Origin of the sequence: Stenotrophomonas sp. TWI819, assembly GCF_039673075.1 — a bacterium.
Lineage (GTDB): Bacteria > Pseudomonadota > Gammaproteobacteria > Xanthomonadales > Xanthomonadaceae > Stenotrophomonas > Stenotrophomonas rhizophila_B.
In genome coordinates, this window is the sequence record NZ_JBDJKY010000011.1 from 1 (window position 1) to 57,671 (window position 57,671).

At 67.1% G+C, this 57,671-nt stretch carries 33 protein-coding genes; 20 read left to right on the forward strand and 13 right to left on the reverse strand.

The window, feature by feature from the left end; all coding sequences use genetic code 11:
- Nucleotides 1-237: 237 nt before the first annotated feature.
- The gene (locus tag ABE463_RS14615; RefSeq protein ID WP_346468663.1) at nt 238-1,194 is read left to right on the forward strand and encodes a D-2-hydroxyacid dehydrogenase family protein; all 957 of its coding nucleotides are present in this window, start codon (nt 238-240) and stop codon (nt 1,192-1,194) included.
- A 3-nt stretch (nt 1,195-1,197) separates the two neighbouring features.
- Here the strand turns inward: ABE463_RS14615 and ABE463_RS14620 are convergent, their stop codons facing one another.
- From ABE463_RS14620 to hemH, 3 genes are all read right to left on the reverse strand, one after another.
- The gene (locus tag ABE463_RS14620; protein ID WP_346468664.1) at nt 1,198-2,928 is read right to left on the reverse strand and encodes a methyl-accepting chemotaxis protein; all 1,731 of its coding nucleotides are present in this window, start codon (nt 2,926-2,928) and stop codon (nt 1,198-1,200) included.
- A gap of 434 nt (nt 2,929-3,362) precedes the next feature.
- Complete coding sequence (locus ABE463_RS14625) at nt 3,363-4,211, reverse strand: alpha/beta hydrolase (RefSeq protein ID WP_346468665.1); 849 nt, start codon at nt 4,209-4,211, stop codon at nt 3,363-3,365.
- Nucleotides 4,208-5,170, reverse strand: coding sequence for a ferrochelatase (gene hemH / locus ABE463_RS14630; protein ID WP_346464594.1), 963 nt, complete (start codon nt 5,168-5,170; stop codon nt 4,208-4,210). The genes ABE463_RS14625 and hemH overlap by 4 nt, the downstream gene beginning before the upstream one ends.
- Nucleotides 5,171-5,336: 166 nt before the next feature.
- Here hemH and ABE463_RS14635 point away from each other — a divergent pair, with 166 nt between their 5' ends.
- The 4 genes from ABE463_RS14635 (at nt 5,337) to tatC (ending at nt 7,837) form a co-directional block, all read left to right on the forward strand.
- Nucleotides 5,337-6,227, forward strand: a complete 891-nt coding sequence (locus tag ABE463_RS14635) for a YSC84-related protein (protein ID WP_259261902.1) — start codon at nt 5,337-5,339, stop codon at nt 6,225-6,227.
- Nucleotides 6,228-6,302: 75 nt separating this feature from the next.
- Nucleotides 6,303-6,530: a Sec-independent protein translocase subunit TatA gene (gene tatA, locus ABE463_RS14640; protein WP_019185586.1), complete on the forward strand. Its 228-nt coding sequence runs from the start codon at nt 6,303-6,305 to the stop codon at nt 6,528-6,530.
- 15 nt (nt 6,531-6,545) lie between these two features.
- Complete coding sequence (gene tatB / locus ABE463_RS14645; protein WP_346468666.1) at nt 6,546-7,091, forward strand: Sec-independent protein translocase protein TatB; 546 nt, start codon at nt 6,546-6,548, stop codon at nt 7,089-7,091.
- Nucleotides 7,088-7,837 (forward strand): twin-arginine translocase subunit TatC, encoded by a 750-nt coding sequence (gene tatC, locus ABE463_RS14650; RefSeq protein ID WP_102788725.1) that lies wholly within the window; start codon nt 7,088-7,090, stop codon nt 7,835-7,837. Before tatB ends, tatC begins: the two co-directional genes overlap by 4 nt.
- Before the next feature lie 44 nt (nt 7,838-7,881).
- Here tatC and ABE463_RS14655 read toward each other — a convergent pair whose 3' ends face one another.
- The 3 genes from ABE463_RS14655 to ABE463_RS14665 form a co-directional block, all read right to left on the reverse strand.
- Nucleotides 7,882-8,781: a BPSS1780 family membrane protein gene (locus ABE463_RS14655; RefSeq protein ID WP_070470085.1), complete on the reverse strand. Its 900-nt coding sequence runs from the start codon at nt 8,779-8,781 to the stop codon at nt 7,882-7,884.
- Nucleotides 8,782-8,917: 136 nt separating this feature from the next.
- The gene (locus ABE463_RS14660; protein WP_259261906.1) at nt 8,918-9,637 is read right to left on the reverse strand and encodes a glutamine amidotransferase; all 720 of its coding nucleotides are present in this window, start codon (nt 9,635-9,637) and stop codon (nt 8,918-8,920) included.
- Nucleotides 9,609-11,447: a type II/IV secretion system protein gene (locus tag ABE463_RS14665; RefSeq protein WP_259261907.1), complete on the reverse strand. Its 1,839-nt coding sequence runs from the start codon at nt 11,445-11,447 to the stop codon at nt 9,609-9,611. The genes ABE463_RS14660 and ABE463_RS14665 overlap by 29 nt, the downstream gene beginning before the upstream one ends.
- Before the next feature lie 81 nt (nt 11,448-11,528).
- Here ABE463_RS14665 and glyQ point away from each other — a divergent pair, with 81 nt between their 5' ends.
- The 4 genes from glyQ (at nt 11,529) to ABE463_RS14685 (ending at nt 20,438) form a co-directional block, all read left to right on the forward strand.
- Complete coding sequence (gene glyQ / locus ABE463_RS14670; RefSeq protein ID WP_346468667.1) at nt 11,529-12,440, forward strand: glycine--tRNA ligase subunit alpha; 912 nt, start codon at nt 11,529-11,531, stop codon at nt 12,438-12,440.
- Nucleotides 12,437-14,533 carry a glycine--tRNA ligase subunit beta gene (gene glyS / locus ABE463_RS14675; RefSeq protein ID WP_346468668.1) on the forward strand — a complete coding sequence of 699 codons (2,097 nt, stop codon included), beginning with the start codon at nt 12,437-12,439 and terminating at the stop codon, nt 14,531-14,533. The genes glyQ and glyS overlap by 4 nt, the downstream gene beginning before the upstream one ends.
- Nucleotides 14,534-14,793: 260 nt before the next feature.
- A complete protein-coding gene (locus tag ABE463_RS14680; protein ID WP_259261910.1) occupies nt 14,794-16,599 on the forward strand; it encodes an autotransporter assembly complex family protein in 1,806 nt (601 codons plus the stop codon).
- Nucleotides 16,596-20,438 (forward strand): translocation/assembly module TamB domain-containing protein, encoded by a 3,843-nt coding sequence (locus ABE463_RS14685; RefSeq protein ID WP_346468669.1) that lies wholly within the window; start codon nt 16,596-16,598, stop codon nt 20,436-20,438. Before ABE463_RS14680 ends, ABE463_RS14685 begins: the two co-directional genes overlap by 4 nt.
- A 69-nt stretch (nt 20,439-20,507) precedes the next feature.
- Here the strand turns inward: ABE463_RS14685 and ABE463_RS14690 are convergent, their stop codons facing one another.
- A complete protein-coding gene (locus ABE463_RS14690) occupies nt 20,508-21,854 on the reverse strand; it encodes a hypothetical protein (RefSeq protein WP_259261912.1) in 1,347 nt (448 codons plus the stop codon).
- The gene (locus tag ABE463_RS14695; RefSeq protein WP_346468670.1) at nt 21,851-23,536 is read right to left on the reverse strand and encodes a molecular chaperone HscC; all 1,686 of its coding nucleotides are present in this window, start codon (nt 23,534-23,536) and stop codon (nt 21,851-21,853) included. Before ABE463_RS14695 ends, ABE463_RS14690 begins: the two co-directional genes overlap by 4 nt.
- 125 nt (nt 23,537-23,661) lie before the next feature.
- Here ABE463_RS14695 and ABE463_RS14700 point away from each other — a divergent pair, with 125 nt between their 5' ends.
- From ABE463_RS14700 to ABE463_RS14720, 5 genes are all read left to right on the forward strand, one after another.
- Complete coding sequence (locus ABE463_RS14700; RefSeq protein WP_346468671.1) at nt 23,662-25,809, forward strand: S46 family peptidase; 2,148 nt, start codon at nt 23,662-23,664, stop codon at nt 25,807-25,809.
- A gap of 121 nt (nt 25,810-25,930) precedes the next feature.
- Entirely contained in the window at nt 25,931-26,680 is a 750-nt protein-coding gene (locus tag ABE463_RS14705) for a response regulator transcription factor (protein ID WP_259261915.1), read from the forward strand.
- Nucleotides 26,681-26,910: 230 nt separating this feature from the next.
- Nucleotides 26,911-36,465 carry an SdrD B-like domain-containing protein gene (locus tag ABE463_RS14710; protein WP_346468672.1) on the forward strand — a complete coding sequence of 3,185 codons (9,555 nt, stop codon included), beginning with the start codon at nt 26,911-26,913 and terminating at the stop codon, nt 36,463-36,465.
- Entirely contained in the window at nt 36,462-39,818 is a 3,357-nt protein-coding gene (locus ABE463_RS14715; protein ID WP_346468673.1) for a hypothetical protein, read from the forward strand. The genes ABE463_RS14710 and ABE463_RS14715 overlap by 4 nt, the downstream gene beginning before the upstream one ends.
- A gap of 10 nt (nt 39,819-39,828) precedes the next feature.
- Complete coding sequence (locus ABE463_RS14720) at nt 39,829-40,839, forward strand: OmpA family protein (protein WP_259261918.1); 1,011 nt, start codon at nt 39,829-39,831, stop codon at nt 40,837-40,839.
- A gap of 13 nt (nt 40,840-40,852) precedes the next feature.
- Here ABE463_RS14720 and ABE463_RS14725 read toward each other — a convergent pair whose 3' ends face one another.
- Nucleotides 40,853-42,700 carry a diguanylate cyclase gene (locus tag ABE463_RS14725; protein WP_346468674.1) on the reverse strand — a complete coding sequence of 616 codons (1,848 nt, stop codon included), beginning with the start codon at nt 42,698-42,700 and terminating at the stop codon, nt 40,853-40,855.
- A 239-nt stretch (nt 42,701-42,939) separates the two neighbouring features.
- On the opposite strand from ABE463_RS14725, the gene ABE463_RS14730 reads away from it, so the two are divergent.
- Nucleotides 42,940-44,301: an ATP-binding protein gene (locus tag ABE463_RS14730; RefSeq protein ID WP_346468675.1), complete on the forward strand. Its 1,362-nt coding sequence runs from the start codon at nt 42,940-42,942 to the stop codon at nt 44,299-44,301.
- A gap of 63 nt (nt 44,302-44,364) precedes the next feature.
- Nucleotides 44,365-47,814 carry a PAS domain-containing hybrid sensor histidine kinase/response regulator gene (locus ABE463_RS14735; protein WP_259261921.1) on the forward strand — a complete coding sequence of 1,150 codons (3,450 nt, stop codon included), beginning with the start codon at nt 44,365-44,367 and terminating at the stop codon, nt 47,812-47,814.
- A 30-nt stretch (nt 47,815-47,844) separates the two neighbouring features.
- On the opposite strand, the gene ABE463_RS14740 is transcribed toward ABE463_RS14735, so the two are convergent.
- The 3 genes from ABE463_RS14740 to acs all read right to left on the reverse strand — a co-directional run bounded on the left by ABE463_RS14740 (nt 47,845) and on the right by acs (nt 51,391).
- Nucleotides 47,845-48,423: a manganese efflux pump MntP family protein gene (locus ABE463_RS14740; protein WP_346468676.1), complete on the reverse strand. Its 579-nt coding sequence runs from the start codon at nt 48,421-48,423 to the stop codon at nt 47,845-47,847.
- A 268-nt stretch (nt 48,424-48,691) separates the two neighbouring features.
- Entirely contained in the window at nt 48,692-49,357 is a 666-nt protein-coding gene (locus ABE463_RS14745; protein ID WP_121040978.1) for a response regulator transcription factor, read from the reverse strand.
- A 90-nt stretch (nt 49,358-49,447) separates the two neighbouring features.
- Entirely contained in the window at nt 49,448-51,391 is a 1,944-nt protein-coding gene (gene acs / locus ABE463_RS14750) for an acetate--CoA ligase (protein ID WP_346468677.1), read from the reverse strand.
- 382 nt (nt 51,392-51,773) lie between these two features.
- On the opposite strand from acs, the gene ABE463_RS14755 reads away from it, so the two are divergent.
- The 4 genes from ABE463_RS14755 (at nt 51,774) to xth (ending at nt 57,271) form a co-directional block, all read left to right on the forward strand.
- Nucleotides 51,774-53,201, forward strand: a complete 1,428-nt coding sequence (locus tag ABE463_RS14755; protein ID WP_346468678.1) for a DcaP family trimeric outer membrane transporter — start codon at nt 51,774-51,776, stop codon at nt 53,199-53,201.
- A gap of 66 nt (nt 53,202-53,267) precedes the next feature.
- Nucleotides 53,268-54,923 carry an MFS transporter gene (locus ABE463_RS14760; RefSeq protein WP_123729789.1) on the forward strand — a complete coding sequence of 552 codons (1,656 nt, stop codon included), beginning with the start codon at nt 53,268-53,270 and terminating at the stop codon, nt 54,921-54,923.
- A 123-nt stretch (nt 54,924-55,046) separates the two neighbouring features.
- Nucleotides 55,047-56,462, forward strand: a complete 1,416-nt coding sequence (locus tag ABE463_RS14765) for a coniferyl aldehyde dehydrogenase (protein WP_346468679.1) — start codon at nt 55,047-55,049, stop codon at nt 56,460-56,462.
- 41 nt (nt 56,463-56,503) lie between these two features.
- Nucleotides 56,504-57,271 carry an exodeoxyribonuclease III gene (xth, locus tag ABE463_RS14770; protein WP_346468680.1) on the forward strand — a complete coding sequence of 256 codons (768 nt, stop codon included), beginning with the start codon at nt 56,504-56,506 and terminating at the stop codon, nt 57,269-57,271.
- Between the two features lie 63 nt (nt 57,272-57,334).
- Here the strand turns inward: xth and ABE463_RS14775 are convergent, their stop codons facing one another.
- Nucleotides 57,335-57,586 carry a GlsB/YeaQ/YmgE family stress response membrane protein gene (locus ABE463_RS14775; RefSeq protein ID WP_123729793.1) on the reverse strand — a complete coding sequence of 84 codons (252 nt, stop codon included), beginning with the start codon at nt 57,584-57,586 and terminating at the stop codon, nt 57,335-57,337.
- Between the last annotated feature and the right edge of the window lie 85 nt (nt 57,587-57,671).

Here is a 57,671-nt window from a genome sequence, read left to right on the forward strand (position 1 = left end):
TCGGAAGTGAAACGCAGCTGCGCCGATGGTAGTGTGGCCTAAGCCATGCGAGAGTAGGTCATCGCCAGGGTTTTTACCCGAAAACCCCGCTGCTCACGCAGCGGGGTTTTCTTTATGTCCGCGATCAAGTGCGTGTCCAACGCGTGCCCGACACGCCGCGGGGTGTCGTGTCTGTCCGTAGAGCGCGCCACTGCACGGGCGTATCGTCATGGCTGCTGATGACGACGGACGAACCCCATGGCGCTGAACTGCGTGATTCTCGACGACTACCAGAACGTCGCGGTGGCGTATGCCGACTGGAACGCGCTCGGCGAGGCGGTGCAGGTACGCACGCTGACGACGCCACACACCGGCGATGCATTGGTGGCCGCGCTCGGTGATGCCGACATCCTGGTGGTCATGCGCGAACGCACACCCATCACCGCGGCACTGTTGGCCCGCCTGCCCCGTCTGCGCCTGCTGATCACCAGCGGCATGCGCAATGCGGCGGTCGATGTCGCGGCAGCGAAAGCACAGGGGATCATCGTCTGCGGCACCGACAGCCATCCCGAGCCTGCCGTGGAGATGACTTGGGCGCTGATCCTCGGCCTGATGCGTCAATTGGTGCCGGAGGTCAACGCGCTACGCAGCGACGGACCATGGCAGCAGACGGTCGGCCGTGACCTGTATGGTGCGCGGTTGGGTCTGCTGGGGTTGGGCAAGATCGGCCAACGCGTGGCGCAGATCGGCCAGGCGTTCGGGATGCATGTCAGTGCATGGAGTCCGAATCTCGATGCCGCCCGTGCGGCGGCGGCCGGGGTGCAATTGGCCACGTCCAAGCAGGCCCTGTTCGCCGGCAGTGACGTGGTCTCGCTACATCTGGTCCTGGGCGAACGCAGCCGCGGGATCGTGGATGCCGACACGCTCGCCTGCCTGCCGATACACGCGTGCCTGATCAATACCGCGCGGGCCGGCCTCGTTGATCAGCAGGCATTGATCGATGCCGTGACTGAAAGGCGCATCGCCGGTGTCGGCCTGGATGTCTTCGACATCGAACCCCTCCCGGCAGGGCATCCGCTGCGCACATTGCCCAGCGTCTTGGCGACGCCCCATCTGGGCTACGTCACCGAGCGCAATTACCGGGACTATTTCGGCCAGGCGGTCGAGAACATCGCCGCCTGGCTGCAAGGCACGCCGCGGCGCACGCTGGGCTGAGGATCACGCCAGCGCGGACTGGCGCACGGGGTGGGCCTGGTGGCGGAACACGGCCACCGCTTGGGTGAGGTCGGCCGCCTGCGCTTCCAACAAGCGTGCGGCGGCACTGGCTTCCTCAACGAGCGCTGCATTCTGCTGGGTGGCATCGTCCATCTGCGCCACGGTCTGGTTGACCTGATCGATGCCCGCGGCCTGCTCCTGCGAGGCCGACGAAATCTCGGCCATGATGCCGCTGACGCTGGCGACGCTGCTGACGATTTCGCCCATGGTCTGCCCGGCGTCCTGCACCAGACGCGCGCCTTCGGCGACCTGCACCACGGAGGCGTCGATCAGGTTCTTGATCTCCTTGGCCGCATCGGCCGAGCGCTGGGCGAGGATGCGGACTTCGCTGGCGACCACCGCAAAGCCGCGACCCTGCTCGCCTGCGCGTGCGGCTTCCACGGCGGCGTTGAGGGCAAGAATATTGGTCTGGAAGGCGATGCCGTCGATCACGCGGGTGATGTCGCCGATCCGGCGTGATGCAGTCTGGATGCCATCCATGGTCGTTACCACCTGGCTCACCACGTGGCTGCCGCGCGTGGCGACGTCATGCGCACCGTGGGCCAGTGAGCTGGCCTGACGTGCATGTTCGGCGTTCTGGCGCACCGTGGAGGTCAGTTCCTCCATCGAGGCGGCGGTCTCTTCCAGATGCGCGGCCTGGCGCTCGGTGCGCTCGGATAAATCATCGTTGCCGCTGGCGATCTCACTGGCGGCCAGCGAGATCGAACCGGTGCACTGCTTGATGCGCTCCACCATCGCGGTCAGCTGCGCTGCCGTTGCGTTGGCGTCGCGCTGCATGGCCTCGAACGAGCCATGGAAATCGCCCTGCATGCGTTGATCCAGATCCCCGTCGGCCAGCGCGGACAGCACTCGGCGGATTTCACCGACCGTGCCGCCCACGCTGTCCAGCAGCTGGTTGATGCCGCCGGTCAGGCCATTGAGGAAGCTGGCGCCGCCATCGGTGGCCTGCAGGCGGCGATCAAGATCGCCCTTGCTGGCGGCGTCGACGATGCCAGCCACGGCGTTCTCCAACACCAGCTCATGCGTGCGGTCATGCCACTCCACCGCGAAGCCTTGGCGCTGCCCCTGCGCATCGAAGACCGGCGTCACCACCTGGGCGAAATGCACCGGGCCGATCCGGACGCGGCCATGGTGGGTGGCCATCAAGGTATTGAGGATGGCGCGGATGCGGTCCGGATTGGCATGGAAGCGATGGATGCTGCTGCCGACCAGACGCTCGGCATCGAAGTCCGGAAAGGCCTCGCGCAGGCTGGCCTGCTGGTTGCGCAGCAGGGTCACCACGGACTGGTTGACGTAGCGGATCACGTGATCGTTGTCGGCGATCATCATCGCGGTGCGCGAGACGTCCAAGGCCTGGCGGACCTGGCTGTCGTGCTGATGGACGACGTCCTCGGCCTGGCGGCGCTGCGTGAGCTCGGCAACGGCCAAGGTGGCGCGTTCTTCAGCGCGGAGCAGCGCCAGTGCCTGTCGCCGGGTTCGCGTCGCCAGCACCCACAGCAGCGCCGCCCCCATCGCGAGTGGCAGCACGGACCATGGCTGTCGTTGCCAAACCGCGGTGATCAGCGAGACCAGCAACAGCACACCTGCAGCGAGCAGGCACACCGTATCGATGCGGAAGGCAGCGCGCAGCGTGGGGTCCGGCGGACGGGGCGGGGCGTGGGAAATGGCGGACATAGCGACTCCAGGATCAGTAGAAAGCAGGGAATCCGTCGCGCGCAGACGCACAGGCGGATGCCACCCCAGACACCGGCAGTGCGGTGGGCGTGGCAGCGGGATGAAAGGGGTGTGGGCGCAGCGTCGGTGCGCGTGCACGTGGATGCATGCGTGCCATGGCGGCAGGTGCCACCGGCACGGCGCGGCCCGGTGGGCGATGGCGCGGCCAATCCGACATTGCTTACGACCTTCCCTGGAAGCCCTGATGGATACGCGGCTTCGCAGCGGCGGAGCAAGCGGCAGTGCAGACCACGCACGCCGGGCTGCATCCTTGGTATCGGCCCGGAAATGGAAAAGTTGAGCGGCGTGACATCGGCCGGTCACCACCCTCTGCTAGAGGAATACGCGCCGGACCGTCGCGATGTGGCGCCTGACGGGCGCCTACGCGAAGCCTGTCATTCGGCCAGGAAGCGGCGGATCACCTCACCCACCACCTGGGGGTGCTCCATGTGCAGATGATGCGTGCCCGGGAACACCGCCAGCCGCCCGTCACGCAGCAGACCGATGCGCTCGCTGCGCAGCGGCTCGGGGTAATACGACTGCGCCGGTGTGGCGTAGATCACCTGGGTCGGGCAGTCGATCGCGCCGAGGAGGTCGTCGATCTGCGCCTCGCTCAGGCGCATCGCGGTGGGCAGCATCAGGCGCTGATCGCTGCACCAGCTGTAACCACCTTCAACAGATGTGACGCCGCGTTCGACCAGCAGGCGCGCGCAGGGCTCGCTGAGCTGGTTGGCCATCATGCGGGCGCGGATCGGGGCGGCCAGATCGGGAAACACCCGCAGTTTGCGGGTAGGCAGCGCCCGCGCGGCGCGCACGTGTTCGCGCAGGCGCTGCGCCGTCTCATTCTCCGGACCGCGCAGGCCGCCGAGTGCCTCGATCGCGATCAGGCGCTCTACCCGTTCCGGGGCCGCCGCTGCGGTGAGGCTGGCGATGCCGGCGCCCATCGAATGCCCGAGCAGCACGAAGCGGTCCCAGCCCAGCGCGTCCGCGACATCGAGCACATGGCAGATCGCACCCGGCGTGTTGTATTGCGTGCCCGGCGGCAGGTGCGCGCTGTGGCCGTGGCCGGGCAGATCGATCGCGACCAGCTCCAGATCCGGCAGCTGCGCGGCCAGCGGCACGAAGCTGGCCGCGTTGTCGAGCCAGCCGTGCAGCGCCAACACGCGGGTGGCCCCTGCTGCACCCGAACGCAGGCCAGCCACAGGGCTGCCGGCGACCGATAGCGAGAACGACTCCAGCGTCATGCCAGCGCCGCGATGCTCAGCCGCGACAGCGCCAGCGCATGCGCCTGCGCGTCATTGAGGCAGGGGATGTAGCGCATCGTCGCGCCGCGCTCGGCTACGGTCTCGGTAAAGCCCATGGCCACTTCTTCCAGGGTTTCCAGGCAGTCGGTGGCAAAGCCGGGGCAGACCACGTCCATGCTGCGCACGCCCTTTTCGGCCATCGCCCACAGGGTCGGCTCGGCGTAGGGCTGCAGCCATTTCTCACGGCCGAAACGGGATTGGTAGGTCAGCTGCCAGGCATCGTCGGGCAGCTCCAGCGCTTGGGCGATCGCGTGGGCGCTGGCTTCGCAGCGTTGCGGATACGGATCGCCGGCATCGGCCAGGCGCTGCGGAATGCCGTGGAAGGAAAACACCAGCTTCTCGCCGCGGCCGTGCTGCTCCCACCACTGGCGGATGCTGCCGGCGACGGCGGCGACCCAGTCCGGATCGACCGCGTAATCGCGCACCAGGGTGACAGTGACCCCGGGGTGTTTGGGCTGCCATTCGCGCACCTGGTCCTCGATCGAGGCAGTGGTAGTGGTCGAATACTGCGGATACAGCGGCAACACCACGATCCGTTTCATGCCCTCCGCGGCCAGCCGGTCCAGTTCGGCCGGCAGCGCCGGGGCGCCATAGCGCATCGCATGGCGTACCCGCAGATCGGGCATCAGGCCCTGCATGGCCTCGGCCAGCCGGCGCGTGTAGACCATCAGCGGGGAGCCCTCCGGCAGCCAGACCTGGGCGTACTTGGCGGCCGAACGACCGCTGCGCAGCGGCAGGATCAGCCCGAACAGCAAGGGTTTCCAGAACAGCGGCGGAATCGCGACCACGCGCGGATCGCTGAGGAATTCAGCCAGGTAGCGACGCACCGCCGGGGCGGTTGGCGTCTCGGGCGTGCCTAGATTGACCGCCAGCACGGCGGTGTCGGGTGCGTCGAGCATGGCCTCATTCTCGCAGGTCTGCGCGATTGGCGGGATGGATTTGGATGATGAATACGATTTGTCAGCCGTATCGATAGTCCGGATCACTCATTGCGGATTCATCGCAAGCCTTCTAACGTCGGGTAGTTGCTTTATCTTTGTCTACGTAGACCTTCTGGAGCCCACCATGCGCCGTCTCAGCCTTGTACTGCTGATCTCCGCCAGCCTGCTGTCGACCCAGGCGATGGCCGGGCCACAGGAGGATCAGCGCGCCCGCAATGCGGTGCGCGTCCTGAATGAAATCCAGGACATCCCCGAGCAGGGCATTCCGGACAAGCTGCTGGACGAAGGCCGCGCGGTCATCGTCATTCCCGACACGATCAAGGCCGGTCTGGTGATCGGCGGACGTCGCGGCCACGGCCTGATGTCGGTCAAGACGCCCGATGGCAGCTGGTCCAACCCGGTGTTCGTGAAGCTCACCGGCGGCAGCATCGGCTTCCAGGCCGGTGTGCAGTCCTCCGATGTCGTGCTGGTGTTCCGCAACGACCGCAGCCTGGACAATCTCGTGAACGGCAAGTTCACCCTGGGCGCCGATGCCGGCGTTGCCGCCGGTCCGGTCGGCCGCAACGCTGCCGCCGCCACCGATGGCCAGCTGAAGGCCGAAATCTGGTCCTGGTCGCGCGCCCGCGGCCTGTTTGCCGGTGTGGCGCTGGATGGTGCCGTGCTGCAGATCGACGATGCCGCCAACCTGGATGCCTACGGCAGCAACACCACGCCGCGCATGGTCTTTGAAGGCCGTGTCGGCGAGCCGCCGTCGGTGGACGTGGTCGCCTTCCGGGATCGCCTGGAAGAAGCCACCTATACCGCCCGCGAGAAGCGTGGCACCGCAGGCAGCGCACCGGCGCCTGCCCCGCGTGCGGCCGCTGTACCGGTTCGACCTGAACAGGCACCGGCCCCGGCCGCCGCCGGCGCGACCACGGCACCGCTGCAGTCCGTGCCGGCGCAACCGGCCGCGCAGCAGGGCTTCCAGCCGGTCGGCGACGGTGAAGTCCGTACCGAATCGCTGGACGGCAACTGACTTTTGTCACGCGCGCCGGCTTACCGCCGGTGCGCTATGCTCAACCGTCTGATCACTACGTAACGCGAGCGGCTCATGGGCAGTTTCAGCATCTGGCATTGGTTGGTCGTGCTGGTCATCGTTCTGCTGGTGTTCGGCACCAAGAAACTGACCAGCGGCGCCAAGGACCTTGGCAGCGCCGTCAAGGAATTCAAGAAGGGCATGCGCGACGAGGACAAGCCGAACGCGCAGCTCAGCGACAGTTCGCGTCCGCAGGACTCGACGACGACGTCGCAGACCGAGCACGACCGCGACCCGCGCTGATCCGGGCGGCTTGGCGTGTTCGATATCGGTTTCAGTGAACTGCTGGTCATCGCGGTGGTGGCCTTGGTCGTCCTCGGCCCCGAGCGGCTGCCCAAGGCAGCCCGCTTCGCCGGGCTGTGGGTGCGCCGTGCCCGCAACCAGTGGGATTCGGTGAAGCAGGAGCTCGAACGCGAGCTGCACGCCGAAGAGATCAAGCGGCAGTTCGATGATGTGAAGACCTCGATGCGCGATACCGAGTCGCAGCTGCGTGCCAGTGGCGAAGCGGTGCGCCGCGAGGCCGAGCAGATGCGCCAGGACGTGGCGCAGCATGGCGATGGCATTGCGGCCGCGGCGGCGGACGACGAACCGGTGATGACCGGCCCCGCACCGGGTTCCCCGGCCAGCGTGGCCCAGCATGTCGTGGCCCCCGATGAGGTGGAGCCGCCGCGTGATGCGATGGCGCCGCCGGGCATCGATGGCAGCGCGCCGCGGGCGGACGTCCCGGCGGCTCTGCCGCCGTCGACTGACACCGCGCCGCCTGCACCTGCGCCCACGCTGCCGAACCAAGAGGCACCGCGATGAGCGAGCATGAAAGCAACGAGAGTTCGCTGGTCGAACACCTGATCGAACTGCGTGCGCGGCTGGTGCGCGCATTGATCGGACTGGGCGTGGTGCTGCTGGGCCTGATGCCGTTCTCGCGGCAGATCTACACGATGATCGCCGAACCGTTGATCTCGCAGCTCCCCAACGGGCAGACGATGATCGCGACCAATCCGGCCGGCGCGTTTTTCGCGCCGTTGAAACTGACCTTCTTCGTGGCGGTATTCATCGCCGTACCGTGGCTGCTGTTCCAGCTGTGGTCGTTCGTGGCGCCGGGCCTGTATGCCCGCGAAAAGCGCCTGGCGGTGCCGTTGCTGGCCTCGTCGGTGCTGCTGTTCTATCTAGGCTGCGCGTTCGCATACTTCCTGGTGCTGCCGGCGGTGTTCCACTTCCTCACCACGTTCCGCCCGGAGGTGATTGCGATCACGCCGGATGCGACGGCGTACCTGGATTTCGTGCTGGCGATCTTCTTCGCCTTCGGCACCAGCTTCGAGCTGCCGGTGGCGATGGTGATCCTGGTGCTGCTGGGCTGGATCACGCCGCAGCAGTTCAAGGAAGGTCGCGGCTACGCGATCGTCGGCATCTTCGTGCTGGCCGCGGTGCTGACGCCGCCGGACGTGGTTTCGCAGCTGATGCTGGCCATTCCGATGTGCCTGCTCTACGAACTGGGCATCCACGCCGCGCGCTGGCTGGTTCCACGCCCGGGCGGGAAAGAGCAGCCGGAGTAAGGCACAAACAAAAACCCCGGCCAAGGCCGGGGTTTTTGTTTGGATCAGGCCGCGAACACGTTGTTAGGGCCCGGCATCGGCGGCGGGGTCTGCGGACCCTGCTGGCCGAACATCTGCTTCCACGCCGTGTAGATGGCACCGGCGAAGACCGGCATCACCACGCCCATCAGCAGCAGCTGCGCCACGAACAGCGCGAGCATCGTGCCGCCGATCAACTGCGCGATCAGCGCGACCAGCATCACGCCGAAATAGATCGCAAACACCGCCACGAAGGCGAGCAGGAAGAACACCAGCATCGCCAGCACGTTGTGCAGGCAGGCGCGCAGGCTCAGGCGCATCGCCTGCAGGCCGTTGCGGTGCTCGAACATCACCTGCGGCGGCAGGGTGAACAGCGCCAGCGCCATGGCCAGGAAGGTCACCACCACCAGTGCCAGCCAGAGCAGGATGCGCATCGCCGGCAGGCTCGCCATCAGCTCTTCGATCTGCGCCGGGTCCGGCTGCGCGCCGGACTGGCTGATCGCGTTGAGCTGCACCATCACCTCGCTCAGGTGCTGCAGGCCACTGCTGCCGATCAGCACCAGCAACAACACGCCCAGGAACAGGCCGGCCACCAGCTGCGGCAGCAGCGAGGCGAGCAGGTTCAAGGCGCGGCCTTCATGCAGGCCCTGCAGCAGGTGCGACGGCTGCGCGACGCGACCCTGGTCGACTTCGCGCACAGCCCACACGAGGCCGCCGAAGAACAGCGGGCCGGCCAGTGCCATCAACAGCTGCGCCAGCGTGCTCAGCGCCGGGCTGACCATCGCCAGCGACATCACCAGCAACGCGGCCACGGCCCAGATCACGCCGAGCAGGCCCAGCGCCAGCGGCGCTTTGCGCAGCAGGGTGAAACCCGACACCAGCCATTCCGCGCCGGCGGAGGCCGGCAGCTTGCGAATCTCGCTCATAACATTCCGGGACAGGGGAGAAGGCGCGAACGCCCGATTGCGGTCGATTATCCCTGTTTTCCCGGCGCGTGACCTGAAGGCCGCCCGGCGCGGCGCGGACGCTGCGTTGCGCCCGGATGACGTCCCCGCGCGGGGCTCAGGCGTTGCGTGCCTGGCGGACGAAACGGCGCAGCAGCTGGCGGGCCAGCGGCGCGGCGCTGACGTCGCGGGCGACACTGCGCGCGCAACCGCCGTGCTGGCGGATGCACTCGGCGCGGGCGCGGACGTAGCCGCGCATGTGGTGGGTGGCGAACTCCGGATGGAACTGCACGCCCCAGGCGTGTGCGCCCCAGCGGAAGGCGTGGCAGTTGTCCTGCGCCGAGCGTGCCAGGATGGCCGCGCCCTCGGGCGCGCGAAGCACCGTCTGCAGGTGGGTGGCGTGGGCCGGGAAGCGGGCCGGCAGGCCGCCGAACAGCGGATCGTCGACCGCCGACGGATCCAGCGCCAGCTCGATCGTGCCGGACTCGCGCCCGGCCGGGTTGTAGGCGACTTCGCCGCCCAGCGCGTGGGCGAGCAGCTGGTGGCCGTAGCAGATACCGAACACCGGGCGGTCGTCGTGGGCGGCTGCGCGCAGCCACTGCGCGCTGCGTTCGCTCCACTCGGCGCGGTCGGTGACGTAGGCGGCCGAGCCGCTGACGATCACCCCGGCAAAATCGCGGTGGCTGGGCAGGGTGCCGCCATGCTCGACATCGACCACCACGGTCTCGTCGGCATCCAGCCCGGCCGCGACCCGGATCCAGTGCGAAAACCGCCCGTAGCGGCGCAGCGAGGCGACGGGTTGGCCGGTTTCAAGAATCAGGAACGGGGCGGAATTCATCCGGGGGAGGCAGGACCGAGAGGACTTCCTCGATTGTAGTCAGCCCTGCCGCTACCTTTTCAAGCCCTGCGCGACGCAGGGTTCGTACCCCTTCAGCACGTGCGGCACGGTTGAAGGCGGCCAGATCCATGTCCGCGCGGATGTGCCGGCGCAGGCTGGAACCCAATGGCAGCAACTCATACAGGCCCACGCGACCCAGGAAACCGGTGCGTCGGCAGTCGATGCAGCCGACCGGTGCATATGGCGTGGGCGCCTGAGGTAATGCTGCATCGGCATCAGTCAGCACCGCCCATTGCTCGGCCGAGAGCACCGTGGGCACCTTGCAGCTGGCGCACAGGGTGCGCACCAGGCGCTGGGCCAGCACCCCGTTGAGGGTGGAGGCGAGCAGGTAATGCGGCACGCCCAGATCGAGCAGGCGCGTGATCGCCGAGGGCGCATCGTTGGTGTGCAGGGTGGACAGCACCAGGTGGCCGGTGAGCGAGGCCTGGACCGCCATCTGCGCGGTCTCCAGGTCGCGGATCTCGCCGATCATGATGATGTCCGGGTCCTGCCGCAGCAGGGTGCGCACGCCGCTGGCGAAATCCAGGTCGATGTTGGTCTGCACCTGCATCTGGTTGAATTCCGGCGCGATCATTTCGATCGGGTCTTCCACCGTGCAGACATTCACGTCCGGGGTGGCCAGCCGTTTCAGCGTGGAATACAGGGTGGTGGTCTTGCCCGAGCCGGTCGGCCCGGTGACCAGCACGATGCCGTGCGGGCGCTCGACCAGGGCGGTCCAGCCGGCCGCTTCCTGCGGGCTGAAACCGAGCTGGTCGATGCTCTTGAAGGCGGCATCCGGGTCGAAGATGCGCATCACGCACTTCTCGCCGAACGCGGTGGGCATGGTCGACAGCCGCATTTCCACCTCGCGCCCACCGGGCGAGCGGGTCTTGATGCGGCCGTCCTGCGGGCGCCGGCGCTCGGCCAGGTCCATCCGGCCCAGCACCTTGATCCGGCTGACCACGGCGGTCATCACCGCCGGCGGCACCTCGAACACCTTGTGCAGCACGCCATCGATGCGGAAGCGCATGCGGCCCATGTCGCGGCGCGGCTCCAGATGGATGTCCGAGGCGCGCTGCTCGTAGGCGTACTGCAGCAGCCAGTCGACGATGTGCACGATGTGCTGGTCGTCGGCGTTGACGTCGCCGGCGCGGCCCAGCTCGACCAACTGCTCGAAGCTGGGCAGGGTGCTGCTGGTTTCGCCGCGGACATCGCCACGGGCGCCGCGCACCGAGCGCGTCACCCCGTAGAACTCCATGGTGTAGCGGTGCAGGTCGAGTGGGTTGACCATCGCCAGCTCGATCCGGCGGCGGCTCAGGTGCTGCAGGTCGCGCAGCCATTCCTGGGCCAGCGGCTCGCTGGTGGCGACCAGCACGCGCTCGCTGTCCACGGCCAGCGGCAGGAAGCGGTGGCGGCGGGCATAGGCATGGGAGACCAGGGCAGTGACTGCCGAAACGTCGACCCGGGTCGGGTCCACCCGCAGGTAGCGCACACCCGCGCGCTGGGCCAGCCACTCGCTCAGGCGCTCCAGGCCGAGCTCGCCGCCGGCGCTGGCCCCCAGCTTCAGGTTGGCCAGCAGGACCAGTGGATGGACCTCGCTGGCGTTGCGTGCGCCCTGGGCGGAGAAGCGGATGCGCTCCAGATCGGCGGCGGCGACCAGGCCATCGGCGACCAGCGCCGCGGCGACCTGGTCGAAATCGAGGCGGCCGTGTGGCAAGGGGAGAACCCCCTCAGGGACGCTGGCAGAAGCCGCTGGCAGGCGTGGATCCATCCTCCATTTCCCCAGGCACGGAAGGCCCGTGCGGTCGGTCGCTATACTAGCGCACCCCTTCTGCAGGCAAGAATCCGCCGCATGTCCGCGATCCCGAACGTTCCGATCACTTTCCAGGGCCTGATCCAGACCCTCAACCAGTATTGGGCGCAGCAGGGCTGCGTGCTGATCCAGCCGCTGGACCTGGAGGTGGGTGCGGGCACCTTCCACCCGGCCACGTTCCTGCGCTCGATCGGTCCGGAAAGCTGGAATGCCGCGTATGTGCAGCCTTCGCGCCGCCCGACCGATGGCCGCTACGGCGAGAACCCCAACCGCCTGCAGCGCTACTACCAGTACCAGGTGGCGATGAAGCCGAGCCCGGACAACATCCAGCAGCTGTATCTGGATTCGCTCAAGGCGCTGGGCATCGATCCGCTGGTGCATGACCTGCGCTTCGTCGAGGACAACTGGGAATCGCCGACCCTCGGCGCCTGGGGCCTGGGCTGGGAAGTGTGGTTGAACGGGATGGAAGTCACCCAGTTCACCTATTTCCAGCAGGCCGGCGGCCTGGAGTGCAAGCCGGTACTCGGCGAGATCACCTATGGTCTGGAGCGCCTGTGCATGTACCTGCAGAACTGCGACAACGTCTATGACCTGATCTGGACCTACGGTCCGGATGGCACCCCGGTCACCTATGGCGATGTGTACCTGCAGAACGAGATCGAGCAGAGCACCTACAACTTCGAATACGCCGACGTGGACGAAATGTTCCATCGCTTCGATGCCTGCGAAAAAGAAGCGCAGAAGCTGGTCGATGTCGGCCTGCCGCTGCCCGCGTATGAGCAGGTCTGCAAGGCCAGCCATGCGTTCAACCTGCTGGATGCGCGCCGCGCGATCAGCGTGACCGAGCGCCAGCGCTACATCCTGCGCGTGCGCGCGCTGGCCCAGGCCGTGGCCAAGCTGTACGAGGCCAAGCGCCTGGAAGCCGTGGCCGCCAAGGAGGTGCAGGCATGAGCACGATGCAGCCGCTGCTGATCGAACTGGGTACCGAAGAACTGCCGGTCAAGGCGCTGCCGGGCCTGGCCCAGGCCTTCTTCGATGGCGTCGTGGACGGCCTGACCAAGCGTGGCGTGACCATTGAACGCGGCGATGCCAAGCCGCTGTCGACCCCGCGCCGCCTGGCCGTGCTGCTGCCCGGCGTGGCGGTGGAACAGCCGGAACAGCACAGCGAAGTGTTGGGCCCGTACCTGAACATCGCGCTGGATGCCGAGGGTCAGCCGACCAAGGCGCTGCAGGGCTTCGCGGCCAAGGCCGGGATCGACTGGACCGCGCTGGAGCGCACCAGCGATGCCAAGGGCGAGCGCTTCGTGCACCGCTCCACCACGCCGGGCGCGCGCACTGCGACGCTGCTGCCGGAGATCCTGCGCGAGGCGATCGCCGCGATGCCGATCCCCAAGCCGATGCGCTGGGGCAGCCACACCTACGGCTTCGCCCGCCCGGTGCATTGGCTGGTGCTGTTGCACGGCCCGGACATCATCGAGGCCGAGGTGCTGGGCCTGAAGGCCGACCGCATGAGCCGCGGCCATCGCTTCATGCATGACAAGACCGTGTGGCTGAGCGCGCCGGAGGACTACGTCGCCTCGCTGCAGGCCGCCTATGTGCTGGTCGACGCCGGCGCGCGCCGTACCCGCATCGTCGAGCAGGTCAACGCGGCGGCCGCGCAGGCCGGTGGCCAGGCGCGGATCACCCCGGACAACCTGGAACAGGTGGTCAACCTGGTCGAATGGCCGGCGCCGGTGCTGTGCAGTTTCGAGCGCGAGTTCCTGGCGGTGCCGCAGGAAGCGCTGATCGAGACGATGGAGATCAACCAGAAGTTCTTCCCGGTGCTCGATGCCGGCGGCAAGCTGACCGAGAAGTTCATCGGCATCGCCAACATTGAATCCAAAGACGTGGCCGAAGTAGCCAAGGGCTACGAGCGCGTGATCCGGCCGCGCTTCTCCGATGCCAAGTTCTTCTTCGACGAAGATCTGAAGCAGGGTCTGGAAGCGATGGGCGACGGCCTGAAGACCGTCACCTACCAGGCCAAGCTGGGCTCGGTGGCCGACAAGGTCGCCCGTGTGGCCGTCCTCGCCGAGGCCATCGCGCCGCAGGTGGGCGTGGACCCGGTGCTGGCCAAGCGCGCCGCGGTGCTGGCCAAGAACGACCTGCAGTCGCGCATGGTCAACGAGTTCCCGGAGCTGCAGGGCATTGCCGGCCGGCATTACGCCGTGGTGGGCGGGGAGTCGCCGGAGGTCGCGCTGGCCATCGACGAGGCCTACCAGCCGCGCTTCGGTGGGGATGACATCGCGCTGTCGCCGCTGGGCAAGGTGCTGGCCATCGCCGAGCGTCTGGATACGCTGGCCGGTGGCTTCGCCGCAGGCCTGAAGCCGACCGGCAACAAGGATCCGTTCGCGCTGCGCCGCAATGCGCTGGGCCTGGCCAGAACGGTGATCGAGAGCGGGTTCGATCTGGATCTGCGCGCGTTGATCGGCACCGCCATCGCCGGCCTGCCGGCGGGCGTGCAGCCCAGTGCCGAGCGCAAGACCGACGCGCTGCCGCAGGAGCTGTACGACTTCATCATCGACCGCCTGCGCGGCTATTACGCCGACAAGGGCGTGCCGGCTACGCACTTCAACGCGGTCGCCGAGTTGAAGCCGGTCTCGCTGTACGACTTCGACCGCCGCATCGATGCCATCGGCACCTTTGCCGCGCTGCCGGAAGCCGAAGCACTGGCAGCGGCCAACAAGCGCATCCGCAACATCCTGCGCAAGGCCGAGGGCGCGATCCCGGGGATGATCGACCCGGCGCTGCTGGCCGAGCCGGCCGAAAGCGAACTGGCCGAAGCGGTGGAAGCAGCCATCGACGACAGCAACGCCAGCCTGCACCAGAAGGACTACGTGAGCGTCTTGAACCGGTTGGCGCGCCTGCGCCCGCAGGTGGATGCGTTCTTCGATGCGGTGATGGTCAATGCCGAGGACCCCGCGCTGCGGGCCAATCGCCTGGCCCTGCTCAAGCGCCTGGGCGACCGCCTGGGCAGCGTGGCGGCGATCGAACACCTGTCCAACTGACGCGGGGCCGGGCGCCCCACGGTGGACCAGAAGGCGCGACGGCGTGGGCTGTTCGCGCCTTCTGCGTTTCCGGGAGGGCGGCGTCCTGCGATATTCGTGCTGGAAGCGTCATTTGGTGTCGCTATTGTGTCGCGGACGCTTCTGTCCGATGACGTGTTGTCATCGATCAGACCGCGTGTAACGCAAGCGACTTTCTCGCGGAATTTAACGGCGTCTTCACTGCCGTTCTGAAACAGCCACGCCGATTTCGCATGCTTGCGATGGCCCGTTATGCTGTCGCCATGCAGCCAACGAAATTCGCCCTTCCGCTGATGTTCCTGTCCCTTGCCACCGTCTCGGTGGCACATGCACGGGGGACCATCGAGAAAGTGGACATCAAAGGATTGGACAAGGGCGACGACGCCGAGATGATCGAGAACATCGAGGTCTCGCTGTCCCTGTACGACACCATCGGCAAGGTCCAGGGCGAGTCGCGGCTGGAATATCTGTTGTCCCAGGCTGAGCGCCAGACCCGCGAGGCGCTGGAGCCGTTCGGCTACTACAACCCGACCATCACCGTGGAAAGCCCGCGCGAGGGCGAGAACCTGCGCGTGGTGATCCAGGTCGAGAAGGGACCGCCGACCGTGGTCCGCCGCGAGCATATCGACATCACCGGCCCGGCCCAGCTGGACCAGTACCTCCAGGAAGACCTGGAGAACTTCAAGCCGCGCAAGGGCCAGCGTTTCGAACACACCGAGTACGAAGCCAGCAAGATCCGGGTCACCCGGCGCCTGGCCGAGCGTGGGTATTTCGATGCCGACTTCACCCAGCGCCAGGTGCAGATTACCCGTGCCGAGAACGCCGCCGACGTCGATCTGACCTGGGACAGCGGCCGCCGCTACAACATGGGCGAGATCCGCTTCCATCAGGATTACTTCGTCGACAAGCTGTTCGATCCGCTGGTGTACTGGGACGAAGGCAGCTACTTCCACGAAGGCAAACTGGACCGCCTGCGCGAATCGCTGACCAAGCTCGATTACTTCAGCGTGATCGACATCCAGCCGCGCCCGGACCAGGCCGACGAGAACGGTGACGTGCCGGTGGACGTCAACCTGACCCGGGCCAAGCGCACGATCTACACCGCCGGCCTGAGCTACGGCAGCGAGAGTGGCGCCGGTGTGCGCGGCGGCCTGGAGCGGCGCTTCCTCAACAGCCGCGGCCACAAGATGAACACCCAGCTCGACTATGCGCAGAAGCGCAAGAGCCTGGTCACCAGCTACCGGATCCCGGGCTTCGCCTGGCTCGACGGCTGGTATGCGTTCACCGCCAGCGCCTATGACGAGCAGACCGATTACATCGACCTGCGCAACTTCAAACTGTCGGCCAGCCGCAGCGGTGAGATCAACGAGTACTGGACCGCGATCGCCTCGATCAACGCGCTGCGCGAGCGCTGGCGGTACGCTTCCGGCACCGAGTTCACCGACGCGGTCTACAACACCTCCACGCTGGTCTACCCGCAGCTGGTCGCCGACTACGTCAACGTGGACGATGAGATGTTCCCGCGTCGTGGCATCAGCGGCAGTGCAACGTTGCGTGGCGGCGTCGAAGGTGCCGGCTCGGACACCAGCTTCGTGCAGGCCAACATGGTGCTGCGCTGGTATGTGCCGATCGGCGAGAGCGACCGCCTGATCCTGCGTGGCGAAGGTGGCACCACCTGGACCAGCGATCTGGTCGCGATGCCGCCGAGCCTGCGCTTCTTCGCCGGTGGCGATCGCAGCATCCGCGGCTATGCCTTCCGCGAAGTCGGCCCGCGCACCGCACCGCCGGACAAGTACGCGCTCGGCGCGAAGAACCTGGTGGTCGGCTCGGCCGAGTATGAGCATTACTTCAAGGGCGGGCCCTGGGGCGCGGCGGTGTTCGTCGACACCGGCAGCGCGTTCGACAACACCATCGACCTGCATACCGGCGTGGGCTTCGGCGTGCGCTGGAAATCGCCGGTGGGCCCGGTGCGCGTGGATATCGCGCATGGCCTGAACAACCCGGATTCGCAGTTCCAGCTGTACCTGAACATCGGAGCGGACCTGTGAGTACGCCAACGCCGTCCGCACCTGCCACGCCGCCGCCGCGCGTGCGTTTCTACCGCAAGCGCCGCTTCTGGGCGTGGTCGGGCTTCACCGTGCTCGGCCTGGTGCTGCTGGCCCTGCTGCTGGTGTACTGGCTGCTGCAGACCGTGGCCGGCCGTGATGTGCTGCTGGCCCAGGTGGTCGCGCGGTTGCCGGTCGGCGCCTCGCTCACCTGGAGCAAGGTGGATGGCCCGGTCGCCGGGCCGCTGGTGCTGCACGATCTGGATTTCCGTTACGACGACATCCATTTCACCGCCGAACGCGCCTACCTGGATCCGGACATCCGGCCGCTGCTGGGCCGCAAGCTGCAGCTCGATGCGCTGCAGATCAAGAACGCCACGTTGAACCTGGCCAAGAGTGATGAGCCGTTCGAGCTGCCGTCGTGGCCGGACTCGCTGCCGCAGATCGAAATGCCGCTGGCGATCCAGGCCGACACCATCATCATCGATGGCTTCCGCATCACCCAGGCGCAGCAGCCGCTGATCGACATCGCCAAGGTGCGCGGTGGCCTGGAGATCGCCAATGGCGAATTCCGCGCGCGCCAGCTGATCGTGGACAGCAGCTACGGCGATTTCCGCGTGGACGGGCATTACCTGCCGCGCAGCGACTACGACACCGACATCACCATCGGCGCGCTGATGCCGGCGCCGCGCGGGCGTACCCCGGCGCGGCTCGGCCTGGTCGCCCGCGGTGACCTGGGTCATATGGAAGTGGCGATCGCCGGCAATGCACCGGCGCCGCTGCAGGCCAGCCTGGTGTTCGATGGCCGCACCGACCCGGTGTGGAAACTCGCTGCGCGCAGCAAGGAACTGGACCTGGCCCTGCTGGTGCCGGGCATGGACGCGAGCACCAGCACGCCGATGGCGCTGGATGTGCAGGCCGATGGCAAGGGTGGCCAGGCCAATCTGCAGGGCAGCTTCAAGCAGGGCGACATCGCGGTGGAACTGGCACCGTCCAAGGTGGGTCTGGCCGATCAGGTGCTGACCGTGTCGCCGCTGCAGGTGAAGGGCTTTGGTGGCCAGGCGCGGCTGGAAGGCATCGCCGATTTCACCGACAAGGAAAACGCCAGCCTGCGCTTCTCGATCGTCGCCAACGACCTCACCTTCGTGCCCGCCGCCGATACCACCACGCCGGGCGCGGCTGCGCCGGTGCCGGTGACGCTCAAGGAAGCACGCATGGGCCTGGCCGGCACGCTCAAGGCGTGGGCGGCGGTCGGCCGTGCCTCGGTGGAACGCGAGAAACAGGTGGCGGATCTGCAGTTCGACGTGCGCGGCAATGACCAGGCCGCCGTGATCAAACAGCTGCAGGCCAGCACGCCGGGCGGTTCGCTCGACGTGACCGGGCAGGTGGCCTGGGCGCCGCAGTTGGATTGGGACGTGGCCGCCAAACTGGCCGGCTTCGATCCGGGCTACTTCGCGCCGGGCTGGGACGGCAAGCTGTCCGGTTCGTTTGCCTCGAAGGGCCGCCAGTTGCCGCCGCCCGCCGGCAGTCCGGCCGGTACCGCTGGCAGCTACGAAGCCACCGTCGATGTGCCCGGCATCAAAGGCACGCTGCGCAAGCGCGCGCTGGATGCACAGGGCAAGTTCGCGCTGCGCGGCGAGCAGGGCGAGGGCAACCTCCGGCTGGCGCTGGGCAACAGCCGCCTGACCGCCAAGGGCTCGGTCGGCGACCGTCTGGATATCGATGCGCAGCTGGAGCCGGTGCAGCTGGACGACCTGCTGCCCAACAGCAGCGGCAGCCTGCGCGGCCACGTGCTGATCAAGGGCGCGCGTACCGCACCGGACATCACCGCCGATCTGGTTGGCAGTGGCCTGCGCTGGGACGACTGGAGCGCGGAGGCGATCAGCATCAAGGGGCGCCTGCCGTGGCAGGGCGACAGTGGCACGCTGGCGGTGCAGGGCAGCAAGGTCCAGGTCGGCATGCTGCTGGACACGCTCAACGTCAATGCACGCGGCAGCCTCTCCAATCTGCGCCTGGATGCACAGACGAAGAACGAGCTGGGTGCTGTCGCGCTGGAAGGTGGCGTGCGCCAGCAGGGCCAGGCCTGGCGCGGCGATCTGACCGCGCTGCGTATCGCACCGGTCAAGGGCGATGCCTGGAGCCTGCGTGCACCGGCCACCTTCAGCGTGCAGGGCAGCAACGTCACCTTGAGCGATGCGTGCCTGGGTGCCGCCACCGGCGGCGCGCTGTGCGCCAGCGCGAACTGGCCGCGCGAAGGGCTGCTGGTGCGGGGCGATGCCTTGCCGCTGTCGCTGGTGCAGCCGTGGCTGCCGCCGCAGTCCGGGCGCCGCATCTTCCTGCGCGGTGAAGTGAATCTGGATGGGCGCATTCGTCCCCGCGGCAACGCGTGGGAAGGCAGTGCCTCGGTCACCTCGCGCGAAGGCGGGGTACGCCTGGGCGACAACGCACGCGGCGAACTGGTGCGTTACGACCAGTTCTCGGTGAACCTGGAGATGACCCCGCAGCAGATCAACGCCAAGCTCGGTGTCGGCTTCCAGGGCGATGGCTTCGTCGATGCCAAGGTGCAGACCGGGTGGGATGCCAACGCACCGCTGACCGGCGAGCTGTACATGAACATCGCGCGGCTGTACTGGCTGGAGTTGTTCTCGCCCGACATCGTGCGCCCGACCGGCCTGATCGAAGGCCACGTCAGCCTGCGCGGCACCCGTGGCACGCCGTCGCTGGGTGGCGAGGCGACGCTGAGCAAGTTCAACGGCGAGTTCCCCGCGCTCGGCCTGACCTTCGCCGAAGGCAAGGGCAGCTTCACCGCCCAGCCGGACGGCTCGGCCAAGATCACCGCCCAGGCCAATTCCGGCAAGGGCACGCTGTACGTCGATGGCGGGTTGTCGTGGTTCGGCGATGCACAGCCGCTGCAGCTGCATATCCACGGCGAGAACGTGCTGCTGGCCAACACCAGCGAGCTGCGCGTGATCGCCAATCCGGACCTGGATTTCACCTTGGCCGGCAGCGCGATGCAGCTGCGTGGCACCGTGCACGTGCCCGAAGCGGATCTGGACCTGGAGCGCCTGGATCGTGGCACCTCGGTCTCTGAAGATGTGGTGGTGCTGGACCCGGTCGATCCGGAAGAGGGCCCCAGTTCGCCGCTGGACATGGACCTGACCGTGAGCCTGGGCGACAAGGTCAAGATGGCCGGGTTCGGCCTGAAGGGCGCGCTGACCGGCAAGATGCAGGTATGGGCACGCCCGGGGCGGGAGATGACCGCCAACGGCGGGCTGGAAGTCAGTGGGCGCTACAAGGCCTACGGACAGGACCTGACCATCACCCGCGGCAACTTGAACTGGAACTACAACGCGGTCTCCGATCCACGCATCAACATCCGGGCCCAGCGCACCGTGGGGGATGTCACCGCCGGCATCGACGTGACGGGGCGGGCGCAGTCGCCGCGCGTGGATGTGTGGTCGGAACCGGCGATGTCGCAGTCCGAGGCACTGGCCTACCTGGTACTGGGCCGCAGCCTCACCGGTGCCAGCAGCGACCAGGCCCAGCAGGTCAACGCGGCCTCGGCCGCGCTGTCGGCCGGCAGTGGCCTGCTCGCCTCGCAGCTGGGCGCCAAGCTTGGCCTGGACGACGCCGGCGTGAGCCAGTCGCGCGCGCTGGGCGGCTCGGTGATCGGCTTCGGCAAGTACATCTCGCCCAAGCTGTACATCGGCTACGGCGTGTCGCTGGTCGGCAGTGGCTCGGTGCTGACCCTGAAGTACCTGCTGCGCCGTGGCTTCGATGTGGAGCTCGAATCGAGCACGGTGGAAAACCGTGGGTCGTTGAACTGGCGACGGGAGAAATGACGTCGTGCGCTGCCGGGTTGCAGATGCGTGCAACCCGGTAGGCGATCGATGCTGGTCAGGTGATCGCGATCACCCCCGGGTATCGCTGAGATGTCTGCGCAGATCCATGGACCAGAACACCAGCGATAGCGCGATCCCCGCCACCGGCCAGATCATGCCGATGAACAGCGGCAGTGCATTGGCCTCGCTGTGTGGATCCGGGCCACGCGTCCTGGCGCGCTTTATCGCGACGAGGGCCAACCCGAATACCCATGCGCGGTCGAGCGACATCAACAACAGCCCATCCATTCCCAGCGCTCGCTGTACCCACATCGCGGTTCCCACCGCGGCGGCCGCTGTCGGCAGGAAAGCCCAGCGCAGCCAGGCCGGTCCACGTGCGTCGCTTTCATGGGCGCACTGCCAGCGCAGCAACGCCCTGTAGCCGAGCAACAGCAGCCAGCTGGAAGGTGCCAGCAGGGTCGCCACCGCAATGATCATCCCACCCCGGTACGCATCCACTGCGGGGCTGGCGTTGACTCCCCATGCCGTGACCAGTCCCATGAACAGGCCGATGATTGCGCTACGCAATGCGCCGTATCGAAGATGGACGCGATGAGACGGCTCGCCGAACCTCGCCCAGAACTCGACCTGGGTCGGATCCAGCCCCGCCGGTACCTCTTCTGCGGGCCAGTATTCCAGCGCGGCAAGCAGGTACGGAGTGTCACGGGCGCGCATGGGGACGATGGCTTCGAGGCGGTTACGCCAACGTGGACGCCGGTCTTGAAGGCGCGCCACGGCGTCATCCATCTCCTGCGTGGACAGATAGCGATCACTGCATTGTTCATAGCGTTGCCGGAGTGTTCCGCGCGACTCGGGCAGCAGCAGCCATGCCTGCCGACAACGCCGTTCCACCGCCGCCAGCCATAACGGATCGAGTTCAAGCGCGATGTCGTCCCAGTCGAAGCCCTGAATGAGCGTGCTGAAGTGCGCCTCCGACAGCGGCGGCTGTTCCCGGTGCAGGTGGTCCAGCAGTGCCCACCCAACGTCGTTGCGAAACCGCAGCGACCAGCTCAACGCCCGCTCCTGCAACAACACGGCCAGCGAGGATGCGCTTGCGACTGCCGCATGCTGGACGATATCGAGCGCTACGCCATGCGGATCCAGAACGGGCGCAGCCGTGTCGGCCAGGACAACCCGTGGGATATCAGAAGCCTCCCTACCTGCCTGTCCAGCATCGGGTACGACGCGTGCGTGGTGCCCCTCGTCCGCCGTACTGCGGCACAGCGCAAGTGCGTGCTGGTAGCAGGCATGCAGGTCCTGGAATGCGTCAGCATCGTCATCGGGTCGATTGGAGCGCAGCAGACGCGCGTAGGCACGCTTTATCGCGCGCTCGTCGCCCTGTCCGGCGAGCTCCAGCAGTTCCTCCCCTGTACTCATGCATCTGCCTCCATCGCATCCAACGCAGCACTGAACGCATCGCGCTGCTCGGAAATACGGGCAGGGTCCTGACCTTCCAAGGTGGATCGGAACTGCGCCAACCACCCCTGTACGTCGTCCCTATTGTCGATGTACTCCGCATACACCCGTTCGGCACGCGCCATCAGTGCCACGTTTGGCAAATGCTCGCGCGGATGCACCTTCAGCGCCTGCAGCGCGGCCAACCGCACCTCTATCTGGGCGGTATCCAGTGCGCCCTCATTTCGCTGCAGAACCAGGTCATGCCTGCGCCCGTCACTGGTGTCAGTGATTTCCACCTGCAGCAAGCCATCCACGTCGTAGGTGAAGCGCACCCGGAAGCTGCCATCACCACCGCGCGCTGGATCGATGGGTATTTCCAGTCGGCCGAGCAGGATATTGCGCTCTACCACCGGGTGTTCGCCCTGGTAGACGCCGACCGACAGCATCTTCTGCTTGTCTGACATCGGGCTGATCGACTGCTCGCGACTGACAGGCACCACGCTGTTGCGCGGAATCAGCGGCAGGAAATAGCCCGGGTGATAGCGACCACGTTCGTCCATACGCGATATGTCGATGCCAAGCGTGTAGGGGCACACGTCAGTCAACACGATTTCATTGAGATCGATGGCCCGTTCCTTGAGGCCCGCCGCAAGCGTGGCGCCCAGCGCGATGGCCTGGTCCGGGTGAATGTGCCGCAAGGGCAGGCGGCCCAGCAGTCGAGTCGCAAGTCGCCCGACCATCGGCATGCGCACCGCGCCGCCAACCAGCACCACATCATCAATGTCGTCGGCACCCAGCCGGGCATCGCGCAACGCGCGTTCGATGGGCAGGCGCATGCGCTGCAGCAACGGCGCGGCCAGTGTCTCGAAACGCTCCGCGGTGCAGTCCCATTGTACTGCCGCACCCAGCAGCTGGATCTGCAGCGTGCTGTCGCCTCGGATCGACAGCCCTTGCTTGAACGTTTCCATCTGCTGGCGCAGTCGCGCGAGCTCCGGCGCCGGCAACCGTTTCAGATCGGTGGCGGTATCGGTTGCAAACGCCTGCAGCAGCACGTCCAGGAAGTCCTCACCCCCCAGGAAGGTGTCGCCTGCGGACGCGTGGACTTCGACGACGCCGTCGAACAACTCGAGGATCGACACATCGAACGTGCCACCGCCCAGGTCCAGTACCAGGATCCTGCCTTCGTCCTCGCGGTCACGCAGCCCATAGGCCAGCGCCGCAGCGGTGGGCTCATTGATCAAGCGTTCAACGCGGATGCCGGCCAGCTCTCCCGCCGTCCGCGTCGCCTTGCGCTGCGCGTCGCTGAAATAGGCCGGCACGCTGATCACGGCCTCTTCGATACGAACGCCAAGTGCCGCTTCGGCGTCGGCAAGCAGCGATCGCAGTACCAGTGCGGAGAGTTCCTCAGGACGGAACCTGCGCTCGCCTAGCGTGACCTCATGGTCGGTGCCCATGAGTCGCTTGAACGTTGCCGCCGTCAGCTGAGGGTGGGTCACCAGCCGTTCCCGGGCCGCCCTTCCGACCAGGACCGTGTCGCCGTCCAGGCTGACCACCGAAGGTGTCAGCAGTTCACCATAAGCGTTGGAAAACAGGCGGCCCCCTTGGCCGTCATGCACCCCGATCAACGAATGCGTCGTGCCCAGATCGATCCCTACGATCATTCCTGCCATCTCCCCCTGAGAAGCGCTGATTCTAGCCAGCCCCGGCCACCCCTGACCATCGGCCGTTGCCCTGCGGGGCCTCAGTGGCTAAGGTCTCGGGCTGTTCTGACGTACCGGATGTGCCCATGTCTTCACGCAAACCCCTCACCGCCGCGCTGGCGCTTGGCCTGACCCTCGCTGCCGGCGCCCATGCCGACGAAGGCATGTGGATGCCGACCCAGCTGCCGGACCTGGCCAAACCGCTGAAGGCGGCGGGCTTCAAGGGCAACCCGGGCGACCTGGCCAACGTCACCGCGCCGCCGTTGAGTGCGGTGGTGCGTGCGGGTGGCGGCACCGGTTCGTTCGTCTCCGACGACGGCCTGCTGCTCACCAACCACCATGTGGCCATGGGCGTGATCCAGTACAACACCTCGCCCGAGCACAACCTGATCAACGACGGCTTCATCGCCACGGGCCGCAGCGATGAGCGCGCGGCCAACCCCGATTTCCGCGTGCTGGTCACGGTCGGGTTCGACAAGGTCACCGATGAGGTGCTGCGCGATGCGCGCGGCAAGACCGGACGTGCGTATTTCGATGCGGTCGACCACGCCAGCAAGCAGCTGGTGGCCGAGTGCGAGAAAGAAGGCAACGTCCGCTGCAGCGTGGCGGACATGTACTACGGCACCGATTTCTATCGCATCCGCCAACTTGAGCTGAGCGATGTGCGTCTGGTCTACGCACCGCCGCGCGCGATCGGCAATTACGGCGACGAGATCGACAACTTCATGTGGCCGCGCCACACCGGTGATTTCACCCTGCTGCGTGCCTACGTGGGCAAGGACGGCAAGCCCGCGCCGTACAGCGTGGACAACGTGCCGTACCACCCGCCGGCGCACCTGAAGATGGCGATCGACGGCCCGAAGACCGGCGACTACGCGATGCTGGCCGGTTACCCCGGCATCACCTACCGCCATCGCACCGCCGCGGAATTCGCCGGCCAGATCGATGCCGTGCTGCCGCGCCGCGTGGCGGTGTTCCAGCAGATGATCGACACCATCGAAGCGGCCAGTGCGAAGGATGCCCAGGCACGCACCCGCTACGCCTCGCAGCTGCAGTCGCTGAAGAACAACCGCAAGCGGGCCGCCGGGGAGCTGGAAGGCCTGCTGCGCAGCGATGCCAAGGCGCAGCGCGCCGCCGATGAGGCGGCGATGCTGCAGGCCACCGATGCGAAGTACCGGGGCGACATCCAGTCGTTGCTGACCTCGCTGTCCAGCGGCGCCTCGGTGGGCGAGCGCGATCTGCTGCTGGATCTGCTCGCGGCGCAGAGCCAGCTGCTGCGTTCGGCGCTTACCCTGGAGCGCCTGCGCATCGAATCGGCCAAGCCCGATGCCGAGCGCGACACGGGCTACCAGCAGCGCGATCTGGCGCTGATCGAAGGCGTGCTCAAGCAGGTCCAGCGCCGCTACGATCCGGCCATCGAAAAAGCTCTGTTGACCACGCTGCTGACCCGCTACCAGCAGCTGCCCGATGCGCAGCGCGTGCCCGAGTTCGACGCGGCCTTCGGCCGCACGCCGGCCGCGCTGGCCAAGACCCTGGACACGCTGTACGCCAACACGCACCTGGGCGATGAAGCCGAGCGCCTGTCGCGCTTTGCCGCGGCGAGAGAGGGCAAGGCGCTGGCGCGCGATCCGCTGATCGATCTGGCCGGCCCGCTGGTGGCCGCGCAGCTGCGCCTGGATGACGAGCGCAAGACCCGCGAAGGCGAGCAGCTGCGCCTGCGCCCGGCGTACATGCAGGCGCTGTTCGCCTGGCGCGCCAAGCAGGGCCGCGCGGTCTACCCGGATGCGAACCGTACCCTGCGCATCAGCTACGGCAAGGTCGAGGCGCTGTCGCCGCGCGATGCGGTGCATTTCGACCCGGTGACCACCGTGGCCGGGATCGTCGAGAAGAACACCAACGCCTACCCGTTCGATGCGCCCAAGCCGCTGCTGGAGGCGATCGCCAAGGGCGATTTCGGTTCCACCGCCGATCCGGTGCTGAAGACCCAGACGGTCAACTTCCTGACCAACCTGGACACCACCGGGGGCAACTCCGGCTCGCCGGTGCTCAACGCCAAGGGCGAACTGATCGGCCTGAACTTCGACAGCAACTGGGAGTCGGTCAGCGCCAGCTGGTGGTTCGACCCGCGCTTCAAGCGTGCCGTGCACGTGGACATGCGCTACCTGCGCTGGCTGCTGGCCAAGGTCTACCCGGCGCCGGAGCTGCTGAAGGAAATGGGCGTTCCGGCGGAATGAGGCACCGGGCCGGCCACGATCCACGTCGTGGCCGGCCGCTGCGTCTGCCACCTATGTCGCATTTGGCTCGCTTCGAGGTGGCCGCTAGACTGCAGGCCAGCGTAGGGAGGCGAGCGGTCACGTGACGGCAGATCAGGACAACCACAGCGGCGCACTGCTGCCGGTGGTGGACAGGGAACTGGATGGCTTGACCGTCTGGGTGGTCGAGGACGACCCCGAGTTGCTCGCGCTGATGCTCGATGACCTGTCCTGGCGCGGTGCCGCGGTGCGCGGCCTGGGCAGTGCCGAGGCGCTTTATCGCGCGCTGTTGCAGGACCGGTGCGACATCGTCGTGCTGGATGTCGGCCTGCCCGGCGAGGATGGCTATGCCGTGGCCGGCCATCTGCGCCAGGCCGCGGATATGGGCATCGTGATGCTGACCGGGCGTGGCAGTCCGCATGACATGGCCCATGGCCTGACCCAGGGCGCCGATGTGTACCTGGTGAAACCGCTGGATCTGGACGTGCTGGCCGCCGGGCTGCTCAGCCTGCGTCGTCGCCTGTCCGCCGGGCGCCCCGCCGTGCAGACTGTCACGGAGGTGCAGCGGGCCTGGAAGCTCTCTGCTGATGGCTGGACGCTGCACTCGCCCGCCCAGCAGACGTTGGCATTGACCGCGATGGAGCGTGGCGCGCTCCAGCTGTTGTTCGAGGCGGTGGGTGAACCCGTCACGCGCGAGCGCCTGATCGAGCGTGTTACCGACGCCCCGTGGGATTTCGACCCGCACCGGCTCGATGTGCTGGTGCACCGCCTGCGCGCACGCGTACGCACCGCCACCGGCCTTGAACTGCCGATCCGTGCCCTGCGTGGGCAAGGCTACCTGCTGACCCCCTGATCCGGCCGGTGGGCCCGACGTGTGAGGAAGTGTGAGCCAGCGTGAGCGGGCGGCACTGACTTGCCGATGCGGCGACACCACAATGCGCCCCGCTTGAGCGTGCCGATGACGACAGTCACGACCGCTCCAGTCGCATCACGTCACGGGAGCGCAGTGCCTGCCCGCGGTCATCACCGCACCTGGCCGCGTTCCCTCTGAAAGCAGCAGAGACCGGAACAGGGGAACAACGCATGTCCAGCCATAGCGATCGCGCAGCCATCTGCGCGGCGGTGACGCCGTTCGAGCGCGTGTACGCAGCCGCCCGCAAGGGCCGCTGGCGCGCCGCCCTCGCGATGCTGATGCTGGCCATGCCGTTGTCCGCACTGGCAGTGGATCTGCAGATCACCGACTTCTCCGATACCGGCTACGACCCGGTACCGGCGGGCACGACCGTGATCTACAACGTCAAGGTCGAGAACGGTGCCAACGACACCGCGGCCGGCAGCGTCACGATCATCGACTTGCCGGTCGGTACGGCCTTGGGCAGCCCGGCACCGTCCGGTTGCAGCGCTTCGCCCGGCAGTGCCGGCACGACCCGCGTGGTGTGCACCAACCCCACGTTGATCGCCTCCGGCGCGCCGTACCAGTTCAAGCTGCCGGTCACCACGCTGCAGACCCAGCCGGCCACGATCAACCTGCATGCCGCAATTGGATTCGCGGCGGCGTTGCCCCCGGCATCGACCCCGATCGTGGCGCTGCAGAGCAGTGATCCGTTCTTCGCCGGTGACACCAACACGGCCAACAATACGTCCAACCAGACGACCACGATCCAGGCAGCGGCCGATCTGGAGTTGAGCAAGTCCGCCACGCCCGATCCGGTCATCGGTGGCGGCGAGGTCACCTATACCCTTACCGTCAAAAACAACGGTCCCAGTGTCACCACCGGTTTCCGGGTGGTGGACACGCTGCCCCCCAACGTGACGCTGGTGGGCGTGCCGAGCGGCGCCGACTGGAGCTTCAGCGCGCAGAACGGCACCTACAGCGGCACCCTGGCTGTGGGCGCAAGCGCGAGCTATCAGTTCCGCGGCAAGGTCAACGTGGGCACCGGCAACATCGTCAACGCCGCTGTGGTCAACGCCGGTTCGGTGCCTGATGCGGTGCCGGACAACAATACCGCGCAGGTGACCACCGCGGTCACCGCCGGTGCGGACCTGGCGATGTCCAAGTCGGTCTCGCCGGCCCCGGCGGCGGCGGGTTCGATCGTCACCTACACCTTGACCGCGCGCAACGACGGACCCAGCGCCGCCACTGGCGTGGTGGTCACCGATGCGATGCCCGAGGGCTTCGTGATCACCGGCGGCAATGCCCCCGCGGGCTGGACCTGCACCGACAACGCGGGCGCGACCACACGCACCTGCAGCCTGGCCGGCAGCTTCGCGCCGGGCGCGCAGGCGATCATCACCATCACCGCACAGGTGCCTTCGACCGGCACCAACAGCAGCGGCGTGGTCAGCAACACCGCCCAGATCAGCGCGACCACACCGGACCCCGTGCCGGGCAACAATAGTGGCACCGTCGGGCTGACCATCATTCCCGATGGCGCCGATCTGCGCATGAGCAAATCCAAGGCGCCGTTGCTGGTGCCGGTGTGGAACGGCACGGGCGTACGCAGCGACAGCATGATGACCTCCACGCTGGGCGTGCGGAACGAGGGGCCGCGCGCGGTGACCGGCAACCTGCAGGTGGTCGATACGCTGGCCGCCGGCGAACAGTGGGTGGATGCCAGCGGGCAACCCATTCTGCCGGGCACCTCGGTGGCCACCGGCCCGTGGAGCTGCAGCGTCGATCGCGCCTGGGCCGTCGGCCAGGCGCAGACGGTGACGTGCACCCTGACCAGTGGCTATCCAGTCGCCGTCAATGCCAGCGCGCCCGCACTGGCGCTGCAGACGCTTGCGCGCACTGCCGGGGTGCTGCGCAATGACGCCTGCACCGGCGGCAGCGGCGGCTCGCTCGAGCCGACGACCGCTGGCGGCATCGATCGCGATCCCAACGATACCAACGACTGTGCCGGTGGTGAGAGCCGTGCTACCGACGACCGTGCCGACCTGTCGATCACCAAGCAGACCAATGGACCAGGCGACACCGACAACATCATCCGCAACAGCGATGACTCGGTGACCTACACCCTGCAGATCCACAATGCGGGCGAAGCCACCACTGGCGTGGTGGTGAACGACCCGATCCCGGGCTTCGTCACCGGCATGACCACGGTCACCGGCAACGCCAGTCCGGCAGGCTGGAACTGCCGTCTCAGTGGCAGTGCGTGGGTCTGTAATGCGGGCACCACCGTGCTGGGCCGCAACGAGACCGCCACCGTCCGTTTCACCGTGAACCGTGGCCTGTTCGACAGCCAGCTCCAGCCTTCCGGCAGTTGCGGTGGTCAGGCCATGCCGGCCGGTCGCTTCTGCAACACGGCCGGTGTGCGCATCGACCCGGCCATTTCCGGTGCACTCGGCGAGATCGACCAGAGCAACAACACTGCCTCGGACTGGGTCCAGATCGATCCGGTGGCCAATGTCGCCACTACCCTGAAGAGCATCACTTCCGGCACGCCCGGGCGCGCTGGCGTCAACACGACCTACCAGATCACCTACCAGAACAAGGGGCCGTCGACCGCACGTGGCGTGGTCTTCAGCGATGTGTTCACGCTGCCTGCCAACGATGCCGGTTTCGTGTTGATCTCCGCCCTGCGCACCGGTGCGGATGCGGCGAGCAAGCTCTGCACCGTAACCGCACGCGACCCCTCGATCAGCTCCGCAGCAGCGCCCGGCGGCACGTCCTGGTTCAACACCGGCAGCGCACCCGCCACGCTGACCTTGACCTGTGCGCCCAAGGAGATGGCCAACAACTCCACCGAAACCATGACGGTGGTGATCCGCCCGAACGTCAACAGTGGCAACACCGGACGCCAGTTCACCAACACCGGCAGCTTCCATTTCGACCTTGATGGCGATGGCACCGCAGATCCGTCCAGCGGCACCGATGCCAATGGTCTTACCTACGATTACAACAGCCGCACCGATGACGACAGCAAAGACGCCACGTTGAACTTCGACGCCGGGCGTGTGGACCTGATCGTCAACAAGATCGATCAGAACTTCGACGGTGCGGTCGACCCGCTGGGCTTCGACTCGCGCGCCGGTATGGAGACCAACAACTACATCTACTACCAGATCAGCGTGCGCAACGACGGCCCTTCCCTGGCCACGCAGACGATGATCGATGACACGATCCGTCCGGCTGCGGGCGCGAGCATCAGCCTGGTGGGCAGCCGCACCGGTACCGCCACCACGCCGCAGGGCGCCTTGGAGCCGGTCGGTACCCGCTGTTCGATGGCTGCCGGCAGCACCAATCCGAGCACCGGCCCGCAGACCATTTCCTGCACCATGCCCAGCGTAGGCGTGATCACGACCGACGACGGGGTGATCGCCAGCGAACAGACCAGCTACCTGTACCTGGTCTACCAGTACATGACCGCGCCGCCGGCCACCGGCGAAACGCTGCGCAACTCGGTCACCGCGCGCTCGGCCGAGGCCGAGAGCGATACCAGCAACAACACCGCCACCCAGGAAACCAGCATCCGCACCCGCTCGGATCTGGAGATGAAGAAGTCCAGCGTGGTGATCGCGCCCAGCGCCGACCCTGGCGTCGCGCTGCCTGCCGACGCCGGCACGGTCAGCCTGCATCAGCCGTTCTGGTTCGTGCTGGACGTGGTCAACCACGGCCCCGGGCACAGCCTCTCGCGCGACCGCACCGGGACCAACCCGCTCAACGGCGAAGGCGTGGCCGTCACCGACACGTTGCCCGCAGGGCTTGAGGTGATCGGCGGCGCCGCTGCGATCACCTGGCAGAAGATCGGCACCACCGCCGATCCGGGCGTGCAGACCACCGGCATGGGCAACTGCCTGCTGGCTGGCCGCACCGTCACCTGCCGCATGGGCGATCTGGCGCTGGACGGGCGCGTACGCGTGCTGATCCCGGCACGCTGGACCACACTGCCGGCCAATGGCAGCGGCATCAATACCGCCAAGGCCACCAGTGACCAGCTCGATCCCGAGCCGGGCAACAACGACGATACGACGACCCACACCGTGGTCCGTTCCTCGCTGACCGGCGTGGTGTTCCAGGACCGCGACCGCAGCGGCACCAACGGCGGCACGCTGCAGAGTGGCGAGCCGGTGATCTCCGGCGTGACCGTGTACCTCAGCGGTGAAGATGCCTATGGCGCCGTGGTCGCACGGGAGGCCACCACCGATGCGCAGGGCGTGTATCGCTTCGAGAACCTTGCCCCGGCCGGTGCTGCCGGTTACACCCTTACCCAGGCCCAGCCTGTGGCCTACGTCAACGGCCCGGTCGCACCGCCCACCAGCGGCGCCGAAGCGCCGTCGGCCGGTGGCGTGTTCGCTGCCGTGACCCCGGCCAGCACCGCCGATTCGGTCTACACCTCGATCCTGCTGGGCGCCGGCGTGGATGCGGTGCGCTACAACTTCCCGGAAGTGCGTCGCCCGTCGCTGTCCGGCTTCGTCTATGTGGACAGCAACTACAGCAACGTACGCGACGCCGGCGATGCGCCGATCGCCAATGCCACCCTTGAACTGCTCGATGCCGCGGGGACGGTGGTTGCGACCCGCACCACCGGTAACGATGGCAGCTACAGCTTCATCGATCTGGATCCACTGCAGGCCTATACGCTGCGCGAAGTGCTGCCCGATGGCAGCTATCGCAACCGCCCCGGCGCGATAAATCCGGGTCTGATCGGTGGGATCGCCTGCACGAGCTGTACGGTGGCCACCGGCGCGAGCGGCGATGCGCCCACGACCGACCGCATTGCCGGCATCGATCTGTCCAATGGCGAAGATGGCACCGCGTTCAATTTCGGCGAAGACGCGATCACGTCCATTTCCGGCCATGTCTATCTGGACCGCAACGGCAATGGCGACTTCGACGCCGGTGACGCCGGCGACCGCGGCTCGCAGCCCAATGGTGGCCTGCTGGACGTCACCATCACTCTGACCGGCGCAGGCCCGGACGGCATCCATGGCACCGCCGACGATCTGCCGCCGGTGAGCGTTCAGACCGATGCACAGGGCCGTTACACCTTCGAAAATCTGGTCGTGGGGCAGAACTACCGCATCACTGAAACGCAGCCGCAGGGCTACGCGGATGCGGCCGAGAACCCGAGCAACCAGATCGACATCACCGCGCTGCCGTTGACCGGTTCCAACGGTAATGACTTCGGTGAGACGCTCGGCTCGATTGCCGGCTCGGTCTACGAAGATTTCTCCAACGTGGCCACCGGCAACAACAACGGCCTGCGCGACAGCGGCGAGAACCCGATCGCCAACGTGATCGTGACGCTCACCGGTACCGATGTGCTCGGCAATCCGGTCAACCTGACCGCGACCACCGACGCCGATGGCGCATACCGCTTCAGCGACCTGCTGCCGGCCCAGGCGGGCACCGGCTACACACTGACGGAAACCCAGCCGGCCACGTACCTGGACGGCAAGCACACCGCCGGCAACGCCGCCACGCCGGGCAGCACCGCCGTGCCCAACGTGATCTCCGGCATCGCCATCAACGCCGGACAGGACGCTACCGGCTACCTGTTCGGTGAGCTGGCCAACGCCCCGATCAGCGGCACGGTCTACCTGGACCGCAACGATGACGGCGACAACAACGCCGGCGATGTCGGCATCCCCGGCGTGCAGGTGATCATCGTGGGTGCAGGCCCGGACGGAGTGTTCGGCACCACCGACGACACCACCGAAACGCTGGTGACCAATGCCGATGGCCATTACAGCTATCCCGGCGCCGTGGCCGGCCAGGATTACCGCATCACCGAGACCCAGCCGACCGGCTTGGCCGAGGGACGCGAAACCCCGGCCAACCTGATCACGATCACCAACCTGCCCGCGGCCGGTTCCACCGGCAATGACTTCGGCGAGCGCGCTGTTGCACTCTCCGGCACGGTCTACCTGGACCGCAACAACAACGGCGTGCAGGACGCCGGCGAACCGGGCCTGCCCAACGTGCAGGTGCAGCTGCCGGGCGGCACCGTGGATGCGCTGGGCCAGCCGGTCGCGACGATCGCGACCGACGCCGACGGGCGGTATCGCTTCGACGACCTGCTGGCGGGCACCTATACGGTGACCCAGCAGGCCGCGCAGCCGGTGTTCAATGGCGTCGCCACGATCAATGGCATTACGGCCGCCGGCACCATCGACGGCACTGCAGTCGGCACCGCCACCCCGGTGGCAAGCGTACCCAGTGCGATCAGCGCGGTGGTGCTGCCGGCGGGCAAGGCCTCGATCAGCAACAACTTCGGTGAAGTGCTCGCGGTGGCCGTGTCCGGCACCGTGTTCTTCGACGCCGACAACAACGGTGCGCAGAACGGCGCGGCCGAAACCGGCATCGAAGGCGTGACCATCGAGTTGACCGGGACCGACGACACCGGCGCCAGCGTCACCCGCAGCGTGCAGACCGATGCCGATGGCCGTTTCGCCTTCGCCGATCTGCGCCCGGGCACGTACACCCTGACCGAACCGCAGCAGCCCACCGGCACCAGCAATGGCATCACTACCGCCGGCACCATCGACGGCGTCAGCAGCGGCACCGCCACGCCGGTGACCACCGTGCCCAGCCGCATCGGCACCATCGATCTGACCACCCCGGGCAGCGCCTCGGTGGACAACCTGTTCGGCGAGATTCCGCTCAACAGCGGGATCAGCGGCAAGGTGTGGACCGACCGCAACAACGATGGCGTGGTCGACCCGGGTGAGACCGGTCTGGCCAACGTCACCATCACCCTGACCGGCACGGACCTGGTCGGCAATCCGATTACCCGCGACACCGTGACCGACGCCGACGGCAACTACAGCTTCAGCGATCTGCCGCCGGGCACCTATACCGTGACCGAGCCGGACCAGCCGACGGGCACCCGTGACGGCCGCACCGTGGCCGGCAGCACCGGTGGCACGGTGACGGCACCGGGCACCGCGCCGTCGACGATCGCCGGCCTGGTGCTGGGCGTGAACCAGCAGTCGGTGAACAACAACTTCGGTGAGATCCCGACCGGCAGCATCGCCGGCCGCGTGTACAACGACAGCAATGACAACGGGGTGGTCGACACGGGTGAGGGCGGCATCGCCAACGTCACCGTGGTGCTGACCGGCACCGACGACCTGGGCCAGGCTGTCTCGATCACGCTTACCACCGACGCCGACGGCCGCTACCGGTTCGATGGGCTGCGCCCGGGCACCTACACCGTGACCGAGCCGACCCAGCCGCCGCAGACCCTCAACGGCATCACCAGTGCCGGTGCGGTGGACGGCATCGCCACCGGCGTGGCCACCGGCCGCGAGACCGTGCCCTCGGCGATCAGCCAGATCGTGCTGCCGCTGGGCGGCCATTCGCTGGACAACAACTTCGGTGAGATCGGTGATTCGCCGGACATGCTGGTCAGCAAGTCCGCCGGCAGCACGCGCTTCACCGTCAACAACATCGCCACCTACACCATCCAGGTGCGCAATGGCGGGCAACAGCCGTCGCGCGGCGAGTACGTGGTGCAGGACCGCCTGCCGCAGGGGCTGACCCTGGCCGCCGCGCCGAGCGGGACCGGCTGGGTCTGCACCGGCGCCGTGGGTGACACCCGCTTCGACTGCCGCAGCCAGCAGGTCGTGGCTGCGGGTGCCACCTCGGTGGACACGATCAGCGTGCAGGCCCTGGTGGGCGCCGCTGCCGCAGAGGCTGGCAGTGTCAACAACGCGGTACTGGTCGAAGGCGGTGGCGAGAATGAGTTCCGCACGCCGACGCCGGCCGAGCGCGGCGCGTTCGAGGGCGATGTGACCCAGCTGCCCGAGTGCGTGGACGCGATCCAGTTCAACGCCTGCCGTGTGCCCAATGCGGTGCAGCTGGCCGCGTCGGTCGGCGGAACCGTGTGGTACGACATCGGTGGCGACGATCAGCTGCTGGACAGCGGCGATCAGCGTCTGTCGTCGTGGATCGTGGAACTGGTCGATCCGGCCACTGGCCAGATCGTCAAGACCACCACGACCGGCGCCGACGGCAGCTACCGCTTTGGCGATGTGGTGCCGGGCGTCATCTGGAACATCCGCTTCCGCGACCCGGCCTCCAACATCCTGTGGCCCAACCCGGTCACCCGCGAGTCCGTGAGCGGCATCCAGCAGACCTGCGACGCCCAGGCGGCCATCGCTCGGGCTGGCGTAAGTGCCTGCCGTGTGAGCGACAACGGCATCAGTCAGCTGGAAGTCGTGCTCAGCCCCGGCCAGCATCTGCCGCAGCAGAGCCTGCCGGTGGATCCGTCGGGCGTGGTCTACGACGCCACCACCCGCGACCCGGTGCCGGGCTCGATCGTGACGCTGAGCCCGGTCGGCATGTGTGCCGGCTACGACCCGCGTACCGCCGTGCTCAATGCCGGCAGCGGCGGCTACCGTCTGGAGGGCAGTGCGATCTCGATGACGGTGGGCAGCGAGGGCTTCTACCAGTTCGCCTTCAGCCCAGCCGCGCCGGCGCGCTGCGAATTCCAGCTCACCGTGACGCCCCCGGGCAGCTACCAGTTCGTATCGACGTTGATCCCGCCGCAGGCTGGCGCGCTGTCGCCGGCCGGCAGCGCGGGCGCCAACCATGAGGTGCAGCCGAACCGGCTCGCACCGACCGGTGCGGTCGGCACGGCCACGCAGTACTACCTGACCCTGTTTGCCGGGTCGGACACCGCGGCCATCATCAACAACCACCTGCCGCTGGACACTGCGGTAGCGACCGGCCTGGCGATCAGCAAGAACGGTGACCGCCAGACCGCGGAGATCGGCGACACCGTGCAGTACACGATCACCATCCGCCAGACCGCGGGCAGCGCGCTGCGCACGGTCAACGTGATCGATCGCCTGCCGCGTGGTTTCACCTACATCGACGGCACCGCCCGTGCCGACGGCCGCGCCGTGACCGATCCGTCCGGCAAGCCGGGCCCGTTGCTGGGCTTCGATGTCGGCCCGATCAGCGTCGGCGGCCAGATCGTGCTGACCTACCGTGTGCGGGTCGGTGTGGGTGCGCAGCAAGGGGATGGCATCAACCGTGCGCAGGCCTTCGGCTGTGCCTTCAGCGGTGGCTGCATCGACACCGGCAGCATCACGCCGCTGCCGGGCGCATTGCCGTCCAACCGCGCCGAGTACCGCGTGCGCGTCACCGGCGGTGTGTTCACCGACCAGGCCTGCGTGCTCGGCAAGGTGTTCGTGGACTGCAACAACAACCATGTGCAGGACCGCGAAGAGCTGGGCATCCCCGGCGTGCGCCTGTACTTCTCCGACGGCACCTGGGTGATCAGCGACTCGGAAGGCAAGTACAGCTACTGCGGCCTGCCGCCGCAGAGCCACACGCTGAAGGTGGATGCCAGCACGTTGCCGCTCGGCGCGCGCCTGACCACCAGCAGCAACCGCAACCTGGGCGACGCCGACAGCTTGTTCCTGGACCTCAAGAACGGCGAGCTGCACCGCGCCGATTTCATTGAAGGCAGCTGTGCCAACCCGGTGCTGGAGCAGGTCAAGGCCCGCCGCACCCAGGGCGAGGTGCGTGCGCCGGAGACCGAGACCGGGCAGCCGCCGCTGCGCTTCGACAGCAAACCCGCGCGGGCGCCGCAACAGGCGACCGACTCGGCCAACCAGAGACCGATCGTGCATCCCAGAGTCCACCTGCCTGCTGCCGGCGCTTCGACGGAGGACCAGCCATGAGCCGCGTTCCGACGCTGTCCCGTCTGCCGCGCCTGAGCCTGCTTGCCTGCGCCCTGGCGGCCGTCCCCGCCATGGCACAGAGCGTGGGCAGCCCCGGCCGCTTCACGCCGGTGCTCGGCGATGCCAGCACCCTGTACCCGCGCAGCCCGGCCAGTACCGATGCCGCCCCGCGCGCGCTGGACAACGCGGTGCCGGGCACGCTCGACCGCATCCTGGTCGAGCTGGACCGTGATGGCGTGCCGGCCGATGGCCAGAGCGCCGTGCATGTGCGTGTGCAGCTGCTGGACGCCACCGGCCGCGCGCTGCCGGGTACCACCTACGCCACCATCGAGACCAGCGGCGGCCGCATCCGCCTGCCCGGCTCGCGGACCGACGAACTCGGCCCGGGCGCGCTGGATGCCGACAAGGTCACCCCGGGCATCCAACTGCAGGTGGTCGACGGCATGGCCGAATTCGACCTGCTTGCCCCGCATGAGCCGCAGGACGTGGTGCTGCGCATCACTGCCGGCGCCGAGACGGCCCAGGGCACGATCGGCTTCCTGCCGGAGATGCGTGAGCTGCTGGCCACCGGTCTGATCGAAGGTGTGGTCAACTTCCGCCGGCGCAGCAACGCCGGCCTGATCTCGCCGGTGGAGCATCACGATGCCTTCGACCGTGACATCCGCCGCTGGGAGCGCCAGTTCAACAACGGCAAGGCCAATGCGGCCGCGCGCACCGCGTTCTTCGTCAAGGGCCGGATCAAGGGCGAATATCTGCTCACCGCCGCCTACGACTCGGACAAGGACACCCGTGGCCGCCTGCTGCGCGACATCCAGCCGGAAGAGTTCTACCCGGTCTACGGGGACTCTTCGCTGCGCGGCTTCGATGCGCGTTCGGCCGAGCGCCTGTATGTGCGCATCGACAATCAGCGCAGCTATCTGTTGTACGGCGACTTCCAGACTGGCGACACGCTGGCCACCGTCAGCGGTATTGGCGGCAGTGGCGCGATCCCGCAGCGCAGCCTGGGCACTTACAACCGCACCGCCACCGGCCTGGGCTGGCACTTCGAAAGCGAGCGCGTGCGCAGCAACGTGTTTGCGATGCAGGATTCGCTGCGCCAGGTGATCGAGGAGTTCCGCAGCCAGGGCAGTGGCCCGTATGCGCTGCGCAACAACGCCGTGCTGGAAGGCAGCGAGCGGGTGGAGGTGATCGTGCGCGATCGCAACCAGCCCACCCGCATCACCTCGGTGCGCTCGCTGGCGCGGTTGGTCGATTACAGCTTCGAGCCGTTCTCCGGCCGGATCCTGCTCAATCAGTTCCTGCCGGCGTTCGACAGCGATCTCAATCCGGTGTCGCTGCGCATCACCTATGAGCTGGACCAGGGCACCGAGAAGTTCTGGGTGGTCGGCGCCGATGCGCAGGTCAAACTCACCGAGCAGCTCGAGGTCGGTGCGGCGGCGGTCGATGACCGCAATCCCTATGCCGAGTTCAAGATGGGCAGCGCGAACGCGAGCTACCGGTTCGGTGCCAACACCCTGCTGGTCGCCGAGTTCGCGCGCACCCGCAGCGAGGTCAATACCAACTCGATCAATCAGATCACCTCGCAGGGCCTGAAGGACATCACCGGGGAAGTGGAGGGCGATGCGTGGCGGGTGGAGTTCGCCCACAGCGCCGACAAGCTCGACGCGCGCGTGTTCGCCGCACGTACCGATCCGGCCTTCAACAACCCGGCCGCACCGCTGTACGGTGGCCGCGGCGAGTACAACGCGCGGTTGGCTTACCGTGTCGGCCCGCGGCGGGAACTGTACGTGGAAGGCCTGCGCAGCGAGGACCGCAACCCCGATGGTGGCAAGCGCGATGCCGGCGGTGCCGGTGTACGCATCGGCGCTACCGAACGGCTGACCGTGGACCTGGGCGTACGCAGCATCCGCGAGACCATCGGCGTGACCTCGCCGTGGTCGTCGGGGGTGCCGTTCGGTAATCCCGGCGGTCTCACCGGTGGGTTTGCGACCGGTTCCGGTGGCGGCGCGCTGGGCTACGGCCAGCAGGCGCTGGATCCGCTGACCGGCCTGATGGTCATCAACGGCAGCAGCAGCGGCAGTCCGATCACCAGCGAATTGCCGGTCGGCACCGAGCTGGAATCGGACAGTGCCCGGTTCGGGCTGGGCTACCGCCTGAGCGATCGCCTCAGTGCCGGTGCGGAAGTGGAGCACAGCGTCAGCGGCGAAGACCGCAAGCGCCTGGCGGCCGGCCTGGACTACCAGGTGTTCGAACGCAGCCGTGTGTATGGCCGCTATGAGAAGCAGACCGGCCTGACCAGCGCCTACGGCATCACCACCACCGACCGCGAAGCCGATGCGCTGGTGTTCGGTATCGACAGCAGCTACCTGCGCGATACCCAGACCTTCAGCGAGTACCGCCTGCGCGATTCGATCAGCGGCCGCGATGTGCAAGCCGCCTCGGGTATCCGCAACAACTGGGACATCCGCGAAGGCCTGCGCCTGGCCAGCTCGGCCGAGCACGTCAAGGTGATCGATGGCAGCACCGGCGACAGCACCGGCCTGGCGCTCGCCTTGGATTACAGCGCCAATCCGCTGTGGCGAGGGGCGATCCGTGCCGAGCACCGCATCTCCGAGGATGTGCCCGATACCGAGGTCAATGAGGCATTCAACACCACGCTGCTGCAGTTCATGCTCGCCCGCAAGCTCAGCCGCGATTGGACACTGCTGGCCCGCAACTATCTGCTCAGCACCCGCTACGACGCCCGCGGCGATGTGCTGCAGGATCGTTTCCAGCTCGGCGTGGCGTACCGCGATACCGACCGCAACCGGATCAACGCGCTGGCCCGCTACGAGTACAAGCTGGAGCGCGATGAAAGCGGCCTGACCCTGTCCGACGGCAACACTGTCGATGGCAGCAGCCAGGATGTGCGCACCCGCGCGCATATCGTCTCGGCGCATGCCGACTGGCACCCGTCGCGACCGTGGTGGTTCACCGGCCGCGTGGCCGGCAAGTGGCAGCAGGACCAGTTCGCCTATACCGACAGTGCACGGGTCAACAGCCGCTTCCGCGCGATGCTGTTCTCCGGCCGTGTGGTGTACGACATCACCGAGAACTGGGACATCGGCGTGCTTGGCTCCACCTTCCGTGGGCAGAGCGGTGCCAACCAGTATGCCTACGGCATGGAGGTCGGCCGCCTGCTGCGGCAGAACCTGTGGTTGTCGGCCGGCTACAACTGGAGCGGCTTCGCCGGCGACCGCGATCTGAACGGTTACGAGTACACCCAGCAGGGCGTGTTCCTGCGCCTGCGCTTCAAGTTCGATGAAGACCTTTTCCGGCCGGACCCCGTCCGCTACCGCGACCCGGCACGCTGAGGATGCCCTGATGACGACTCTTTTCCCGATTGACCGTATTGCTCCGTCGCTGCTTGCCGCGGCTCTTCTGGCTGCTGTGGCCGGGCACGCCGACGCGCAGCAGGCGCAGTTGTTGCCGCAGCAGCAGCGCATCACCGATGAGGCGATCCATGCCGACCATGGCACCTATGAGGCCACCCAGGGTCGCATCCAGGCGCTCAATGACGGTGGGCGCCCGATCCGCGACTACCACCTGTCCAAGGCGCAGTGCTGGCTGGACGTGTCCTTCCACGAATACAGTCGCAACGATCGCAGCGCGTTCCCGCAGCAGGCGCTCACCGAATCGGAGACGCTGATCGTGGGCATGGAGCAGGGCGTCTCGCCGCTGCCCACCGATACGCCGCTGGTGAACAACGCCAAGTACCTGCGCGATGACCTGTGGCAGCGCCTGCGGGTACTGCACGGTGCGCCGGGCTTCGTGTGCGCGCAGCAGCAGGTCGCCTGTGGCGAAGTCGAGCTGGTGCACGCCGGTAACGAATTCAACCAGCAGCAGTGGCGCCATTCCAAGCCGTATATCCAGATCGCCGAGGAACTGGTCAATGACGCCGAGGCGCTGGCCCGCCAGTGCGATGTCGGCCCGGCCATCGTCGCTGCGCCGGGGCCGCTGGTGGCCAATGTGCTGTTCGAGTTCGACCGCGATGCGTACCGCGACATCCGCACCTATTCACTGGAAAGCGTGGACCGCGCGCTGGCCAGCATTGCCGATGAGTCCCTGCAGCTTGACGGTGTGACCCTGGTGGGTCATGCCGACCGCATGCAGGGGCGCGGCTTCGATGCCAACCAGGCGTTGTCCGAGCGGCGTGCCCGGACCGTGCGTGAGCTGCTGATCGGGCGGGGTATCGATCCGCACCGCATCCGCTATGAGTACAAGGGCGACACCCAGCAGGTACAGCAATGCGATGGCGTGCGCCCGCGTGCGGCCCTGCTGGAATGCCTGCTCCCCAACCGCCGGGTGGAAGTACGCTTCGATGTGACGCGCTGATCGCAGCGCGCGATCAGCGCGGGTGACCGGTCCCGGTCTGCACATCCTGATCCACCGGGGTGCGCGCCGGCTCCGGGCGTGGCGGAAGCCAGGCCATCGGCCTGCTCCCCGCCAATGACAACCAGCCGCTGGCCATCGCCTTGGCGGGGTCGTGGAGCAGGCTGTACAGATCGACATCGCGGCCGGCGTCCTCGCCCCACAACATGGCCCAGGCATTGTGTCCACTTCGGCGGGCGCTCTGCAGCGCCCGATCGGCGGCACGCAGGCTGTCGTCGAGCGCATCCGGCGCATGCGCGAACAGCGGCAACGGTGCCATGCCGATAGTCGCCGTCAGGGTCAGATGCTGGGCCGGGCCGATGTCCACCACCAGGCGCTCGATCGCGGCACGCAGATGGCTCGCCAGCGCCTGCGCGGCTGGCGCAGCGGTATCGTGCCGGACGACCAGGAAGCTGGCGCCACCCCATCGGGCGATGCGGTCATGGCTGTCGCAGTGTCGGCGCAGGCACTGAGCCACGGCGCGCAACACGGCATCGCCGGCGGCCTCACCGTGTCGCTCGTTGAGGGCTTTGAACGCATCCACTTCCAGCAGCATCACCACGCTGCGCTGATCGGCCCCGCCCTTGGCCCGTTCCGCGGCAAGCAGCTGTTCGGCCTCCCGCCGGTTGATCAGGCCGGTCACCCGGTCGGTGCTGCTCAGCAGGGCGAGGTGATGTCGTTGCCGGCGCATGCGCAGCACGACGAACGTGGCGATGCCCGCCACCACCAACAATGCAATCAGCGCGCCATTGCGCAGCACCCGCACACGATCCAGGTCCTGCATCGCATGGATGTCGGCCGGGTGGATGCTGCGCTCGGCGGTGGCCTGCAGCTTGGCGAGCTGATTGAGCGTCTCCCCTTTGCTGCGAGCCCGATCGATATCACGGGCCTGGCGCGCGTACTGCAGGGCCTGCTCGCGGTTGCCCAGCAAGGTATGGATATCGCCCAGCAGGTCCAGCCCGCCACGGACTTCATCGCTGAAATGGCCGCGCTCAGCCTGCTCCTGAGCCTGTTCCGCCAAGGGGCGCGCCGCTTCCGCACCGGCCTGATCAAGGGTGAGCCGGGCGAGCCGCTGCAGGGTGACCACCTGTCCCTGCGGGTCCTGCGCCGCCTGCCAGGCCAAGGCCCGGCGCAGCCCCGCTTCGGCGGCCGGCAGCTGTCCGCGCAGGCGTTGGATCTCGGCGCGGTGACTGACGATGCGGTGCAGGAACAGGTCCTGGCCGCCCACCCGCGTGCCAATCGCCTCGGCCCGACTGAAGGCCGTGTTGGCCTCTTCAAGCCGCTGCATCTGCAGCAGCGCATACCCGAAGTTGTAGTACAGGATGAGATCGCCGGGATTGGGCGGCCGACGCAGATGCTCGCTCAATGCGGTGGCTTTCTGCAGATAGGTCAGAGCGCCCTGTGCGTCGCCCATCGCGTCGCCGCGGATCATGGCGATCTGCATCAGCGCCCCGATCTGGCCCTGCACGTCGCGTTGGCGGACCGACTCCTCCAGGAAGCGATTGGTCAGCTCAAGTGCCTGGCCATGGTCGCCGCGCCATAACAGCAGGTGTGCGGCGATGGAGTGAGCGCGCAGCTGGTCCTCGGCCGTCGCATCGGCGCGCGCGGCCGCAGCCAGCAGGCGGTCGGGCAGGTCCATCGTCTGGTCGAGGTGGCCCTGCGAGCGCAGTGCCGCACCCAGGCAGCCGACCGCACCGATTTCGATCGACGTGGGCAGAGCGGGTGCCGCAAGCAACGAGCGCGCGATCTGCAGCGAGGTCCGCGGCGCGCTGGTCAGCAGGCCGTGGCACTGCTGCACCTGCGCAGTCAGTGGAACGCTGTCCATGGGGCGCTGCGCCAGCGCGCACGGGGCAGCCAGCCAGGATAGACAGACGAGCGCGGACAGCCCGCGACGGACAAGCGACAACGTAGGCATGAGGACAGCGACTTCCCGGTCGAGTGCGGACGGACGGCAATGAGGCACGTTCCTGGTGACACCGCAGCAGCGACGCTGCCGGATCACGCGCCGCTAATATACCCTCGTTGCCGCCGGACGCTGTCGCTCCGGCCTGGAGCCTGCCGCGCATGCCCATTATTCCACCGTCCCCCCGGACCAGCTCCCTCCCCGGGACTGCGACGCAGTCGCTGGGTCGCCGTACCGATGCCATGCTGCGTGGCCTGCTGAACATGGTCGGCCTGTTCCATCTGTTGATGGCGGTCTGGATCGCGCTGCGCATGGGCATGGGCCTGGACCTGATGGTGCCGCTCATTGCCGTGCTGCACGCACTGCTGTGCCTGCTCTGCCTGCTGCTGCAGCGTGCAGGGCGTCCGCTTCGCGCGGCCACCCTCTTTGTTGTTGGCCAGATGCTGCTGCTCACCGTGGCCTATGCATACTGGGGGCTGGCGGCACAGTTGCGGTTGCAACTGGTGCTGCTGTTACCGGTCCTGTTCGTGGCGGCGGTGCTGGGCAGGCGTCCGCTGTGGTGGGTCACCGCTTGGCTGTGCCTGCTGATCGTGGTGGGGGCGTGGGTGGATGCCTCCACCTTGATGTTCCGCCCTGATCGGCTCCTGCTCGCGGTGAATGACCTGGCGATATGCATGTTCGCCACCCTGCTGGCTGCCTGGTTGCTGCATCACAGCGTCACCGGCCTGCGTGAGAGCCTGCAGGTCGCGCGGGAGCACGGCCGCGACCTGGCCCGCAAGCGCGATGAGCTGCAGGTGGAGATCCAGGAGAAGGAGCGCTCGCGCGACCAGTTGGTGCACGCGATGAAGATGGAGAACGTCGGTCGCCTCGCCAGCGGCATCGCGCATGACTTCAACCATCTGTTGGCCTTGATCCAGAGCTATATCGCCAAAGCCCGGCGCAGCCAGGCAGGTGAGCTCCAGGTGGCACTGCAGGGGGCCGACGCCGCGGTGCGGCGCGCGACGGCCGTCAGCCGGCGCTTGCTGGATTTCAGCCGGCTGGAGCACAGTCGGCCGCAGCTGCTGGATGTCGCGGCGACGATCACGGCCATGGTACCCACCCTGCAGCAGGTGTTCGACGCGCGGGTGCAGTGCGAGGTCGACAGCGGTCAGGTGCAGTGCCTGATCCATTTCGATCCGGCCCAGCTGGAGTCGATCCTGCTCAGCCTGGCGGTGAATGCCCACCAGGCCATGCCGGAGGGCGGCCATTTCTGCCTGGCGGTCGTGCAGCCCTCGCGTATTGATGAGGTGGTCATCCAGGTCAGTGACAGCGGCCATGGGATGAGCGAGGAGGTGCGTGCACGCTGCCTGGAGCCGTTCTTCACGACCAAGCCGGTCGGGCAGGGGACGGGACTCGGGTTGGCCGTCACGGCCAGCCTGGTCGAGGCGGCCGGAGGACACATCCAGGTGGAGAGCGGCAAGGACCGGGGTACCCGGGTCAGCATCCGTCTGCCGACCCGGCCGCTGGCGGCGGTGCCGGCCTGAACCGGGCCGTGGGCGGGGCCGCCCAGCCGCTACACTGCGGGCTGCTCTCGCGGAAACAACCCTGTGGTTTCTAGCTGGATCCTGCTGCTGGTCTCGGTGGCCTATGCCGCGCTCCTGTTCGGGGTGGCGTGGTGGGGCGACCGTCGGCCGATGTACCCCGACCGCCCGTGGCTGCGCCCGGTGGTCTACAGCCTGGCGCTGGCGGTGTACTGCTCGTCGTGGACGTTCTACGGCGCCGTCGGCACTGCGGTGCGCAACGGCGTGGGCTACCTGCCGATCTACCTGGGGCCGTTGCTGCTGTGGGTGTTCGGCTGGCGCATCATCGAGCGCCTGGCGCTGATCGCACGCAGCCAGAACGTGGTGTCCATCGCCGATTTCATCTCCTCGCGCTTCGGCCGCTCGCGGCGGCTGGCCGCGCTGGTGGCGGTGATCGCGCTGATCGGCATCGTGCCGTACCTGGCCCTGCAGTACAAAGCCGTGGCGATGAGCCTGCAGGTGCTGACCGGCAACGTCGGGCCCACCGGCTTCTTCACCGATCCGGCGCTGTACGTGGCGCTGTTGATGGCCTTGTTCGCCACGTTGTTCGGCACCCGCCAGGTGGATGCCACCGAGCACCACCACGGCATGATGCTGGCGATCGCGCTGGAGTCGATGATCAAGCTGATCGCGATGGTCGCGCTCGGTCTGTTCGCCTACCTGTGGCTCAACGACCGCACCGATGCGGTGATCGAATCGGCGCACACGCTGTTCAGCGGCCTGCCGCCGGTCGGCTTCATTTCGCAGACCCTGCTGAGCTTCCTGGCCATCATCTGCCTGCCGCGCCAGTTCCATGTGGCGGTGGTCGAGTGCGGCGATGTGCGTGACATCCGGCGCGCGCGCTGGATGTTCGGGGCCTACCTGGTGATCATCTCGGCGATGGTGATTCCCATCGCCACGGCGGGCGTGACCCTGTTCGGCACCGGTGGCAGCGTGGCCGACGACAGCATGGTGCTGGCCCTGCCGCTGGCCGAGGGGCGCAAGTTCCTGGCATTGGTCGCCTATGTCGGCGGCTTCTCGGCGGCAACCGGCATGGTCATCGTGGCGTCGATCGCGTTGGCCACCATGGTCAGCAACGACCTGGTGATGCCGGTGCTGCTGCGCCGCAACGACCACCACGAGGACGCGGCGAACGTCGCCTCACGCGTGCTGTGGATCCGGCGCACGGCGATCCTGCTGCTCGCCCTCGTGGCCTACAGCTATTACCGCGGCAGCAGCAATGACAGTACGCTGGCGTCGTATGGGCTGATGGCCTTCGCGGCGGTGGCCCAATTCGCGCCCGGGCTGATCGGCGGCCTGTACTGGCGCGGTGCCAGCCGCCGTGGCGTCGAGGCCGGCATGCTGCTCGGTTTCGGCACCTGGGTCTATACCCTGCTGCTGCCGGCGCTGACGCATGCCGGCTGGATGGATGCGAGCTGGCTGGTGCAGGGCCCGTTCGGTATCGACTGGCTGCAGCCGCAGCACCTGTTCGGAATGAGTGGCTGGGACCCGCTGACCCACGGCACGTTCTGGTCGCTGCTGGTCAACGTGGCCGCGATGGTACTGGTCTCGGTGCGCTGGCGTCCCGGCGTGGACGAGCGGCTGGGCGCGGCGCCCTTCCTGGATCCGTATGCACAGCGGCCGTCGGTCGCCGGTGCGTGGCCGGGCCATGTGCACGTGGGTGACCTGCTGGCGCTGGCCGCGCGCGTGGTGGGTGACCGCCATGCACGGCGCTCGTTCTTTGAGCAGGCGCAATCGCTGGGGCGCGAGCTGCAGGCGTCGGCCCCGGCCGACCGTGCCTGGGTGCAGTTCACCGAACGCCTGCTGGCCGCCTCGATCGGTGCGGCGTCCGCGCGTCTGCTGCTGACCAGCCTGCTGCGCGGCTCGGGCATGGATCTGGGCGAAGTAGTGGCGGTGCTCGATGAAGCCGGCCAGGAACTGCGCTTCAACCGCGAAATCCTGTCGACCACGCTGGAGAACATCAGCGCGGGCGTCAGTGTGGTCGATCCGGACATGCGTCTGACCGCCTGGAACCGCCGCTACCAGCAGATGTTCGGCTATCCCGACGGGATGCTCTACGTGGGCCGCCCGGTCGCAGATCTGATCCGGTACAACGCCGAGCGTGGCGAGCTGGGCGAGGGCGAGATCGAGGTGCAGATCAACCGTCGCATCGGTTACATGCGCGCCGGTTCGCCGCATATCTTCGAGCGCACCCGCAGCGACGGCAAGGTGATCGAAATGCGCGGGCAGGCGCTGCCCGGCGGCGGTTACGTCACCAGCTACAACGACATCACCGACTACAAGCACGCCGAGCGCGCGCTGCTGGAAGCCAACGAAACGCTGGAGCAGCGCGTGGCCGAACGTTCGCACGAGGCGGAGATGGCGCAGCAGTCCAAGACGCGTTTCCTGGCGGCGATCAGCCATGACGTGCTGCAGCCGCTCAACGCCGCGCGCCTGTTCGCTTCTGCGCTGCGTGAGAGCCACCACAACAACGAAGAGCAGCGGCATCTGGCCGAGCGCGTGGATGCGTCACTGCGCGCAGCCGAAGAGCTGCTGGATGGCCTGCTGGACGTTTCCCGGCTGGATGCCGGCGGGCTGCACCCGGTGATCGGCGATTTCGACGTCAGCCTGTTGATGCGCGAACTGGCGGCGCAGTACTCACCCGTCGCCGCCGGCCGTGGCCTGCGCCTGGACCTGTTCGCACGGCCGGCGTGGGTGCGCAGCGATCGCCGCCTGTTGCGCCGCGTGCTGCAGAACTTCCTGGCCAATGCACTGCGCTACACGCGCCAGGGCCGCATCGTGCTGGCGGTGCGGCATCGCGGGCCGGAGGTGGAGCTGCAGGTATGGGATACCGGCCCGGGCATTCCCGAACACCACATGCAGCAGATTTTCGATGAGTTCCATCGCTACCAGCAGCCCTTCGACTGGGGCGAGCAGGGGCTGGGGCTGGGCCTGTCGATCTGCCAGCGCATCTCGCGCCTGCTCGACCACCGCCTCAACGCGCGCAGCCGCGTGGGCAGCGGCAGCATGTTCTCGATCCTGCTGCCGCTGGTGGCCGCACCGGCGCTGCCCAGCGTGACAGCGCTGCCGGCACCCAGCCCGGTCACCCGCACCGATTCGCTGGCGGGCATGCGCGTGCTGTGCGTGGACAACGACCAGGAGATCCTGGATGGCATGCGCGCACTGCTCGGCCGTTGGCAGGTGCAGGTGATCACCGCCAGCACGGTCGACCAGGCACTGGAGAAAGTGGTGGAACGGCCGGATGTGATGCTGGTGGATTACCACCTGCATGACCGCCTGGATGGGCTGGATACCTTGGTGGCCCTGGGCCAGAAGGCCGGGCGTGCGATTCCGGGCGCGCTGCTCACCGCCGATGGCCGCGATGAGCTGAAGCGGATGGCGCGTGACCGCGGTTACCGGTTGCTGACCAAGCCGATCAAGCCGGCCTCGCTGCGTGCTTTCCTGGCCGCCTTCCACGACACCCGCGGCGATCTCTAGCCGCGGGCTGGCGGCGGTCGCCGTGCCCGATCAGGCCACCGCACCGCTGAGGTGTTCGTACAGGATGGTGGAGCCGATGATGATCAGGATCACGCCACCGATGATCTCGGCGCGCTTGCCCACCATGCCGCCCAAGACGCGGCCGAGCATGATCCCGCAGGTCACCATGGTGAGCGTGCACAGGCCGATGACCAGCGCCATGACGCCGATATGCACGTCGAGGAAGGCCAGGCCGATGCCGACCGCCATCGCATCGATGCTGGTCGCGAAACCGGTCATCGCCAGGCGCCAGAAGCCGTGGTGTCTGCTGGTGTCGTCTTCCTCTGCGCCCTCATCGGGGCGCAGGCCGTTTATGATCATGTGCACGCCCAGCGCCCCGAGCAGGCCGAACGCGATCCAGTGATCGAAGGCCTCTACGTACTCCAGCGCAGCGCGACCGAGCAGCCAGCCGATCACCGGGGTGATGCCTTCGATGACACCGAAGATCAGGCCGGCGCGCAATGCATCGGAGAAACATGGCTTGCGCATGGCCGCGCCCTTGCCGATCGCCGCAGCGAAGGCATCGGTGGACATGGCAAAGCCGATCAGCAGGATCGAAACAGGGGACATTGGGGTACGCGGCAGGTCGGGCGATAGCGAGCAACGGACCGCGAACGCGCCCAACCTGTCGTTGCGCACGCGGACCGCTGGTCTCGCCAACCAAGATGGTTGCCCGCACCACGGCGCACTGGCCGAGTATGTTGATACGGGCGATTCCTTCAGCAGGAATCCGGCTACTCCCCAAGGGGACGCGAAGCTTAGCACCGGGGTTGCGGCATGGAGCGTTTACCGGCAATTGCGCAGGTAACGCTGGAATTCATAGCTCCGGCTATAACGCCTACTCTTCTTCGGGCGGCAACACGATCTGTTCGTCGTCGATGGCCAGCTTGCCGGCCATCAGCACCGCCTGGGTGCGGTTGGTGACGCCGAGCTTGCGCAGGATCGCGGTGACGTGGGCCTTGATCGTCGCTTCGGAGACGTTGAGGTCGTAGGCGATCTGCTTGTTGAGGCGGCCGGCACCCAGCATCTGCAGCACCCGGAACTGCTGCGGCGTCAGCTCGCGCAGGCGCTGGCCGATCTCGCGTTCCTCGCGCCCGGTCTGGGGCACGTTGTGCGCTTCCGGTGGGGCCCAGGTCTCGCCATCGAGAATGGTGCCCAGCGCATGGCCGATGGTGTCCGAATCGGCGGATTTGGGGATGAAGCCAAAGGCGCCGTGGTCGAGCGCGCGTCGCATCACCGTCGGTTCCTCACGTGCCGACACCACCACCACCGGCAGCTGCGGGTGCAGGGCACGCATATGCACGAGCGCGTTGAAGCCCTGCGCGCCGGGCATGTTGAGGTCCATCAGGACCAGGTCGGCGTCGGTGTGCTGGTCGGCCAGCTGGTACAGCGCTTCCACGCTGTCCGCTTCGTACAGCTGCACGCCGGGGATGACGCGTTGCACGGCCCCGCGAAGGGCTTCGCGGAACAGCGGGTGGTCATCGGCAATCAGGAGGGTCGTCATGGTGGGGGCCATGTTGCGGAGGCGTGCAGCGACGCAACGAAAAAGTCTATCGAGATGACAGCCCCCTGAGTCAGGGGGCGAAAGGTTACTTCACTTCACTTTGCGTTCTTCCACCAGCGAGGCCACGACCGACGGATCGGCCAGGGTCGAGGTGTCGCCAAGCTGGTCCGGGGCGTTCTCGGCGATCTTGCGCAGGATGCGGCGCATGATCTTGCCCGAGCGCGTTTTCGGCAGGCCCGGCGCCCACTGCAGATGGTCGGGCGCGGCGATCGGACCGATCTCCTTGCGCACCCAGGCCACCAGCTCCTTGTGCAGTTCATCGCTCGGCGTCTCGTCGGCGATCAGCGTCACGTAGGCATAGATGCCCTGGCCCTTGATGTCGTGCGGGAAGCCGACCACGGCCGCTTCGGCCACCTTGGGGTGCGAGACCAGCGCGCTTTCCACTTCGGCGGTGCCGATGCGGTGGCCGGAAACGTTGATCACATCGTCGACGCGGCCGGTGATCCAGTAGTAGCCATCTTCGTCACGACGGCAGCCGTCGCCGGTGAAGTAGCTGCCCGGGTAGGTGCGGAAGTAGGTGTCGATGAAGCGTTGATGGTCGCCGTAGACGGTGCGCATCTGGCCCGGCCACGAATCGCGGATGATCAGGTTGCCTTCGGTGGCCCCCTCCTGGATTTCGCCATCGGCATTGACCAGCGCCGGCTGCACGCCGAAGAAGGGCAGGGTGGCCGAGCCAGGCTTGAGATCGACCGCGCCGGCCAGCGGCGAGATCAGGATGCCGCCGGTTTCGGTCTGCCACCAGGTATCCACGATCGGGCAGCGGCTGTCGCCGACCACCTCGTAGTACCAGCGCCAGGCTTCCGGATTGATCGGCTCGCCAACGCTGCCGAGCAGGCGCAGCGAACTGCGCGAGGTGCGCTTGACCGGTGCATCGCCTTCGCGCATCAACGCGCGGATCGCGGTGGGGGCGGTATAGAAGATGGTGACCTGGTGCTTGTCGATCACGTCCCAGAACCGCGAGGTGTTCGGGAAGTTCGGCACGCCTTCGAACATCACCGAGGTGGCGCCGTTGGCCAGCGGGCCGTACACGATGTAGCTATGGCCGGTGACCCAGCCGACATCGGCCGTGCACCAGTAGATGTCGTCCTCGCGCAGGTCGAATACCGCTTCATGGGTATAGGCCGCGTACAGCAGGTAACCGCCGGTGGTGTGCAGCACGCCCTTGGGCTTGCCGGTGGAGCCGGAGGTGTAGAGGATGAACAACGGATCCTCGGCATTCATGCGCTCGGGCTCGCACTGCGCCGGCTGCGGGTCCACCACATCGTGGAACCAGCGGTCGCGCGGGGCCTGCATGTCCACCGCGCCGCCGGTGTGGCGGACCACCAGCACTGTTTCCACGGTGGTGGTGCCGGGCAGCTTCAACGCCGCATCGACATTGGCTTTGAGCGGAATCTTCTTGCCACCGCGCAGACCTTCGTCGGCGGTGATGATCAGCTTGCTGCCGCAGTCGATGACGCGGTCGGCGATCGAGTTCGGGGCGAAGCCGCCGAACACCACCGAGTGGATCGCACCGATACGCGCGCAGGCCAGCATGGCCACGGCGGCGTCGACGATCATCGGCAGGTAGATGGTGACCCGGTCGCCTTTCTTGACGCCGAGGTTGCGCAGCGCGTTGCCGAGGCGGCAGGTGCGCTCATACAGCTCGCGATAGGTGACGCCCTGGGCCGGTGCATCCGGGCTGTCCGGTTCGAACAGCAGGGCGATCTTGTCGCCGCGTTCATCGAGCTGGCGATCCAGGCAGTTGACGCTGGCGTTGAGCTCGCCATCTTCGAACCACTTGATGCGGAAATCGTCGAGCTGGTAGCTGACGTTCTTGATACGGGTCGGTTTCTTGAACCACTCCAGGCGCTCGGCGGCCTTGCCCCAGAAGGCATCCGGATGCTCCACCGATTCACGGTAGAGCTGCTGGTACGTGTTCTTGTCGATCCGCGATGCCGCGGCGAACGCGGCGTCGACGGGGTAAAGATCAGCCATGGCACCCTCACTTGCACGTTGACTTGGGTTGTGCGGTCGCAACATAAGTGACGACCTCTCCCCCTCAGTTTGCCGCATCCACCCGGCTACGCGGTGTCGAGGTGGTTAGACCATGGTCGAACGCCGTCCACCCCGATATGACAGGGCAGCCAACCCCGGTAGCTCACGACCGTTGGTCGTGAGGCAAGGCGTACCGACCCACGGTCGGTACCTGCGCGGTGCCTGCGGCACCTGCCGGTCGCCTGCCGGCGCCCGGGTCGTACTCGCCCGTTGGGGCGAGTACGACTAATGGCCAATAGCTTCGGTGCGTCAACGCGCCGCACCCTCGGCTCGACCGTGCCCCATGCGCGGCATCACCTTGCCACCCGGGAGAGAGGGCAACATGAGCCACCGTTTGCTGAGGACGACACGCCGGCCGTTGGCCGCTGCCATGTTCGTCGCATTGATCGCGCCAGGCATGGCGTTCGCCGAAACCGCAAAAGAAAGAGCGCTGGAAGCCCGCGTCGTCGAGCTGGAACGCCAGGTCCAGCTGCTGCTGAACAACCAGCAGCAACAGCAGGTCCAGATCAGCCAGGCCCAGACCGATGTCACCGCCGTGCGCACGGTCCAGGCACAGCAACCGGTGGCGGCCACGGTGCCGGCCGGCAAGCAGCCGATCCAGGTCACCACCATCACCCCGGGCGCCGCGCCGGGGACCACGGTCAAGATCGGCGGCTTCATCAAGGCCGATTTCCTCGCCACCCAGACCGGCGACGGTCAGCTTGCCGACGATGCCACCGGCCGCGCGCTGTATCTGCCGGGCCAGACCCCGGTGGCCGGTGCCGGCGGCAGCGGCAAGCGCTCGGACGTGGATTACAACGCCCACGCCAAGTTCTCGCGCTTCAATCTTGGCATCGACAATGTCAGCGAGGCCGGCAACAAGTCCGGTGCGTTCTTCGAGATGGACTTCTTCGGCAACTCGCTGGGCAACCAGACCGCGACCAATACCTACGGTGCGACCCTGCGTCACGCCTACATGTACTGGAACAACTGGATGGCCGGCCAGACCTGGTCGAACTTCATGGACGCGGCCTCGCTGCCGGAAGCCGCCGACTTCGTCGGCCCGACCGATGGTGTGATCTTCGTGCGCCAGGCACAGATCCGCTACACCCAGGGCGGCTTCAGCGTCGCGCTGGAAAACCCGGAAACCACGCTGCTCACCGGCACCCGCAACCCGGTCACCGGCGCGTGGACCAACGTGGCCAGCAACTCCGACCGCGGCGCGCTGCCGGATCTGACCCTGCGTTATGGCTGGAAGGGCGATTGGGGCACCTTCGGTGTCGGCGGCGTGGTCCGTCAGCTCAAGGTCGACAACCAGACCACCGGTGCCGATGCGGACAAGATCGGCGGCGGCCTCACCCTGGGCGGCAAGTGGGTGATGGGCGCGACCGATACGCTGCATTACCAGGTCACCGGTGGCGAAGGCATCGCACGTTACATCGGCCTGGGTGTCACCGCTGATACCGCGTATGACATCGCCCGCGACGAACTCAACCCGACCGGCGTCCTGGCCGGTTACGTCGGCTGGCGCCATGCCTTCACCCCGAAGTTGCGCACCAACCTGATCTACGCGCGCAGCGATTACGACAACGACGGCAGCCTCGGCCCGCTGGTCACCAAGAGCGTGCAGAGCATCCGCGGCAACGTGTTCTACACACCGATGCCCAAGGTCGATGTCGGCGCCGAGCTGATGTATGGCGTGCGCGAGATCGAGGATGGCCGCAAGGGCGATATCAGCCGCCTGCAGTTCACGACGAAATACAGCTTCTAAAAGAAAAAACGATTGCCGGTGTACAGCCGGCACAACACAACGATTGCTTCGGAGGGGAAGCGTCCTATGTCCACCACACCCGCACCAACAAAAGCCCAACTTACCCAGGGACACAAGAAGGTCATCTTCGCGTCCAGCCTGGGTACTGTCTTCGAGTGGTACGACTTCTTCCTGTACGGCTCGCTCGCCGCGATCATCGCCAAGCAGTTCTTCAGCGGCGTCAATGAAACCACGGGCATGATCTTCGCCCTGCTGGCGTTCGCGGCCGGCTTCTTCGTGCGCCCGTTCGGTGCGGCCTTCTTCGGCAGCCTCGGCGACCGTATCGGCCGCAAGTACACCTTCCTGGTCACGATCCTGATCATGGGCATCTCGACCTTCCTGGTCGGCGTGCTGCCCAACTACGCCTCGATCGGTTTCGCCGCCCCGGTGATCCTGATCATCCTGCGTCTGGCCCAGGGCCTGGCGATGGGTGGCGAATACGGGGGTGCCGCGACCTATGTCGCCGAGCATGCACCGGCCGACAAGCGTGGCCTGTACACCAGCTTCATCCAGTGCACCGCGACGCTCGGCCTGTTCATGTCGCTGCTGATCATCCTGGCCTGCCGCTACTTCCTGGGCAATGAAGCGTTCGAAGCCTGGGGCTGGCGTATTCCGTTCCTGGTCTCGATCGTGCTGCTGGGCATCTCGGTGTGGATCCGCCTGCAGCTGAGCGAATCCCCGCTGTTCCAGCAGATGAAGGCCGAAGGCAAGGGCTCCAAGACCCCGTTCCGTGACAGCCTCAAGGACGGCAACCTCAAGCTGATGCTGCTGGTCCTGCTCGGTGCCGCAGCCGGTCAGGCCGTGGTGTGGTACGGCGGCCAGTTCTACGCGCTGTTCTTCCTGAGCAGCATGCTCAAGGTCGACGCCACCACCTCCTACCTGCTGATCGCCGCAGCGCTGGCGCTGGGCGTGCCGTTCTTCATCTTCTTCGGCTGGCTGTCCGACCGTATCGGCCGCAAGAAGATCATCCTGGCCGGCTGTCTGCTGGCTGCGATCACCTACATCCCGATCTTCAAGGGCCTGACCCACTTCGCCAACCCGGCCATCGAAGAAGCCCGCACCAACTCGCCGGCGCTGGTCAATGCTGATCCGAACACCTGCTCGTTCCAGTTCGATCCGGTCGGCCTGCGCAAGTTCACCAGCTCCTGCGACGTGGCCACCGCGGCCCTGACCAAGGCCGGTGTGCCCTATGAAGTGAAGCCGGCACCGGCCGGTACGCTGGCAACGGTATCGGTGGGCAGCGCCGAGGTGACCTCGTACGAGGCTGCCGGCCTGACCAAGGAAGAGCTCAAGGCCAAGGGCGATGCCTTCGGTGGCGAGCTGAAGGGCGCGCTCAGCACCGCCGGCTACCCGGCCAAGGCGGACAACGCGCGCATCAACATCCCCGGCACGATCTTCATGCTGTGGCTGCTGGTGCTGTACGTGACCATGGTCTACGGCCCGATCGCCGCCTACCTGGTCGAGCTGTTCCCGACGCGTATCCGCTACACCTCGATGTCGCTGCCGTACCACATCGGCAACGGCTGGTTCGGTGGCTTCCTGCCAGCGATTTCCTTCGCGCTGGTGGCCGGTACCGGCAACCTCTACTACGGCCTGTGGTACCCGATCATCATCGCGTTGATGACGGTCGTGGTCGGCGGCCTGTTCCTGCATGAAACCAAGGATGTGGACATCACCAAGTAACGGTGATCCACACGGCAAGACGAAGGGGCCGCGATGCAGATCGCGGCCCTTTCTGTGTCCGGGTTAGTGCCGGCCGGCACTACCCTGACCCGCTCTCACGCAGCCTGCCGCTATAGTCGGCCCATGAGCGATGCCCACACCGATCCCGCTGCACTGCCCGAGATCCTGCAGACCCTGCGCACCGCCTGGCAGGCCAACCGCCCGACGCTGGAACAGCGCCGCGATGACCTGCAGCGCCTGCGCGCTGCCCTCAAGGCGCGCCTGCCGGACATGGCCGCGGCGATCTCGGCCGATTTCGGCCACCGCTCCACCGACGAATCACTGATCGCCGATGGCATGACCGTGCTCGGCGACATCGATCATCTGTGCGGCCATCTGCGCGGCTGGATGCGGCCGCGCCGGGTCGGTGTCGGCTGGCGGTTCTGGCCGGCGCGCGCGCAGACCCGCCCGGTGCCGCTGGGCGTGGTCGGTGTGATCTCACCCTGGAACTACCCGGTCAATCTGGCGCTGATTCCGCTGGCCACCGCGATCGCCGCCGGCAACCACGTGATCCTCAAGCCGTCCGAGCACACCCCCCGCACCAGCGCCTTCCTGCAGTCGCTGCTGACCGACGTCTTCCCCTCGGATCGCGTGGCGGTCGTGCAGGGCGATGGAGACCTCGCCGGCGCCCTGGCCGGCTCGCCGCTGGACCACCTGGTGTTCACTGGCTCCACCACCATCGGCCGCAAGGTCATGGCGGCCGCCGCCGAGCACCTGACCCCGCTCACGCTGGAGTTGGGCGGCAAATCCCCGGCCATTGTCTGCAGCGACTACCCGTTGGAGAAGGCCGCCGCGCGCCTGGCCACCGGCAAGTTCTTCAATGCCGGCCAGACCTGCATCGCGCCGGACTACGTGCTGATCGACGGCCATCGCCAGCGCGAGCTGGTGCAGCAGCTGCAGACCCAGGTGCAGGCGCGCTATGGCGATTTCAGCGACGCCGCCGATTACACCCGGATCATCCACGACGGCCAGTACCAGCGCCTGCGCGGCTATCTCGAGGAGGCCCGCGCGCGGGGCGTGCCGGTGATCGAACTGGCCACGGTCGATCCCGAGCGTGCGCAGCGCGAGCGGCTGATCGTGCCGACCATCGTGCTCGATCCGCCGGCCGATCTGGCGCTGATGCGCGAGGAGATTTTCGGCCCGATCCTGCCGGTCTGCGCGTATCCGGATCTGGACGCCGCCATCGCGGCGGTGCAGTCACGTGACCGCCCGTTGGCGCTGTACGTCTTCAGTCACGAGCGTAGGCAGGTGGAACGGGTGCTGGCGCAGGTCGTGGCCGGCGGCGTCACCGTCAACGACACGCTGCTGCATTTTGCGGTCAATGGGCTGCCGTTCGGCGGCGTTGGCCCGAGTGGCATGGGCGCCTATCACGCGCGCGCCGGTTTCGATGCGATGAGCAAGCAGCTGCCCATCCTGTGGCAGTCGCGCTGGGCCGCCAGCGATCTGCTCAAGCCGCCGTATTCGAAGATCGCCGGAATGTTGAAGGCGATGGTGCGGTAGGGGCCGCCGACGAAGGCGCGCCCCACAGGTAGAATGCCCGCATGAAAATCGCCTCCTGGAACGTCAACTCGCTCAACGTGCGCCTGCCGCACCTGGAACAATGGCTCACGGCGTTCGCGCCGGATGTGGTCGGCATCCAGGAAACCAAGATGGAGGACCACAAGTTCCCCGACGCGGTGCTGGCCGGGCTGGGCTACCGCAGCGTGTTTGCCGGGCAGAAGACCTACAACGGCGTCGCGCTGCTCTCGCGCGAGTCGGCGCAGGACGTGCAGATCGGCATCCCCGGCTTCGAGGATGAACAGAAGCGTGCCATCGCCGGTACCGTCAACGGCGTGCGCATCATCAACCTGTACGTGGTCAACGGCCAGGACGTGGGCACCGACAAGTACGCCTACAAGCTGCGCTGGCTCGAGGCCGTGCATGCCTGGGTCGAGGCCGAGTTGGCCCGGTACCCGGAGCTGGTGGTGATGGGTGACTTCAACATCGCGCCCGATGCCCGCGACGTGCACGACCCGCTGGTCTGGAACGAGAACCACATCCTGACCTCCACCGCCGAGCGCGGCGCCCTGAACAAGCTGCTGCAGCTGGGCCTGCACGATGCCTTCCGCCTGCACAGCGAGGAAGAGGGCGTGTTCAGCTGGTGGGACTACCGGGCGGCCGGCTTCCGTCGCAACCTCGGCCTGCGCATCGACCTGACCCTGGTCTCCGACGCGCTCAAGGCGCGCGCGCTGGCCTCGGGCATCGACCGTGAGCCGCGTACCTGGGAGCGCCCCAGTGACCATGCCCCGGCCTGGGTGCAGTTGGGCTGATCGTGGAAACAACAAGGCCCGGCAGTGCCGGGCCTTGTTGATCAAACGGGGTACGTGCGTTTGTTACCGCACGTTTCTGCGCGTAAACAGATTCACGATCGCGAGCAGGATCACTGCGCCGATCAACGAGAACAGGAACGTGCGGATGGTGATCGCTTCATTGATGCCACCGCCGAACAGCCAACCGGCCAGCAATGCGCCGACGATGCCGACTACGATGTTGAGGATGATGCCTTGCTGCGCGTCCCGCTTCATGATGATGCTGGCAAGCCAGCCCACGATGCCGCCGACGATCAACCAGATGATGATGCCCATAACGTTGACTCCCTCTGTGCGGTTGCAACCCCTGCAGTGGACGGCACACCCTGTGAAATCGTCGTGCAGCCGCGATGGCGGAGCC

Bases quoted from the DNA above. Each gene is read 5' to 3' on its own strand.
- glyS (WP_346468668.1), top strand. From the start codon at position 12,437: ATGAGCACGATGCAGCCGCTGCTGATCGAACTGGGTACCGAAGAACTG.
- tatA (WP_019185586.1), top strand. From the start codon at position 6,303: ATGGGCAGTTTCAGCATCTGGCATTGGTTGGTCGTGCTGGTCATCGTT.
- ABE463_RS14765 (WP_346468679.1), top strand. From the start codon at position 55,047: ATGAGCGATGCCCACACCGATCCCGCTGCACTGCCCGAGATCCTGCAG.
- ABE463_RS14775 (WP_123729793.1), bottom strand. From the start codon at position 57,586: ATGGGCATCATCATCTGGTTGATCGTCGGCGGCATCGTGGGCTGGCTT.
- ABE463_RS14635 (WP_259261902.1), top strand. From the start codon at position 5,337: ATGCGCCGTCTCAGCCTTGTACTGCTGATCTCCGCCAGCCTGCTGTCG.
- acs (WP_346468677.1), bottom strand. From the start codon at position 51,391: ATGGCTGATCTTTACCCCGTCGACGCCGCGTTCGCCGCGGCATCGCGG.
- ABE463_RS14730 (WP_346468675.1), top strand. From the start codon at position 42,940: ATGCCCATTATTCCACCGTCCCCCCGGACCAGCTCCCTCCCCGGGACT.
- ABE463_RS14660 (WP_259261906.1), bottom strand. From the start codon at position 9,637: ATGAATTCCGCCCCGTTCCTGATTCTTGAAACCGGCCAACCCGTCGCC.
- ABE463_RS14760 (WP_123729789.1), top strand. From the start codon at position 53,268: ATGTCCACCACACCCGCACCAACAAAAGCCCAACTTACCCAGGGACAC.
- ABE463_RS14740 (WP_346468676.1), bottom strand. From the start codon at position 48,423: ATGTCCCCTGTTTCGATCCTGCTGATCGGCTTTGCCATGTCCACCGAT.
- xth (WP_346468680.1), top strand. From the start codon at position 56,504: ATGAAAATCGCCTCCTGGAACGTCAACTCGCTCAACGTGCGCCTGCCG.
- hemH (WP_346464594.1), bottom strand. From the start codon at position 5,170: ATGCTCGACGCACCCGACACCGCCGTGCTGGCGGTCAATCTAGGCACG.
- ABE463_RS14710 (WP_346468672.1), top strand. From the start codon at position 26,911: ATGTCCAGCCATAGCGATCGCGCAGCCATCTGCGCGGCGGTGACGCCG.
- ABE463_RS14620 (WP_346468664.1), bottom strand. From the start codon at position 2,928: ATGTCCGCCATTTCCCACGCCCCGCCCCGTCCGCCGGACCCCACGCTG.
- ABE463_RS14625 (WP_346468665.1), bottom strand. From the start codon at position 4,211: ATGACGCTGGAGTCGTTCTCGCTATCGGTCGCCGGCAGCCCTGTGGCT.
- ABE463_RS14745 (WP_121040978.1), bottom strand. From the start codon at position 49,357: ATGACGACCCTCCTGATTGCCGATGACCACCCGCTGTTCCGCGAAGCC.
- ABE463_RS14695 (WP_346468670.1), bottom strand. From the start codon at position 23,536: ATGATCGTAGGGATCGATCTGGGCACGACGCATTCGTTGATCGGGGTG.
- tatC (WP_102788725.1), top strand. From the start codon at position 7,088: ATGAGCGAGCATGAAAGCAACGAGAGTTCGCTGGTCGAACACCTGATC.
- ABE463_RS14680 (WP_259261910.1), top strand. From the start codon at position 14,794: ATGGCCCGTTATGCTGTCGCCATGCAGCCAACGAAATTCGCCCTTCCG.
- ABE463_RS14715 (WP_346468673.1), top strand. From the start codon at position 36,462: ATGAGCCGCGTTCCGACGCTGTCCCGTCTGCCGCGCCTGAGCCTGCTT.
- ABE463_RS14725 (WP_346468674.1), bottom strand. From the start codon at position 42,700: ATGGACAGCGTTCCACTGACTGCGCAGGTGCAGCAGTGCCACGGCCTG.
- ABE463_RS14755 (WP_346468678.1), top strand. From the start codon at position 51,774: ATGAGCCACCGTTTGCTGAGGACGACACGCCGGCCGTTGGCCGCTGCC.
- ABE463_RS14665 (WP_259261907.1), bottom strand. From the start codon at position 11,447: ATGGATCCACGCCTGCCAGCGGCTTCTGCCAGCGTCCCTGAGGGGGTT.
- ABE463_RS14615 (WP_346468663.1), top strand. From the start codon at position 238: ATGGCGCTGAACTGCGTGATTCTCGACGACTACCAGAACGTCGCGGTG.
- ABE463_RS14655 (WP_070470085.1), bottom strand. From the start codon at position 8,781: ATGAGCGAGATTCGCAAGCTGCCGGCCTCCGCCGGCGCGGAATGGCTG.
- glyQ (WP_346468667.1), top strand. From the start codon at position 11,529: ATGTCCGCGATCCCGAACGTTCCGATCACTTTCCAGGGCCTGATCCAG.
- ABE463_RS14720 (WP_259261918.1), top strand. From the start codon at position 39,829: ATGACGACTCTTTTCCCGATTGACCGTATTGCTCCGTCGCTGCTTGCC.
- ABE463_RS14690 (WP_259261912.1), bottom strand. From the start codon at position 21,854: ATGAGTACAGGGGAGGAACTGCTGGAGCTCGCCGGACAGGGCGACGAG.
- ABE463_RS14700 (WP_346468671.1), top strand. From the start codon at position 23,662: ATGTCTTCACGCAAACCCCTCACCGCCGCGCTGGCGCTTGGCCTGACC.